The organism is Minwuia sp. IMCC3060 (assembly GCF_029909435.1).
In the GTDB taxonomy this organism is placed as follows: domain Bacteria; phylum Pseudomonadota; class Alphaproteobacteria; order Minwuiales; family Minwuiaceae; genus Minwuia.
The window spans coordinates 968751-1023526 of the sequence record NZ_CP123782.1 but is presented as its reverse complement, the minus strand read 5'-3'; the positions used below and the strand labels follow the sequence as shown (position 1 = coordinate 1023526).

Here is a 54776-nt window from a genome sequence, read left to right as displayed (position 1 = left end):
GGGTTCAGCGCAGGGCTGGACGCGATCATCCAGCCGGTGAACAGGCGCACCGCCGCGCGGGAATCCGGTACCTCCTCGATCTCCAGGAACGCGAAGGTCTCCGGCGGCTCCTCCGGCGGGCGGGTCCGGCAATAGCGGACCGTGACATTCAGCGTGCCGAAGCGGATCGGTTCATCGACGGGCACTTCCAGATCGACCGTCCGCGCCGTGACCTTGTCGAGGGCGCGCAGGATCGCGATGCGGCCCGTCGCATCTTCGGCGCGGGCGGCGTCAAAGGTCTCGCCCTGCCCTTCCGTGATGATCTGCGCACGGGTTGGCGCGGCCGGCAGGACCGCTAGTCCGAGCGCGAGGCCGAGAAGCGCAATCTGACGTAGTCTGCTGTCCATCGTCCCTCACTGTCACAAAGCACCGACCGCAGCAGTTCCACGGCCTCCGCCCTGGCCGAAGCCCGGTCCTGCGGTGACAGCGTCGCGAAGAAGCTGTCGGCGAACGTGTCCATCCAGCCACCGACATCCGTCGGCAACGGTGTGGGACGCGGGATCAGCTCGGCTGAATGCACCTCGAAACCCGCCGCGCGCAGCAGGGCGCTGTATTCATCCGGCGTCGGAAAGTACCAGGGGCTGAGTGCGGCACCATCAATGCCGTACCGGCCCAGCACAGCAATCAGCGCCGTCCTGATCGCCGCGACATTTCCATGCCCGCCAAATTCGGCAACAAAACGACCACCCGGTTTCAGGGCGCGGTGAACCCCCGCAACGACTTCTGCCGGACGGGTCATCCAGTGCAGGGCGGCGTTGGAGAAGACGGCATCGAAGGCGTTGCTGAAGGCAAGCGCGTGTCCGTCCACCACATGCGCGTCCAGCCCGCGTGCCTGTGCGGCAGCGATCATGTCGGCACCGGCATCGACGCCGACGACCTGACAGCCCGCCGCGACCAGCTTCTCCGTCAGGACACCGTCGCCGCAGCCGAGGTCCAGAATGTGCTCACCGGGTTGCGGGTTCAGCAGTTCCAGTACAGGGGTGCCAAGTACCGCGACAAATCCCGCATGCTGCTGATAGCGATCCGGCTGCCAGTCCTGGCTCTGCTGGGTCACTGGTTGCTGCTTCCACCGGAATAGATCGCCTGTCCCACCAGATCCATGATGTTGACCGAGCCCTGCGCGAAACGGAAGGAATCCCCCGCATTCAGGTTGGCCTCGTCACCGCCCGGTTCGACCGACAGGAACGTGTCACCCAGCAGGCCGTCGGCCAGCACGCGGATGGAGGAATCAGCGGGTATCTTCACGTCGGAGGCGATGTTGAGCCGGACCAGCGCCAGATAGGTCGGCGATTCCAGTTCGGTCGATTTGACGGACCCGATCTTGATTCCGCTCAGCCGCACATCGGCACCGGTGGTCACGCCGTTCACCTTGTCGAACTTGGCGACAAGCTCATAGCCGGTGCCAGGCGCGATATCGGCGGTGCGGTAGGCGAAGATCAGGAACATGGCCGCGATGGCGATCACCACGGCCCCGATCACGGTTTCGACGATATTGTTGGACATGCGTGTGACTGCCCCCGTGTTCGGATGAAATGCCCTGCTGATCAGCCCTCGGGCGACCAGGCTTCGTAGTCACCGGTTGCGGCGGCGCGCTTGGCCCCCTTGGTGACATGACCCGCGGGACGATAGGCGTGCGGCGTGCCGGTCAGATTGGGCTGGTGCAGCTTTTCCCATTCCCGCAGATCCGGCGCCGACTGCGGTATTGCATCCGTGGTGCGATGCAGCCAGGCGTTCCACTGCGACGGTACTTTCGAGCCTTCGACAATGCCCTTGTAGACGACCCAGCGGCGCCCGGTTCCGCGACGGTCCTCATAATAGCGATTGCCGAACTGGTCCTCACCGACCTGCTTGCCGTTTCGCCAGGTGAAGAACCGTGTACCGATGTGTGCCATGTTCGCGACCGCTCCATGCAGGACAGGACGAGGAATTCTGCGCCGGACTATGCCGAAACGGGTCTTGTCCGTCCAGTGCCCAACCACCGGCCCGAGGGCTGCCGTGTCAGGTGTCGTCGGCGGATGTCGCGTGCGGCGGCACGACGGCCGCGATCCAGTCCGCCAGCCGCGACCTCTGCGCCTCATCCAGATGCAGCGCCAGCTTGGTCCGGCGATAGAGCACATCATCCGCGCAGGTGACCCATTCCCGGTCGATCAGGTGGCGGATCTCCGCCTCGTAGAGTCCGGCGCCGAAGTGCAGCCCCAGTCCTTCCTCGCCGCCCGGCCGGTCCAGTATGTCGCGCGCAAGAGTGCCATAGAGGCGCGCCAGCCTGTGAACGATTGCCGGGTCCAGGTAATCGAAGGCGGCCTGCAGTTCCGCAACATAGGTATCGAACCCCGTGACCGGGATGTCGCCGCCGGGCAGGGTCGTACCCGCCGTCCAGGGTTTCGACGTCGATCCCAGCAGGGTGTCGATCTTCCCGTTCACCTCCTCGGAAAGGCGGCGGAAGGTGGTGATCTTGCCGCCGAAGACATTGACCAGCGGCGCGCCGGTGTCCCTGTCCGTGGTCAGCACGTAGTCCCGCGTCGCCTCCTGCGCCTTCGAGGCGCCATCGTCATAGAGCGGGCGGACCGCGGAGTAGGTCCAGACAATGTCATCGACGGAGACCGGCTTCCTGAAGTAGGCGCTGACCGCCTCCGTCAGGTAGGTCTTCTCCTCGTCCGAGATCCGGATGTCTGCGGGATCGCCGCCATAGTCACGATCCGTCGTGCCGATCAGGGTGTAGTCCCCCTCGTAGGGAATCGCGAAGACGATCCGGCCATCCGCATTCTGGAAGATGTAGCAGCGGTCATGATCGAACAGCCGTGGCACCACGATGTGGCTGCCCTGGACCAGCCGGACGTTGTGGCTGTTGTTGCGCCCGACAACACCGCCGATCACGTGATCCACCCAGGGGCCTGCCGCGTTCACCAAGACATTGGCCGTAACCGTGTGCACCGTCCCGTTGCGCTGGTCCGCCATCTCCACCAGCCACTTGCCGTCGCTGGCGCGGGCGGAGGTCACGCGCGTGCGGGTGCGGACCACGGCCCCCCTGTCCGCCGCGTCGCGGGCGTTCAGCAGGACCAGCCGGGCATCATCGACCCAGCAGTCGGAATATTCGAAGCCCTTCACGAACGCCTCGTGCAACGGCGCGCCCAGCGGGTCGGTCCGCAGGTCCAGCGTCCGCGTCGATGGCAGCAGCTTCCGCCCCCCGAGGTTGTCATAGAGAAACAGGCCGAGCCGCAGCATCCAGGCCGGGCGCAGGCCACGATGATGCGGCAGCACGAACCGCAGCGGCCAGATGATCTGCGGCGCCATGGACCAGAGCGTCTCCCGCTCCATCAGGGATTCGCGCACCAGACGGAACTCATAATGTTCCAGATAGCGCAGTCCCCCATGGATCAGCTTCGTCGATCCGGAGGACGTGCCCTGGGCAAGGTCATTCATCTCGGCCAGCATGACCGTCCGGCCACGGCCCACCGCGTCACGCGCAATGCCACAGCCATTGATGCCTCCACCGATGACGAAGATGTCGAAATGTTCCGTCATTGGCCTCTCATCCGGTCTGGACCAGCGTGCGGGGCGCCGCTGTCATCCGGACCCTGCCCGTGTTCTGGAATGTCCGGGCGGGAATATGCAAGCAATTACGTCAGGTGCCCTCAGTCGAGTCCCTTGATCAGCCGCTGGAGGTAGCTCTGGCGACCGGCACGTGCACGGATTTCCTCCGGGTCCGCGTCCTCCCGCTCCCCCAGCGCATCCTCCAGATAGTCGATCAGGGCGCGATAGACCTGCCGGCGGGGCCTGGAGATCTTGTCGACAAAGGTCTCGACCGACAGCCGGTCGATCAGCGCCTGCACCTCCGCAGGGTCGGAGCGCCAGGCCGTGCCCAGCAGACTCCTGATGGTTTCCAGGCGCTTCTCGGCCATTTCCTGGTGCGCATCGTCAGTCACGGGCATTCTCCCCCTGCCACCGAGGCGATCAGCCTCCTATGATCCGGTCAGCAACCAACAGTGCGGACGGTGGATCGGCATGGCAAGCAGCAACTGGCAGAACTGGTCCGGGCATGTCCGCGCGACGCCGGCAGCGATTTTCCGCCCCTCCGACCATGCGGCGCTCTCGGCCAGACTCGGCGAAAGCCGGGGACGGGTACGTATCGTCGGATCGGGCCACTCCTTCACCCCCCTCGCCGCCACGGACCATACCCTGGTCAGCCTCAGCGGGATCGAAGGGACGGTCCTTTCCTGCGACCCGTCCGCCGCCACCGCACGGCTGCAGGCCGGGGCCAGCCTGAATGCCCTTTCACGGGATCTGCAGGAACTTGGTCTGGCTTTCCGCAATCTCGGCGACATCGACGCGCAGTCGCTGGCCGGGGCCACGTCCACCGGCACCCATGGCACCGGCTCGGACTTCCCCTGCCTGTCAGCGGAGATGCAGCAGATCACGCTGGTCACGGCGACCGGCGAAACGGTGACGGCGAGCGAGGAGAATGGCGCCGATCTGCTGCATGCGGCACGCATCGCGCTGGGCAGCCTGGGAATCATTGTCGAGGCGGAGGTCTCCCTGCAACCGGCCTACCGGCTGCATCGGCGCACCTTCGCCCGCCCGCTGAAGGACACGCTGGCCACCGCGATGGACAGTTGGGCGCAGCACCGGAACTTCGAATTCTTCTGCCTGCCGTTCTGCGATCACGCCTTCAACATTGTCCACGACACCACCGATGAGCCGGATTCGGGCGCGAAGGACAACAGTGACAGCAATGCGGTGAAGCAGCTGAAACTGCTGCGCGACCTGCTGGGCTGGGCATCCCCGCTCCGGCGCGCGGTCCTCAACAAGGTCGCCAGGAGCCAGAAACCGGAGGACATCATCGGCCCGAGCTGGGCGATGCTGGCCAACGAACGCAACAATCCCTTCAACGAGATGGAATATCACCTGCCGGTCGATCAGGGGCTGGAGGCGCTGGAGGAAGTGCTTTCCGTGATCGAACGCGAACGGCGCGACGTGTTCTTTCCCGTCGAATGCCGCATGACCAGAGGCGATGACGCCTGGCTGAGCCCGTTTCAGGGCGGTCCGCGCATCTCCGTCGCTGTCCATGCCTGGCATCTTGATCGCTTCGACTGGTTCTTCGAACACATCGAACCGATTTTCCGCCGTCGCGGCGGCCGCCCGCACTGGGGCAAGATGCACTCCCTGCAGGCCGACGACCTGCGACAGCTCTACCCGGACTTCGAGCGTTTCACGAAACTGCGCCGCGAACTCGACCCGGCGGGCCGTTTCCTGAACCCCTATCTGGCGGACCTTTGGGGTGAGCCGTTCGAGACGTGAAACATCTGGATCGCGCTCCGGCCCGGCGCGGGTGAAACGGCTGCCTACTCCCCGAACACGCGCGCGAAGATCGTATCGACGTGTTTCAGGTGGTAGCCAAGGTCGAACATGGACTCCAGGGCCTCATCACTCAGCGCCGCACTCACCTCCGGGTCCGCCTTCAGCAGGGCCAGCAGATCGGCCTTGCCATCCGCTTCCCAGACCTTCATGGCGTTGCGCTGCACCAGACGATAGGCGTCCTCACGGCTGACACCCGCCTGGGTCAGGGCCAGCAGCACGCGCTGCGAATGGATCAGACCGCCCAGCCGGTTCATGTTGGCCAGCATCCGCTCCGGATAGACCACCAGCTTCTCGACCACGCCCGACAGCCGCGCCAGCGCGAAGTCCAGGGTGACAGTGACATCGGGACCGATCATGCGCTCGACGGATGAATGCGAGATATCGCGCTCATGCCAGAGCGCCACGTTCTCCATCGCCGGGATGACCTGGGCGCGGACATAGCGCGCCAGCCCCGTCAGGTTCTCGGTCAGCACGGGATTGCGCTTGTGCGGCATGGCGGAGGAGCCCTTCTGGCCCGGCGAGAAATATTCCTCCGCCTCCAGGACCTCCGTCCGCTGCAGATGCCGGATCTCCGTCGCCAGCCGCTCGACGGAAGAGGCTATGACTCCCATGACGGCGAAGAACATGGCGTGGCGGTCGCGCGGGATGACCTGTGTCGAGACCGGTTCCACCGTCAGGCCCAGCTTCTCCGCAACATGCGCTTCGACGTTCGGGTCGATGTTGGCGAAGGTGCCCACCGCGCCGCTGATGGCGCAGGTCGCGACTTCGGCGCGGGCCTGCACCAGCCGCTCCCGATTGCGCGCGAACTCGGCGTAGTAGGTGGCCAGCGTCACGCCAAAGGTCGTCGGCTCGGCGTGGATGCCGTGGCTGCGGCCGACCTTGACGCTCATCCGGTGCTCCATCGCCCGCTTCTTCAGGGCGGCGAGCAACTGGTCGATGTCGGCGAGCAGGATGTCCGCCGCCTGCGTCATCTGAACGGCCAGGCAGGTGTCCAGCACGTCGGAGGAAGTCATGCCCTGATGCACGAAGCGGGCTTCCTCCCCCACATGCTCGGCCAGGGAGGTCAGGAAGGCGATGACGTCGTGCTTCACCTCCCGCTCGATCTCGTCGATCCGGTCCACGTCGAAGCCGCCCCGGTCCCAGACCGCCTTCGCCGCATCCGCGGGCACGATACCGTTCGCCACCTGGGCATCGGTCGCATGGGCCTCGATCTCGAACCAGATGCGGAAACGGTTCTCCGGCGACCAGATGTTCACCATGTCGGGGCGGGAATAGCGCGGGATCATGAGGCTCTCCGTGGCGGGGCAGCGGCGGGGGTGGAGATGCCATCTAGCAGGGTGCCCAGCCCCCCTCAAGCATCGCGTTGTCGCGGGCGGGGGGATGAAATCGCCGCTTTGCGTCCCTATCTCACCTGAAACGGAACAACCGGGGAAATCAGGTGTTTGAAATTGGCTTCTTGGGCTGGATGGTCGTCGTGGGTATCCTGTTCGTCCTGCCGCTCTGGCGAATCTGTGATCGTGCGGGTCTCAGCCCGACGATCTCGCTCTATGCACTGATCCCCTTCGCGGGGCTGCCGCTGGCTCTGGGCTTCATCGCCTTCAGGACATGGCCGTCCGGTGAAGGCCGGATCACCGGGCCTTTCGATGAGTTCGACCGGGTGAGGGATCGCCTCTGATGGAACATCTGCTGCTGCCCGGCTCGCCCGTGGTCTTCATCCTTGCCTGGTTCGGCTGGCGCATAGCGTCAAAGGCCGGATACAGCGGTTTCTGGGGCCTGACGGCCATCATTCCGCCGATCGGCCTGATCGCACTCTGGGTTCTGGCTTCGCAGAAGGAATGGCCGCGCGACCGCCAGCCCGGACAGGGCCGAAATGGTGGGCCGCGACGCGCCGCTTCACGGGCGGCATCAAGCACACCGGCCACCCGCGACCCCGGCGACATCACGATCCGCCGCCCCGGCGGACCGGTCGTCCGCTCCGACTGACCACGAGGACATCCACGGATCAGGTCAGCCCTGACTGAATAGGTGATTGCCTTCCCCCTGCCTGACGCGCGAACCTGCGTCGGGGGGAGACACATCACGTGGGCAAGGACCGAACCGAAATCACCGGCCTGGCGCTGGCGCTGCTGGCCGGAATTTTCCTGGGCAGCGCGGTCGCCGTCGCGCGCTTCGCCTACGAGGGCGGCGCCAGCGGCGTCGTCGTCGCCAGTGTCCGCAGTATCCTGATGACCACGCTGATGGCCGCCTTCATCCTCTATCGCGGCAGCGGCTTCGGCCTGCCGCGAAAGCTGGTGCCGCTGGCCATGTTCAATGGCGTGCTGATGTCGGCCATGACCTACGGCAATATCGGTGCGGTGGAGTTCATCTCTGTCGGGCTTGCCGCCCTGCTGTTCTTCACCTTTCCCGTCATCATCGCCGTCATCGTCACCGTGTTGCGGATCGAGCCCACCAGCCCGCTGAAACTGTTCTCCATCGTCTTCGCCTTTGTCGGCCTGGCGCTGATGCTGGGCAGTTCGGTCGGCGACAGCGACTGGCGGGGTGTCGTCTTCTCCCTCGTCGCCGCCTTCGCGACCGCCACGAACGCGGTCCTGGTGGCCCGGCATTTCCGTGAAGTGAACGTGTTTCTGATGACGTTTCACTTCAGCTGGACCGCGCTTCTGGTTCTGGTGCTCATCGGCATCTTCGTCGCGGATGTACGGTTCCCGGAGACGGCCGGTGGCTGGGGTGGAGTCTTCGGTGTGGCGGTACTGCAGGCTTCGGCCATGCCCATGTACCTCTGGTCCATATCGCATATCGGTGCACTCAAGTCCGGCATGGCGACCAATATCCAGCCCCTGACCTCCATCGGAGAGGCCTGGGTGCTGTTCGACGAAGTGCTCGGCGCATTGCAGGCGCTGGGCGGTGTTCTGGTACTGGGCAGCATCCTGCTCATGCAGTGGGCGGACATGCGCCTGCGTCGGCGGTCGTTGACCTCGGCCCCCGCGCCGGATCAAATGCCGCCGACCGATAGGGTCCTCAAAGGGGAGGGAGAGAAATGAGCAAACTGACAATTCTGGGTCCGGCCGCTTCGCGCGCCATGCGCACGCTCTGGATGGCGGGCGAACTGGGCATCGACTTCGACCACGAGGCTGACATCAACTTCCGTGGCGGCGACTGCCGCAAGCCCGAGTATCTGGCCATCAACCGGGCCGGTCGCGTGCCTGCGATCAAGGACAGCGACATCGGCATGGGTGAATCCTGCGCCATCAACATCTATCTGGCCAAGAAGCACGGCAAGCTGATCCCGACCGATCTGGTGGGCGAGGCCAAGGTTCTGGAATGGTCGTTCTGGGTGATGACCGAGGTCGAGAAGCCCATGCTGAATTACCTGTTCCACGCCGCCATGCTGCCCGAAGACCAGAGGGATCCGAAGGTCGTCGAACAGGCGCTGAAGGACCTGGCCTGGCCGCTGGAGGTGCTGAACACCTACCTGGCTGACCACAAGTGGCTGGTGGGCGACGATTTCTCCGTGGCTGACCTGAACGTCGCGGCGGTGCTCGCCTGGGGCAAGATGGCCAAGTTCGATTTCTCCGCAGTGCCGAACGTCGCCGAATTCGCTGGCCGCTGCCTCAGCCGTCCGGCGGCAAAGGTACGCTGAACGATGAAGCATCTGTTCGACATCACGGGAAAGGTCGCGGTCGTCACCGGCGGCTCGAAGGGCATCGGCAAGGCCATCGCGCAGGCGCTGGCCGCCCATGGGGCGAAGGTCGTCGTGGCGAGCCGCAAGCTGGATGCCTGCCAGGCGGTGGTTGACGGGATCAGGGCCGACGGCGGCGACGCCACCGCGATCTCCTGCAACATCACCAACCGGGAGGATCTGGAGAAGCTGGTCCGGGAATCGGAAGCCGCCTACGGCCAGATCGACATCATGGTGGCCAATGCGGCGGTGAACCCCTTCATGGGGTCCAACCTCGATATCCCCGATGATGCCTTCCAGAAGATCATGACCTGCAACGTGCAGTCGAACCTCTGGCTGGCGCAGATGGTGATCCCCGGCATGCAGGCCCGCAAGGACGGGGCGTTCATCATCGTCTCGTCCATCGGCGGGCTGAAGGGCGACCGGGCACTGGGGGCCTATGCCATCTCGAAGGCGGCGGACTTCCAGTTGGCGCGCAACCTGGCGGTGGAGTTCGGCAAGGACAATATCCGCGTCAACTGTATCGCGCCGGGCCTGGTGAAGACCGACTTTGCCAAGGCCCTCTGGACCGATCCGGAGCGGTCTTCGAAACGGCTGGCGGGAACGCCCATGGCCCGCCTGGGTGAACCGGAGGATCTGGCCGGCATCGCCGTCTACCTCGCCGCCCCGGCCGGGTCCTGGACCACGGGCCAGGTCTTCGTGGTCGATGGCGGCGTCATGGCCGGCGCTTCCGCAGGCTGATCAGGCCGGAAACCTGTCCGGTTCCTGCCCATGCGGGCAGGAACCGGATGGACGGGCGTGGCCGGCGATGCCGCTACGCGACAACGGACCATGGGGAGAATGAAATGGCTCTGGAAACGGAGAACAGGGGACCGCTGGCGGGCTACAGGGTCGTCGATCTGACGCGCATCGTGCTGGGTCCGCTGGCATCGCAGATGCTGGGCGATCTGGGCGCGGACGTGATCAAGGTGGAGGAACCGGCGGGCGACCTGGCCCGGGCCATCGGCACGACACGCAACGCAGGCATGGCCAGCTGTTTCCTGAACTGCAACCGCAACAAGCGCTCCATCTGCCTGGACCTGAAGCAGCCGGAGGGGCTGGCGGCGATGAAGGACCTGGTGAAGACAGCGGATGTCTTCATCCACGCCCTGCGCCCGCAGGCGGTGCGCAAGCTCGGCATCGCCTATGAGGACCTGAAGGCGGTCAATCCGAACCTGGTCTATGTCGGCGCCTATGGTTTCTCCGAAAGCGGTCCCTACGGCCACAAGACCGCGTTCGACGACATCATCCAGGCTGCCTCGGGCGGGGCCTCGATCCAGGGCACGCTGCTGGACCAGCCGCGTTATGTCAGCTTCATCCAGGCCGACAAGACCTGCGGCCTGATGGCCTGCAACGCGGTCGTCGCGGCATTGCTGCACCGGGAACGCACCGGCGAGGGCCAGTTCGTCGAGGTGCCGATGTTCGAGACCATGGTCGGGATGAACATGGTGGAGCATCTGGACGGCGCGACCTATGCCGATGCGGATGGCCCCACCAAGTACGTGCGGCTGATGACCCCCTGGCGCAAACCCTATCCGTCGAAGGATGGCTGGGTCGCGATCCTGCCCTACGACAACCGGCAATGGGCCGTGGTGCTGGAGGCCGCGGGCCGCAAGGACCTGGTCGATCATCCGCACTTCAACAGCTTCGCCGCGCGGCAGACCCATATCGAGGAAGTCTATTCCACCCTGTCGGAACTGGCCGGGGCGCTGACCACCGATGAATGGCTGCAGAAGCTGGAGCCGCATGGCATCCCCTGCACCCGCGTGAACACGCCAGAGGACCTGCTGGTCGATCCGCATCTGGAACAGGTCGGTTTCTGGCAGCACTATGACCACCCGACGGAGGGTGAACTGCGCACCATGAAGTTCCCGGTGAACTTCGAGAAGAGCCCGGTGTCCGTCAGGCGGCACACGCCGCACCTGGGGGAGCAGACGCGGGAAGTGCTGGCCGAGCTCGGCTATGACACCGCCACCATCGAGACGATGCTGACCGCCGGCGCCGCGCGGGAGAAAAAGGAAGTGAAGGTCTGAGACGATGAAACTACTGGGACATGGCTTCTACTGGCAGGACTGGTCGGTCGGCTGGGCCTTCAAGACACAGACCCGCACCATCCGCGGCGAGGACGTGACCGGTTTCACCGGCATGGTCGGCATGACGGAGGAACTGTTCACCAGCGACTGGTACCTGCAGGAGCACACGAACTTCACCGGACGCCTCGTACCCGGCGCCCTGGTCATGTCGATGGCGGAGGGGCTGGTCATTCCGGCGACCATCGCGCGCACCGGCCTCGCCTTCCTCGGCTGTCAGGTCAATGTCACCGGCCCGACCTATGCGGGTGACACGATCCACGTCGAGGGTGTGGTGACGGAGATCAAGCAGGCCAGCAAGGGCAACCGGGCGCTGGTGCGTACCGACAACAAGGTAATCAACCAGAACGGCGATGTGGTCATGACCTATGACCCGCTGCGGATGATGAAGGGCGATCCCGAATTCGACTGAGCCGATGAGCCTACTCAGCGAGGCACTGCAGGATCTGTCATCCACCGAACGGGTTTTGGTGGCACTGGTCGGTGTCGTCTGCGTGCATCTGTTCGTGCGGCTGCTGCGCCATGTCAGCACCAGCGCCATGCGCAGCCGGGTTGCCCGGCGGTCCACCAAGGCGGTGACGCTGATCAGCCTGGTTTCCAGCAGCATTGTCTTCGCGCTCTATTTCGCCGCCTTCGGTTTCGTGCTGACCGAAGCCGGTGTGCCGCTCTCCACCTACGTCGCCAGCGCGTCGATCATCGGCCTGGCCGTCGCCTTCGGTTCGCAGGGCATCGTTCAGGACGTGGTCAGCGGCGTGACCATCATCTTCACGGACCTGTTCGACATCGGCGACGTGATCGAGGTCAGTGGCCAGGTCGGTGTCGTGGAACGTTTCGGCATGCGCTTCACCGTGCTGCGCAATCCATTGGGGGCGGAGGTCTTCGTGCCCAACCGCTCCATCGTCAACGTGGTCTGCTATCCGCGTGGCTACGTCCGTTGCTTCGTGGATTTTTCCCTGCCCGAGGATGCCGAACTCGCGAAGCGGATGGAGGCCGAGGTACGCCTGATGGCGGAGGCTGCAATCGAGCAGTATCCCGGCATCTTCCGCGCGGCGCCGGAGGTGATGGACCGGCTCAGCACCCGGGCAGGCCGTAGCTTCCTGCGCCTGAAGTTCCGTATCTGGCCGGGACGCGGGGCGCCGCTGGAAGGACCATTCCGTCAGGAGCTGATCCAGGTGGCGAAGCGCATCCAGCCTGACTATGCCGACTGGATGGTGGCCGTGAACTTCGAGGTGGAGCGCTATACCCCGCCCCGCAGCAGACGGCAGCTGCCGGAGTGACGGACCGTTGACGCATCTGGACTGATCAGTCTAATAATGGACTAATCAGTCCAGAGGAACGCATCTTGAGCATTGTCGATGGCATTCACGCCGACGCCGGAACTGTCGGAACCCGGACAGCCCCGACGCGGGACCGTCTGATTCGGGCGTTCACCCACCTTGTCCAGCAACGCGGCTATGCGGCGGTGGGGACGGCGGAGGTACTGAAGGTGGCGTCCGCGCCGCGCGGGTCGCTCTATCACCATTTCCCGACCGGCAAGTCCGGGCTGGCTGTCGCTGCGGTGGAAGACATGGTCGAGGCAGTCACGGATGCCCTGCATCGCGCCGCCACGAGCAGGCGGACCCTGCCCGGTCTGCTGCGCGGCATGGCCAGCGCCCGCGCCTCCTGGCTGAAACGCACGGGCTGGTCGGAGGGGCCGCTGCTGACGGTGCTTTCCAATGAGGTCGTGCCGCACGAAGCCGACATCGCCGAAGCCCTGAAGACAGGCAGCGGGGCAATCAGCAGCGCCTTCACGGACCTGTTCATTGCCCGCGGTTTCGCCCCGGGACATGCCCGGCGCAACGCCCGCATGGCGCAGTCGCTGCTGGACGGTGCGATGACCCTGTCGCGCGCCTCACGCTCGACGGATGCCCTTCTGGAAGCGGGCGACTTCCTGGCCACCCGACTAGCCGATCCAGCCAGCAGAGGAACCTGAGATGACACAGGCAACAACAAGCAACGTGCCGGAAGGCTTCCTGCCGCACTTCCGCAAGAGTCCGCTGACCGATCCATGGGAACCGCTCTGGTCCCGCGTCACCGATGAGGCGGTTGTCATCGGACTGCGCGCGGGGGAACAGCACTGCAATGGTCGCGGCTTCGTCCATGGCGGCCTGATCTCCGCCCTCGCCGACAATGCGCTGGGTCATTCGTGCCGCCAGCGGCGCAACGACGGCAGCAGCCTGGTGACGATCACGCTGAATCTCGAGTTCGTGCAGAGCGCCCAGATCGGCCAGTGGCTCGAATTCCGCCCGATCTACATCAAGTCCGGCGGCAAGGTGGACATTGCCCAGGGTCAGGTCACGGCGGATGGTGAACCCTGCGCACTGGTCTCCGCCACCTTCCGCGTGCTGCAGGCCCGGAAGGCCGCCTGACCCGCGACCGGGCAGGATTTCCAAAACTGCGGCAAACCCCTATCGTGACATGGTGCCAGCGTGCGCACGGGGGGGAATCGGATGAGCGGAAAATGGGGATCAGTGCTGCTGCTGGCACTGGCGGAGGTTCTGGTGCTGAGTGTCTGGTTCTCGGGCGCGGCAACCCTGCCCGCGATCCGGGCGGAGACGGAAATCACCTCCCTGCAGGCATCGCTCTATACGTCGATGCTCAGCATCGGCTTCGTCATTGGCACGCTGATCAGCGCCATCCTCGGCCTCGCAGACCGCTGGCGGCCGCAGTTGTTCTTCGGCGCATCAGCCCTCATCGCCTGCACCGCCAATGCCTCCCTGATCTGGATCGATCCGGCCTCGCCCCTCGTGCCGGTGCTGAGGTTCTGCATCGGGATCAGCATGGCGGGCTGTTATCCCGTCGGCATGAAGATGATCGCGACCTGGGCCAAGGCGGACATGGGGCTGCTGACCGGTCTGCTGGTGGGTGCCCTGACGCTGGGGTCCGGTGCACCGCATCTGGCTCAGGCTTTTCTCGCCGGGATCGACTGGCGGCTGACCCTCGGGGTGACCAGCGCCGCGGCCCTGACCGGCGGTGTGCTGGTGCAGTTCATGTCACTCGGCCCCAACGCGATGCGCCGCGCCGCCTTCAAGCCATCCGCGGTACTGGAAGCCTGGCGCAACCGCGCCCTGCGTCTCGCCAACCTCGGCTATTTCGGCCACATGTGGGAGCTCTATGCCGTCTGGGGCTGGATGGTGGTGTTCCTGAATGCCTCCTTCAGCCGCTGGTACGGGGCGGGCGACCCGCGTGTCGGGCTGAACGCATCCCTGCTGACCTTCGGCGTGCTGGGGGCGGGTGCCATCGGCGCACTGCTGGGCGGCTGGCTGGCGGACCGGATCGGGCGCACGGCCGTCACCATGTCCGCCATGGGTCTCAGTGCCGGATGCTGTCTGGTCGCCGGGTTCCTGTTCGGCGGCCCGCCGTGGATCCTGGCCCTGTTCTGCCTGTTCTGGGGCGTGGTGGTGATCGCCGATTCGGCACAGTTTTCCTCCAGCGTCATGGAACTGGCGGACCCGGAGCGGGTGGGCACCATGGTCACGGCCCAGACCTGCATCGGTTTCCTGCTGACCCTGATCCCGATCCACATGCTGCCGGAAGTGGTCGCACTGATCGGTTGGGAATGGGCCTTCTGGACCATCGCCGTCGGACCACTGCTGGGCTTCCTCGCCATGGCCCGCCTGCGCGCGCACCCGGATGCGGTGAAGATCGCCGGTGGACGCCGATAGAAGCGGTCGTCAATCCGTCAGGGTGTAGGCCCGGTCGTTGCCGAGTGACGGCACGGACTGGCGCGACGCGGTGACCTTCGCCAGGTCGATCTCGGCGGTGACATAGCCGGTATCGGTTCCGGCATCGGCCAGCACCACGCCCCAGGGATCGACGATCAGGGAATGGCCATAGGTCTCCCGGCCACCGTCATGAGCGCCTGTCTGGGCGGCGGCGATGACGAAGCAGCCGTTCTCGATGGCGCGGGCGCGCAGCAGCACGTGCCAGTGCGCCTTGCCGGTCTCCGCCGTGAAGGCGGACGGCATGGTCAGCACCTCCGCCCCTGCCTTGGCGAGGTCACGGTAGAGGTGGGGAAAGCGCATGTCGTAGCAGATGGTCATGCCCAGCTTCATGGCCACATCGCCGGCAACGGGGACATCAATGACGTTCACCCGCTCCCCCGGCTGATAGGCCCGCGATTCCATGAACTTCTGACCGGAGGGCAGTTCCACGTCGAACATGTGGATCTTGTCGTAGCGGTTGGCGATGGCCCCGTCCGGCGCGATCAGGAAGGACCGGTTGGCGAGCCGCTCCCCCTCCCCCTTCAGCGCCAGGGAACCGATGTTGATCCAGACCCCCAGTCGGGCGGCCAGATCGCGATAGGCCTTCAGCGAGGGGTCATCCGCCTCCGCATGGGTATTGGCCATCGTGTCCTGACGGCGGCGGTAGATGAAGTTGCTCACCTCCGGCGTCTGGATGTAGCGGGCACCGTCAGCGGCAGCCTGCTCGATCCAGCCCGTGCAGGCGCTCAGGTTGGCTTCCCAGTCGGTGCCGGTGTTCGGCTGGATGCAGGCGGCGAGGAAGGTATCGCTCACGCCGCGCCCTGCAGCAACGGATCGAGACGTCCGGCCTGATCCAGCGCCTCCATGTCATCGAAGCCCCCGACATGGGTCTCGCCGATGAAGATCTGCGGCACGGTGCGGCGGCCGGAGCGCTGGATCATCTCGTCGCGCTTGCCCGCGGTGAACATCACGTCGATCTCCTCATAGCTCACGCCCTTGCGGTCCAGCAGCTTCTTGGCGCGGTAGCAATAGGGGCAGAGACCGGTGGTGTAGAGGACAACGTTGCTCATGGTGCGGCTCTCCTTCGTGAAGGTCGGCGGTCAGTTCTCCGCCGCGACCCGTTCAGATCATTTCGACTGGATATAGGTCGCATGTCCAGTCCGGACAACGCGGGCAATCCCCAGCACCGTGATCTCCGCCGCGCCCGCGCGCTTCAGGACCCGGGCACATTCCGAAACGGTCGCGCCGGTGGTGATCACATCATCGACCAGAACCACATGCGCCCCGGAAACGCGCGCCTTGTGCGCCGGATTGACGGCAAAGGCGCCGCGCAGGTTGCGGCGCCGTCCCGCGCCGCTCAACCCGCCCTGGGTGCGCGTGGGGCGGGTGCGCAGCATCAGGTCCGGCACGCCCGGCACACCGGCATCCCGGGCCAGCAGGTCCGCGACCAGTGTCGCCTGGTTGTAGCGTCGGTGCAGCAGGCGGCGCGGATGCAGCGGCACCCCGGTGACGATATCCGCCTGTGCCAGCCAGGGCTGACCGGCACGCGCCACCAGCCGGGCCAGCCCCACCGCCCGATCTGTCCGGTCACCATGCTTGAAGCCCAGCAGCGCGTCGCGGATTCGGTCGTCGTAGCGGGCGGCAGCACGGGCGCGGGTAAAGGGCGGCGGGTCTGCGGCGCAGGCGCCACAGATTCGCTCCGGCGCGCCCGCAAACTCGAACGGCAGACCGCAGAGGGCACAGAGCGGATCCGTGATCAGGTCGATCTGGCTGAAGCAGCGCGGGCACAGCCGACCCGGTTCCGCCACCTGCCGGTCGCAGGCAAGGCATTGCGGTGGCAACAGCAGGTCAAGCGCCCTGCGCGCCCACTGCCTCGCCCCTGCCCTGATCGCGGCCTGCTCCATCCGGCGATTGTCCGACAGGGGCAGGATGGTTGCAACGCATGACGCCGGGCGGCATATGCTGCACGCCATGAACACGGTTCCCGAAGGCATGGACGTCTTTGATCGCGCGCTGCACCGGCGACACCGGGCGCGGGCGGCGTCGGGCTTTGACGCGCACGGCTTCCTGTTTCGGGAAGTTGCCGAAAGGCTGGCTGACCGTCTGATGGATGTGGACCGGACCTTCGCGCGGGCGCTGGTTGTCGGCGGACGCGGCGGTCTGCCGCCGGAACTGGTCGGCCCGGGGCGCAAGGTCGAGAGCAGGATCACGATGGATCTTGCACCTGCCTTCGCGGCCCCCGGACCGGGACTGGTGGGGGACGAGGAGTTCCTGCCGATTGCCGAAGCGTCCGTCGATCTGGTCTTCAGCGTGCTGTCGCTGCACTGGGTGAATGACCTGCCGGGCGCGCTGGTCCAGTTGCGCCGGGCCCTGAAACCGGACGGGCTGCTGCTGGTCGCGATCCTTGGCGGCGATACCCTTTTCGAACTGCGCCAGTCCCTGATGGACGCGGAACTGGAGATCGAGAACGGCGTCAGCCCGCGGGTCTCGCCATTTGCCGACATCCGCGATGCCGGGGCACTGCTGCAGCGCGCCGGGTTCGCCCTGCCGGTCACCGACAGCGACACGATCACGGTCAGCTATGGCACCCCGTTCCGTCTGCTGCAGGACCTGCGCGGCATGGGGGAGCAGAATGTGGTTCACCAGCGACGCCACACCTTCCTGCGCCGGGAGACCCTGATGCGTGCCATGGCACTCTACGGGGAGAAGTTCGCCGGCCCCGATGGTCGCGTCCCGGCAACGTTTCAGGTCATCCAGATTACCGGCTGGACCCCTGACGCGTCGCAGCAGCAACCCCTGCGACCGGGCAGTGCCGTTGCGCGTCTGGCCGAGGCGCTGGGCGACAAGGAGACCAAGATTTGAGCGTGAAACGGATCGTCGCGAACATCGCGACCGACTGTCCCGGAGATGCGGATTCCTTCTACGGCGACATTCTGGGTCTGGTGAAGGTCATGGATCAGGGCTGGATCAGCACCTTCGCCACCGCCCCCGGTTCGCCGCAGCAGGTCAGCTTCGCATCCGGTGGCGGGTCAGGCACCGGGGTTCCGGATCTGTCGATCGAGGTGGATGATCTGGACGGGCTGTACCAGCGCATGGTCGAAGCAGGCGTGAAGATCGAATACGGCCCCGTGAGGGAACCCTGGGGTGTCAGGCGGTTCCATGTCCGCGACCCCTTCGGCAGGCTGCTCAACATCCTGTCACACGCCGACTGAACCCCGCCGCGCCTCGAACCCGCATCTCAGGTCCGCGTCTTCAGTCCGCGCCCTGTGCGTTCAGCCTGATCTCCCGCGCCAGCAAGCCCTTCTGGCTGCGCTGGACCATCACACGCAGGGTTTCCCCCGGTTGCACGACGGTCAGGCCGACGCGCCGCAGTGTTTCGATGTGAATGAAGACATCCGGGTCATCGTCGCTGATGCTCAGAAAGCCATAGCCCCGAATGCGGTTGAACCATTTCACCGTGGCGACATGTTCCTCCAGCGGTGAATCATCATTCGCACCGGACCCGCGACCACGACCCGGAGCGACCGAATCGGAACCGGACGGGTTTGCGGATGCAACCGCGGGGCTGCCTGCCTGCATCTGCTGGGGGGTCTGGTCGACGGCCTCCCGATTGGCCGGACGGACCTGCAGCACCGTATGCGCCTGCAGGCCGCGCGGGCCTTCCGTGGCCTCGCACCAGATCTCCGCGCCCTCATCGATGAATGAAAGTCCCGCCTTGCGCAGGCATGACAGATGCAGGAACACGTCCCGCCCGTCCGATGCCGTGACAAAGCCGTAACCCTTTACGTAATTGAACCACTTGAGGTGACCGCGCACTTCCATCGCAGCCGCATCTATCGTGCGTTCCCCTGCCTCATTCCCCCACATCGCGCTACCATCTGCCTGTTACGCTTTTCTTTCAGGCTAACAGTCCGGTGCCGTGGGGACAAACAATACCGTGATCACCATCACGCCCCTGCTCCGTTGTTGCGTCACTGGCTATCGTCAAGCTAGGTTGCGGCCATCGAAACGTCGGGCCGGAAACAAGGCGTCAGGAGGGGGCATTCGTGGGTCGAGCTCTGGGATTGCTGGTCGTTCTGGCCGCGACATGGCTCCTGTTGTCAGGCATCTACGACCACGCATTGCTGTTCTGGCTCGGTGCGGCTTCCTGCCTGCTCTGCGTCCTGATCGCCTGGCGCATGGACGTGGTGGATCATGAAGGCACGCCGCTGGAACTGGGTTGGCGCATCATCGTCTACTGGCCCTGGCTCTTCATCGAGATCGTGAAGGCGAATATCGACGTCATCCGCCGCCTGCTGCGTGCGAATCCCGATATTTCCCCCACGCTCGTGCGCTCCCGGACGATGCAGCGCACCGACCTCGGCCGGGTCATCTACGCCAACTCGATCACCCTGACGCCGGGGACCCTGTCCATCGACATCGACGACGGCAAGGGCATCCTGGTCCACTCCCTGTCGCGGGAGGGAGCGGAAGGCGTGTTGAGCGATGACATGAATCGCCGCTGCGCCGCGCTGGAAAGCGACCGGCTGCATCGGCGGGCGCAGGAGGACCAGACACCATGATCTACGGTGTTGCCGCACTGGGACTGCTCGTCGCGATGCTGTTTGCCATCATCCGCGCGCTGCTCGGCCCCACACTGATGGACCGCGTCATGGCCGCGAACATGTTCGGCACCAAGACCGTGCTGCTGCTCGCCGTCATGGGCTATCTGGCGGGCAGGCCCGAATTTCTGGACCTGGCCCTTGTCTATGCCCTGATGAACTTCATCAGCATCATCGCCGTGCTGAAGTACTTCCGGTACCGCGACCTCGGCCAGTCCCGGGTGAGGTCATGATGGACTGGCACGTCATTGCCTCCGGCGTGCTGGTGATCTCCGGCGCGTTCCTGACGGTCGTCGGTGCCTACGGCACACTGCGCCTGCCGGACGTCTACACCCGTCTGCATGCCGCCAGCATCACAGACACGCTCGCCACCTTCCTGGTTCTGGCCGGACTGGCGATACCGTCGCTGGTTGCCGGTGAATGGCTGATTGCGGTCAAGCTGCTGCTCGTCCTGATCTTCCTCTGGTTCACCAGCCCCATCGCGTCCTACTCCATCGGACACGCGGCCTTCTTCGCCGCGCAGAAGCCGAAGCTGGATCATGACCTGACCGATGGTGAAGGGGACAAGGCATGAGTGTCGGCGAGTGGGAAGCCCTGATCAACGTCGTCCTGCTGGGTCTGCTGCTGGTGGTGACCTTCGGCATCATCCGGCTGCGCAACCTGTTCGGCGTCGTGATGCTGGCCGGCATCTACAGCCTGCTGATGGCCATGGTCTTCACCCTGCTGGATGCGGTCGATGTCGCCTTCACGGAGGCGGCTGTGGGTGCAGGCGTCTCCACCATCCTGTCACTGGGAACACTGGCCCTGATCGACAGCCGTCGCGAGAAGATTCCCTTCCGGTTCCAGTTCACGCCAATGCTCGTGGCACTGGTCACGGGTGCCGTGCTGCTCTGGGGCATGCAGGACATGCCGGACGTCGGCGCGGCAGGCACGCCCACTCAGGTGCATGTCGCGCCCTACTACATCGAACGGACTCCAGTGGAGATCGATGTCCCCAATATCGTTACCGCCGTCCTCGCCAGCTATCGCGGTTTCGATACGCTCGGGGAGGTCACGGTGATCTTCACGGCTGGAATCGGCGTGATGATGCTGCTCTCCTCCATGCCGGTCATCGGCGCACGACGGCGCCGTCGGCGGAACGGTGATGATCAGGGGAATGACACCTGATGATCGAGCATCTGGTCCCGCGCATCCTCGCCAAGCTGCTGATTCCTTTCATTCTCCTGTTTGGTCTCTATGTCCAGTTCCATGGTGATTTCGGCCCCGGCGGCGGTTTCCAGGCTGGGGTGATCTTCGCGGCTGGCATCATCCTCTATGCGCTGATCTACGGCCTCGACCGGGCCCGCCGGGTGGTCACGCCGGGTCTGGTGTCCTTCCTGGTCGCATTCGGCCTGCTGATCTACGCCGGGGTGGGGGTCGCGACACTGCTGCTGGGGGCCGAGTTCCTGAACTACAGCGCGCTGGACAGCCACGATCCGGTGCATGGCCAGCACCTGGGCATCCTGATCATCGAGTTCGGGGTCGGCGTGACCGTCGCCGCCGTCATGATCACGATCTTCTATCAGTTCGCGGGACGCCTGCAGGTCACGCGCGAACTGGAAAGCGACGAGGCAGATGACGAGGATGAGGAAGAAATGACGGGGTCGCCGCAATGATGGAGTGGCTCGGTCAGTTCAACTATTACGTCTTCGCGATCCTGATGACGGCCGGGGTCTACATCGCGATGAGCCGTGGCAACCTGGTGAAGAAGGTCGTTGGCCTGAACATCTTCCAGGCCAGTGTCTTCCTGCTCTACATCAGCTCCGGCAAGATCTGGGGCGGCACCGCGCCGATCCTGGGGGATGGTCTGACGCAGCCGATCTCCAACCCCCTGCCGCACGTGCTGATCCTGACCGCCATTGTCGTGGGCATCGCCACGACCTCCATCGGACTCGCCCTGATCGTGCGGATCAAGGAAGCCTATGGCACCGTCGAGGAAGACGAGATTGCCGAGGCCGAAGCGCTCTACGAGGAAGAGCTGATGCGGGCTGAAGAGGCATGAGCACCGCCGCCAGCGCCGGTTTCAGCCTGATGGCCAACCTGCCCGCGCTGCAGGTCGTGGTGCCCATGGTCGCGGCCCCGATCTGTACCTTCCTGAGGTTCCGCAATGGTCCCTGGGCCTTTGCCCTGCTGGTCAGCGCCGCGACGTTCTGGATTTCGGCGAACCTGCTGATGCAGGTACTTGGCGGTGACGTGATCTCCTACGAGATGGGTGGCTGGGCGCCGCCCTTCGGAATCGAGTACCGGGTCGACACGATCAATGCCTTCGTGCTGCTGATCGTCAGCGGTATCTCGCTGATCGCCCTGCCCTATGCCCTGCGGTCGGTGGAGCGGGAGGTGCCACGCGACAAGCATCACCTGTTCTATGCCGGATGGCTGCTGTGCCTTTGCGGGATGCTCGGCATCACGATCACCGGCGATGCCTTCAACATCTTCGTCTTCCTGGAGATATCCTCGCTCTCCACCTACATGCTGCTCGCCTCAGGCCGTGATCCACGGGCGCTGACGGCGGCGTTCCAGTATCTTGTGCTGGGCACACTGGGCGCGACCTTCATCCTGATCGGTGTGGGCCTGCTGTACATCATGACCGGCACCCTCAATATCGCCGACCTGGCCGAGCGTCTCGGGCCCGTATCCGACACCACATCCGTCAGGGCCGCCGCCGCCTTCCTGACAGTGGGCATCGCGCTGAAGTTCGCCCTGTTCCCGGCGCATTTCTGGCTGCCGAACGGCTATGCCTACAGTCCCAGTGCGGTCGGTGTGTTCCTGTCGGCGACGGCCACCAAGGTCTCGATCTACGTTCTGCTGCGGTTCCAGTTCACTGTCTTCGGCGAGATTCCGGCCTTCGCCGATCTCGATTTCGCCACCCTGCTTCTGCCTTTCGCGGTCGTGGCCTTCCTTGTCGGCTCGACCGTCGCGATCTTCCAGACAGACCTGAAACGGCTGCTCGCCTGGTCGTCCATCGCGCAGATCGGCTACATGGTCGCCGGTATCGGCCTGGGCGGCGTCGACGGCCTGACCGCCGGTATCGTGCATCTGTTCAACCATGCGATCACCAAGGCAGCCCTGTTCATGGCCGCGGGTGCATTCTTCCTGCGTGTCGGATCGATGCATATCGACAGGCTGGCCGGGATCGGCAAGACCATGCCCTTCACCACGCTGGCCTTCGTCCTGTCGGGCCTCAGCCTGATCGGCGTGCCGACAACCGTCGGCTTCATCTCCAAGTGGTACCTGATCCTGGCGGCCCTGCAGCACGGTACGGCGGGCTACGCGATTGCCGCCATGGTGCTCGCCAGTTCCCTGCTCGCCGTGATGTATGTCTGGCGCATCGTGGAGGTGGCCTATTTCCGCGACCCCGCTGCCAATCAGGAGATCACGGAGGCACCGCTGTCGATGCTGCTGCCGCTGTGGGCGCTGACTATCGGCTGCTTCTATTTCGGGCTGGAGACCGGATACTCCGTTGATATTGCCCGTGCCGCCGCGCAGTCGCTGCTGGGGGTCACGCCATGAGCATCGAGACCCATATCCAGCTTGCGCTGCTGATCCCGATCATCGGCCTGGTCGGCATCGTGCTGACCGGACGCATTCCGAACCTGCGGGAGGCGGTGACGCTGGTCACCGCCACGGCGAACGCGATCAATGTCTGGTCGATCTTTCCCGCGATCCAGGCCGGCGCGCGCCCGTCCGTCACCCTGTTCGAACTGCTGCCCGGCCTGACCATCAACTTCACGGTGGAACCGCTGGGGATGATGTTTGCCGCCATCGCGTCGACGCTGTGGATCGTCAATTCGATCTATTCCATCGGCTACATGCGCGGCAACAAGGAGACCAGCCAGACCCGGTTCTATGCCTGTTTCGCCCTGTCGATCAGTGCCGCCATCGGCATCGCCTTCGCAGGCAACCTGCTGACCCTGTTCATCTTCTACGAGATCCTGACGCTGTCGACCTATCCACTGGTGACGCACAAGGGGACGGAGGACGCGAAGCGTGGCGGCCGCACCTATCTCGGCATCCTGATCGCCACCTCCATCGGCCTGCAACTGCCGGCGATCATCTGGACCTGGAACCTGACCGGAACCCTGGACTTCGTGCCGGGCGGAACCTTGACCGGCAAGGTGCAGGGGCTGTCGGCAGGTCTGCTGCTGGCGCTCTACATGTACGGCGTCGGCAAGGCAGCGCTGATGCCGATCCACAAGTGGCTGCCCGCGGCCATGGTCGCGCCGACCCCCGTTTCCGCCCTGCTGCATGCGGTGGCGGTGGTGAAGGCCGGCGTCTTCACGGTCATCAAGATCATTGTCTATGTCTTCGGTCTGGAACTGATCACGACGGAAAGCGCCACCAACTGGCTGATCTATGCCGCTGCGATCACCCTCACCCTCGCCAGCCTGATCGCCATGAACCAGGACAACCTGAAACGCAGGCTGGCCTATTCGACAGTCAGCCAGCTTTCCTATGTCATCCTGGGCGCAGCGCTGGGCACGGCAATGGGTGTCGTCGGCGGCGGCATGCACATCGCCATGCACGCCGCAGGCAAGATCACGCTGTTCTTCTGCGCCGGTGCAATCTACGTCGCGCTGCACAAGACGGAGATCTCCGACATGAAGGGCATCGGGCGGATCATGCCGGTGACGATGTTCTGCTTCATGATCGGTGCGCTGTCGGTGATCGGCATTCCGCCACTGGGCGGATCCTGGTCGAAGTTCCTGCTGATGGTGGGTGCCGCGGATGCCGGGTTCCAGTTCATCATTGGGGTGCTGATCCTGAGTTCGCTGCTGAACGTCGCCTATCTGATGCCGATTCCGCTGCGCGGTTTCATGCTGCGGCCACCGGGTGCCGGTGACGGCCCCGTGAAGGTGCAGGAGGCGCCGCTGGCCTGCCTGATCGCCATCTGCATCACTGCGGCATTGACCGTCGTGCTGTTCTTCATGGCGCAGGAGATCTTCGACTTCCTGCTGCCCATCACCATGACCGGAGGCGGCCAATGAGCGCGTCACCCGATTTCAGGGAGCCGGAGAAATACGCCCTGGACCGTCCGGCGGTGGTGCAGCGGCTCTATCATGTGCTGATCGGTCTCTGCGTGCTGCTGGGGCTGGCGGACATCGCGGACATGCTCTGGCATGTCTATCACAAGCACGGCTATTTCGATGTCGAGTACCTGCCGAACTTCTACGGCTTCTTCGGCCTGCTGGGATGCATCGTTCTGGTGCAGCTGTCGAAACTGCTGCGCAAGGCCGTGATGCGGGATGAGGACTATTACGACGATGATGTGGACTGATCTGCCGCCAGGACTGATCCTGCTGCTCGGCGGTGTCCTCGCCGCCGTGCTGCCGCACCATGGCCGCAAGGTCCTGATGCTGGTGCTGCCGTTTGTCGGCTTCTGGCAGCTGATCGACGTGCCGAACGGCGATCATGCGGTCATGACCCTGTTCGGCGCCGAACTGGTCGGCAGCCGTATCGACAGCCTGTCCCTGGTCTGGGGCTACATCTTCTACATCGCGGCCCTGATCGCGGGAATCTTCCACCTGCATGTGCGCGACCGGATGCAGGATGTCGCCGCGCTGACCTACATGGGCTCGGCCGTTGGTGCCATCTTCGCCGGCGACCTGATCAGCCTGTTCATCTACTGGGAGCTGACGGCTGTCACCTCCGTCTTCCTGATCTTCGCCAATCGCACCGATGCCAGCTTCCGTGCCGGTATCCGCTATCTGATCGTCCAGATTGCCTCCGGCGTGCTGCTGCTGGGCGGGCTGATCATCCACTGGCGCGGCACGGGGTCGGTCGAGTTCGGCAACATCGGTCTCGACGCACCGGGCGGATTGCTGATCTTCCTCGGCTTCGGCATCAAGGCTGCCTTCCCGCTGCTTCATAACTGGCTGCAGGATTCCTACCCGCAGGCGACGGTGACGGGCACGGTCATCCTGTCGGCCTTCACCACCAAGATGGCGATCTATACCCTGGCGCGCGGCTTCCCGGGGCAGGAGGAACTGATCTGGATCGGCGTCGTCATGACCGCGTTCCCGATCTTCTACGCGCTGGTGGAGAACGACCTGCGCAAGGTGCTGGCCTACAGCCTGAACAACCAGCTCGGCTTCATGGTCATCGGCATCGGCATCGGCACGGAACTGGCGTTGAACGGTGCCGCTGCCCAGGCCTTCTCCCACATCCTCTACAAGGGGCTTCTGTTCATGACGATGGGCGCGGTCCTGTACCGGGTCGGCACCGTCAAGGCGACAGAACTCGGCGGGCTCTACAAATCCATGCCGATGACGGCCGGATTCTGCATCGTCGGTGCGGCGTCGATGGCGTTCCCGCTGTTCTCCGGCTTCGTTTCCAAGTCGCTCATCATCTCGGCGGCTGCCGGGGAAGGCATGTGGTTCGTCTGGGCGATGCTGCTGTTCGCCTCTGTCGGCGTATTCGTCACCACGGGCATCAAGATTCCCTACTTCGCGTTCTTCGCCTGGCCGAAGCAGACGCAGAAGACCTGCAACGAGGCACCTTTCAACATGTTGCTGGCAATGGGGGTCTCCGCGGCCCTCTGCATCGGCATCGGCCTCTTCCCGGGCTACCTCTATGACATCCTGCCCTATCAGACGGACTACGAGCCCTATACCGGCTCCCACATCGTGACGCAGATGCAGTTGGTGCTGTTCTCGGGGCTGGGTGTTGCCTGGCTGATGCGAACTGGCCTCTACCCGGCCGAGATGCGTTCGACCCTGCTGGACGCCGACTGGATCTTCCGCCGCGCCCTGCACCGGGTCTGGCGCGCGACAGTGGAATGGGGCACGGAGACTTCCGGTGCACTGACGGGTGGCATGCGCGGCTGGGTCAATAGCGTGATCGGGGTCGCCGGACAGTTGGGAGGTCCCGGCGGGCTGGTCAGTCAGACATCAAAACCGGGCACCGGCGTATTCTGGCTCACCGCGATGCTGGGTCTGTACCTGCTGGTCTTCGGCCTCTGAGGCTCAGAGTGTGTCCAGACGGTCGAGAATGCGTTCCGCATGGGCACGCAGGTCTTCACGCGTTTCCGCCTTCATCCGGTCCCAGGTGCTGTAGACCGGCCCCAGGCGCGGATTGCCGCGCAGCCTGTCCGCATTGCGGGCAAGGAAATCCCAGTACAGCGCGTTGAAGGGGCAGGCGCCTTCCCCCGTTCGTAGTTTCACGCTGTAGGTGCAGTCGCCGCAATAGTCCGACATGCGATTGATGTAACTGCCGCTGGCGGCATAGGGTTTCGAGCCCAGCAGCCCCCCGTCCGCGAACTGGCTCATGCCCAGCGTGTTCGGCAGTTCGACCCATTCGAAGGCATCGGCATAGACCGACAGGTACCACTCATGCACCTGCTGCGGACGGATTCCCACCAGCAAGGCAAACGTGCCCGTGACCATCAGGCGCTGGATATGATGCGCGTAGGCCTGACGCTTCGTCTGGTCGACCACGGCACGGACACACGCCATGCCGGTCTCCCCGGTCCAGTAGAAGGCAGGCAGGTCCCGCTCCGCCGCCAGATGGTTCACCTCCGCATAGTCCGGCATCTTCAGCCAGTAGATGCCACGCACATATTCCCGCCAGCCGATGATCTGGCGGATGAACCCCTCTGCAGCATTCAGCGGCACATCGCCATTCCGCCAGGCCCGCTCCACGCGCCGACAGAGGTCGAGCGGATCGATCAGGCCGACATTGATGCAGGGCGAGAGCACGGAGTGATACAGGAAGTCCTCTCCCTGCAGCATCGCGTCCTGATAGTCGCCGAAATGCGGCAGGGCCTCCGCCAGGAAGCGGTCGCGGGCCTGCTCCGCCTGCTCCCGCGTCACGGCGAACCAGAACGGCTCCAGATCACCGAACCCGTCGGGAAATTGCTCCGCCACAAGCTCCAGCACTGCCTTCGTCACATCGTCCGGGCGGGCCTGCGGGGGGCGGGGCATGAACAGATCGGTCTCCGCAGGCTTCCGGTTGTCCCTGTCGAAATTCCACTGCCCGCCCGCTGGCGTGTCACCGTCCATCAGCAGTCCGGTCTTCCGGCGCATCGCGCGATAGAAATACTCCATGCGCAGTTGCTTGCGGCCGGAAGCCCATTCGGCGAACTCCGCGCGGGAGCAGAGGAAGCGATTGTCCGGCAGGACATCCACAGGCAGACCGAGGGCATCCGGCCAGCCCGCGACCATCTCCGCGACGCGCCATTCCCCCGGTTCCGTCAGTCGTATCCTGTCCGGCGCATGGCGCTCTGCCGCCCGCGCGAGCTCGCCCGTGAAGCTGCCGGTGTTGTCGGCATCATCAAGCTTCACATAGTCGACCTGCCAGCCATCGCCGGAAAGCTCCGCCGCGAAGTGGCGCATGGCCGAGAGGATGAAGGCGATCTTCTTGCGGTGATGCGGGACGTAGGTCGTTTCCTCCGCAACCTCCACCATCAGCACCACATCCCGGGACCGGTCCGCTTCCGCCAGTGCAGGCAGACCCGGGCTGAGCTGGTCACCCATGATCAGGATCAGATTCTTCGTGGTCATGCAAAGCCCTGCACCGGATGAACCCCTGATACGGCCATCCCCGTCGCATGGGTCACCCGGACACCGTGACGGGTTGGCAAGCCGGGCATCGCGGTACAAGAATGCCGCGACACCGACCGGTACAGGAACCTGCGCGATGAAACTGCCCGACGGAATCCGGACCCGCGACCTGCCGGGCATCAACGGCCTGGACATGCGGGTGCTGGAGGCGGGGGACCCGGCCGACCCGCTGATCCTGTTGCTGCACGGCTTCCCCGAACTGGCCTGGAGCTGGCGCAAGGTCATGCTGCCGCTCGCGGCCCTAGGCTATCATGTCATTGCGCCGGACCAGCGCGGCTATGGCGGCACCACCGGCTGGGATGGGCGCTACGACGGCGACGTGCGCAGCTTCCGCATGATGAACCTGGCGCGGGATATTGTCTGTCTGGTGGCCGCGCTGGACCGGGATCAGGTCGCGGCGCTGGTCGGCCACGACTTCGGCTCCCCCGTCGCCGCGCACTGCGCCCTGCTGCGACCGGACATCTTCCGCTCGGTCGCCCTGATGAGCGCCCCCTATGCCGGACCGCCCGCACCGGACCGGGGTTCGGCGAAGCCCGATCTCGATGCGGCGCTGGCCGCTCTCGCCCGGCCCCGGAAGCACTATCAATGGTATTATTCGGAACCGCAGGCTGACCGCGACATGCTGGATGCGCCGCAGGGCCTGCATGATTTCCTGCGCGCCTATTATCACGCGAAGAGCGCCGACTGGCCGGGCAACCACCCCTTTCCGCTGACCGGCTGGACAGCGGATGAACTGGCCAAGCTGCCGACCTACTACGTCATGGACCGGGGCACGACCATGCCGGAGACCGTTGCGCCGGAAATGCCGACACCGGAGCAGGTCGCGGCATGCGACTGGCTGCCCGACGACGAACTCGCGGTCTATGCGCAGACCTACGCCCGCACCGGGTTCCAGGGCGGGCTGAACTGGTATCGCTGTGCCATCGACCCGGCCATCGGTGGCGAGATGGAGCTGTTCCACGGGCGCACCATCGATGTGCCCAGCACCTTCATCGCCGGGGCCGCCGACTGGGGCATCCAGCAGTCTCCCGGGGCGCTCGACAGCATGCAGGGTCCGCGCGTGACCAGCGACTTCCGGGGCCTGCACCTGATCGACGGCGCCGGGCACTGGGTGCAGCAGGAACAGCCGGAGGCGGTGGTTGCCGCGCTGACGGGCTTTCTGAAAGGGCTCACGCCATGAAGCTCAAGGGCCCCTGGAGCCGCGCGGAGACGGATGCCTTCCTGACCTCGACGACCGTTCCGCTGCGCCTGGCAGCCATCACCGAATCCGGTCGCCCGATGCTGGTATCCGTCTGGTTCGCGTGGGAGGACGGGGCGATCTGGTGCGCCTCCCCCATGCAGGCCGACATCGTCCGGGCGCTGCGCCACAACGATGCCTGCGCCTTCGAGGTTTCGGTGGAGGCACCGCCCTACTACGGCGTGCGCGGACAGGGCCGGGCAGAGATCCTGCCCGACGGCAAGGACCGGCTGCGCGACCTGCTGATCCGCCATGGCGGCGACCCGGAAAGCGACTTCGCCAGATGGCTGCTGGGTCGCGACATTGCGGAGGCCACCCTGCGCATCACCCCTGACCGGCTGAACAGCTGGGACTTCCGCAAGCGGATGGGCAACGCGTTCGACTGACCGCCTTTACCTTCCATTCAGCATGCTGCGCCGCACAATTGTCGCAGGCCTGTGTCGCGTGTTGACCAGCGAATGTCGCCGCCTAATATCCGCGGCGGGTCACGCCCCCCCAACGGGGCGCTTCGTTCTGGAAGGAACGCCATCATGAAGAAGCCAGAAGTGCGCCCTGCCGCGCCTCATTTCTCGTCCGGTCCCTGCGCCAAGCGCCCCGGATGGTCCCCTGAAATCTACGCCGATGCTCCGGTGGGCCGGTCCCACCGCGCCGCCATCGGCAAGGCACGCCTGAAGGAAGTGCTGGACCGCAGCCGCGCGATCCTGGGCCTGCCCGACGACTATCGCATCGCCATCGTTCCCGGTTCCGATACCGGCGCGGTCGAGATGGCCATGTGGTCGCTGCTGGGCCCGCGCCCGGTTGACATGCTGACCTGGGAAAGCTTCGGGGCCGGCTGGGTCACCGACGTGGTGAAGCAGCTTCGCCTCGACGACGCACGGGTCATCGAAGCGCCTTACGGGGAGATCGTTGACTTCGCGGAAGTCGATTTCGACCACGATGTCGTCTTCACCTGGAACGGCACCACCTCCGGCGTGCGTGTGCCCGACGGCAGCGGCATTCCCGCCGATCGCCAGGGGCTGACCATCTGCGACGCCACCTCAGCCGCCTTCGCCATGGACCTGCCGTGGGACAAGCTGGATGTGGTCACCTGGTCCTGGCAGAAGGTGCTGGGCGGCGAGGCTGCGCATGGCATGCTGGTGCTGAGCCCGCGCGCCGTGGAGCGGCTGGAGAGCCACACGCCTGCCTGGCCGATGCCGAAGATCTTCCGCCTGACCAAGGGCGGCAAGATCAATGAAGGCATCTTCAAGGGCGAGACCATCAACACCCCGTCGATGATCGCCGTGGAAGACCAGATCGACGCCCTGCGCTGGGCCGAATCCGTTGGTGGCCTGTCCGGGCTGATCGCGCGGGCGGAAGCCAACACGCAGGTCATCGCCGACTGGGTTGCGGCATCCGACTGGGCCGCCTTCCTGGCCAGGGATCCGGCGACGCGGTCGACCACCTCCGTCTGCCTGTCCATCACCGATGAATGGTTCACCGGACAGGACGAGAAGGCACAGGCCGCGAGTGCCAAGCGCATCGCGACCCTGCTGGAAGACGAAGGCGTGGCGCTGGACATCAACGGCTATCGCGATGCCCCGGCAGGCCTTCGGATCTGGTGCGGTGCCACCATCGAGGCTGCCGACGTGCAGGCCCTGGTGCCCTGGCTCGACTGGGCCTGGCAGCAGGTCCGCGCCGAGGCGTCCTGACGCGGCCCAGCCCGCTTCCCATCGAGTTCACGTGTACAGCATTCCCCGCCAGCGCGCGGGGAAGACGGAGACAGTTCAATGCCCAAGGTCCTGATTTCAGACAAGATGAGCCCCCTCGCCGCGGAAACGTTCAAGCGCATGGGCGTCGACTACGACGAGAAGACCGGCCTCAGCCCCGACGAGCTGAAGGCGATCATCGGAGACTATGACGGCCTCGCCATCCGGTCCGCCACCAAGGTGACGGCGGATATCCTGTCGGCCGCGACCAACCTGAAGGTCATCGGCCGTGCCGGTATCGGCGTCGACAATGTGGACATTCCCGCCGCCACGGCCGCCGGTGTCTGTGTCATGAACACGCCGTTCGGCAATTCCATCACCACCGCCGAACATGCCATCGCGATGATGTTCGCGCTGGCCCGCCAGATCCCGCAGGCCAATGCCTCCACGCACGAGGGCAAGTGGGAGAAGTCGAAGTTCATGGGTGTCGAGCTGACCGGCAAGACGCTGGGCATCATCGGCTGCGGCAACATCGGCGCCATCGCCGCCAGCCGCGCGCTGGGCCTGCGCATGAAGGTGGTGGCGGCGGATCCGTTCCTCAGCCCGGAACGCGCGGCGGAGATCGGGGTCGAGAAGGTGGAACTGGACGAGCTCTATGCCCGCGCCGACTTCATCTCCCTGCACACACCGATGACCGACCAGACCCGCAACATGATCAATGCCGAAAGCCTGGCGAAGATGAAGGACGGCGTGCGCATCATCAACTGCGCCCGTGGCGCCCTGATCGTGGAGCAGGACCTGAAGGATGCACTGGACTCTGGCAAGGTCGCAGGCGCGGCACTGGACGTATTCCAGAACGAGCCGGCGAAGGAGAACGTCCTGTTCAACCACCCGAACGTGGTGACGACCCCGCATCTGGGCGCCAGCACGACGGAGGCGCAGGTCAATGTGGCCCTGCAGGTGGCGGAACAGATGGCCGACTTCCTGGTCCACGGCGCGGTCACCAATGCGCTGAACATGGCCTCCGTCACGGCGGAGGAAGCACCGAAGCTGCGCCCCTACATGCAGCTGGCGGAGCAGCTGGGCGCCTTCATGGGCCAGACAGTGCGCACCGGCATCAAGTCGATCCGCATCGCCTATCAGGGCCATGTCGCGACCCTGAACGTTAAGCCGCTCTCGGCCATCGTCATCCAGGGCCTGCTGGCGCCGCTGCTGGACTCCGTCAACATGGTCAATGCGCCGGTGCTGGCCAAGGACCGCAACATCCGCATCGTCGAGGAGCGTGACGAGAACCCCGGCGACTACCAGACCGCCATCCGGGTCTATGTGGAGACGGGCAGCGGCACACGCTGCATCGGCGGCACCCTGTTCGCCGGCGAGAAGCCCCGCGTTGTCGAGATCGACAATATCGCCATGGAGGCGGAGATCGGCGCCAACATGCTGTACCTGCGCAACCACGACAAGCCGGGCTTCATCGGCCAGCTGGGCACCCTGCTGGGCGCGGCAGGTGTCAATATCGGAACGTTCCACCTTGGCCGTTCCAGTGCCGGCGGCGACGCCCTGGCCTTCATCGAGGTCGACGGGCCGGTGCCGGAGAACGTGCTGGGCCAGATCCGGCAACTGAAGGACTACGTGCAGCGGGCCGACTCGCTGAGCTTCTGAGACGGTCGCTACGGCACCGCATCCACCAAAGCGCCCGTCGGGGGATTGCCCCGGCGGGCGCTGCGTGTTGGACTGCCGACAGTAACCAAAACACGCGGAGCCGCAGCAAGATGATCGTCGAACAGATCTGGACCGGAAACAACTATCGGAACTTCAACTACCTGATCGTCTGCCCGGAGACCGGCGAGGCCATGGCCATCGATCCGCTGGATCACGAGAAGTGCCTGGCCAAGGCGAAGGAGAAGGGCTGGCAGATCACCCAGGTCCTGAACACGCACGAACATGGCGACCACACAGGCGGCAACCGCCAGGTCATTGCCGCCACCGGCGCGAAGCTGCTGGCCCACGCCAATGCGAAGGACAGCATTCGCGGCATCGACCGTGGGCTGGTGGCCGGCGACGTCATCAAGGTCGGCAAGACCGTGGAGATCGAGGCGATGGACACCCCCGGTCACACCATGTGCCACATCTGCCTGAAGACCCACACGGACCAGCCGTCCCTGTTCAGCGGCGACACGCTGTTCAACGCCGGGGCAGGCAACTGCCACAACGGCGGCCATCCGGAACAGATGTACGAGACCTTCGCGAAACAGCTCGACGTCCTGCCCGACGACACCCTGCTCTACCCGGGCCACGAGTATCTGATCGGCAACCTGAAATTCACACTGGACCGGGAACCCGACAACGAACGCGCCAGGGAACTGCTGGCAGAGGTCGAGAATCAGGACCCGGACCAGGCGCTGGTCACCACCATGGGGCAGGAGAAGGAGGTGAATACCTTCTTCCGCCTGCGCAGCCGCTCCGTGATCGAGGAACTGCGCAAGAGCTTCCCCGACCTGCCCGACGACCCGACCCCGCGCGAGGTCTTCCTGAAGCTGCGCGAACTGCGCAACAGCTGGTAGGGCTCAGCCAGGGGACACTTCGTCCTGCTTGTACAGGTGGTCCCGGACCGCCGCATTCGGTGCGAGATCGATGGCTCGCCGCAGCGCGGAGCCAGCCTCTTCGCGACGGCCCATGTCCCGCAGGAACCGTGCACGTGTGGCGTGATACAGGTGATAATCCAGCAGTGACGCCTCGTCGGGCACTGCCGCAAGTCCGGCGACCGGCCCCGCGACCTGTGCGACGGCGACAGCCCGGTTGAGCGCAACGATCGGATCGTCCGAGATCAGCACGAGCTGGTCATAGTGGTCCAGGATCACCTGCCAGTCGGTGTCCCGCCAGTGCGCTGACCGCGCATGTTCGGCAGCAATTCCCGCAAGAAGGTGCCAGACGGTCGGCGGCGCGGTCCCGAGCGACCTTTCGAGATGGCGCAGGCCGGTGCCGATCAGCCGACGGTCCCAGAGCGCACGATCCTGCCGCTCCAGATCGACCAGTTCCTCCCGCACCTGCCGTGCAGGCAGGCGTGCGGTCAGCAGATGGAACAGGGCGGCAAGCGCATGCACCTCGGGTGACGTGGTCTTCGGGTGTCCTGCCAGCAGGACGCAGAGCCGTGTGGCCTCGACACACAGTTCCTCTCGGATCCAGCGGGTCGGATCATTGGCACCATAGCCGCCATCGAACAGCAGGTAGAGCGTGTTGAGCACCGGATGCAGGCGAAGTGCCAGGTCGTTGCCAGCCAATGCAGTCAGGTCCCCGGCCTGCAACCCGCGCAACCTGGCCTTGCCCCGACTGATCCGCTGCGCCGCCGTGGCTTCGTCCAGCAAGAGCGCCGCGGCGATCTCACGGGTGCTGAAACCGCAGGCCAGGCGCAATGTCAGCGGAATCGCTGTCTCCGGCCCGTTCACGGGATCGCAGCACAGGAAAAGCAGCCGCAGTTCATCGTCTGCGACCAACAGGTCGTCCGGGGCCCGGCCATCGGCGACATCCGGCAGGGTGCCGGTCATGTCCAGGCGGTCCGCGCGGCGCAGACGGTCCAGCGCCAGCCGTGCCGCCACCCGCCAGAGCCAACCTGCAGGGTTGTCCGGAATGCCCTTCCAGGGCCACGTCTGGCAGGCGCGCAGCAGCGCCTCCTGCACGATATCCTCCACATCATCGACTGCGGAGGGACCGAACCGCCGGAGCAGGATCGCGGTCATGCGCCCCGACTCGCGGCGGAAGAGCCGGTCAGCCAGTTCCACCGCCGGAGAGTCGTGGGCCTGTACCATGATCAGTCGAACGTGTGGATCTGGCGGATCTCGACCGGTTTTCCGCGCTGCGCGTGGGGGCAGTCCCGGGCGATGGTCTCCGCCGCAGCGTAATCTTCGGCGACGATCAGGAAGTAGCCTCCGATCACGTCCTTGGTCTCGCTGTAGGGACCGTCGGATACGATCATCCCCTGCGCGCCGCTGCGGATGATCCGTCCCGGATCGTCGGTCAGCTTCTCCCCGCCTGTCAGATGCCCGGACTCGCGCCATTTTTGGCTCCAGGCACGGTAGCGCGCAATGATGTCCTGCATTTCGGCTGCGGAGAGCTCCGCATCCTCGCTGGCATCATCGTGCAGAAGCAACATGAACTGGCCCATTGCCGATCTCCCTTGATCTCGTTTCAGGATGGTACGGGCGATCATCGCCCGCTTCACCCCATGAGACGTCCAGGGAGACCGTTTCTCGACAGGTCCGCGAGAAGAATTTCACCCCGCCGCGATCTGGCGCGCGATGACGAGGCGCTGCACGTCGGAGGTGCCTTCGTAGATCTGGCAGACGCGGACATCGCGGTAGATGCGCTCCACCTCGTAGTCGGCGACATAGCCATAGCCGCCGTGGATCTGGATCGCGTCGGTGCAGACCTGCTCCGCCATCTCGGAGGCGAAGAGCTTCACCATCGAAGCCTCCGACAGGCAGGGCTCGCCGCGCTGCTTCAGGTCGGCGGCGTGGAACAGCATCTGGGTCGCGACCTCGATCCGGGTCTTCATGTCCGCCAGCCGGAAACCGACGGCCTGATGTTCGACGATGCTCTTGCCGAAAGCGGTGCGTTCGCGCGCGTAGGCCACCGCCTTCTCGTAGGCGGCGCGGGCCATGCCGATGGACTGACCGGCAATGCCGATCCGGCCCGTTTCCAGGTTCGCCAGGGCGATGCGATAGCCTTGGCCTTCTTCCCCCACCAGATTCTCCAGCGGGATCTCGCAATCCTCGAAGGCGATCTGACAGGTGTCGGAGCACCTCTGGCCAAGCTTCTGTTCCTTCGATGCCACCCGGTAGCCGGGCGTGTCGGTCGGCACCAGAAAGGCCGAGATGCCTCTCGACCCCTTCTCCGGATCAGTCACCGCGAAGACCAGTGCCACGCCGCCGATGGCGCCGGAGGTAATGAACTGCTTCACGCCATTCAGTACCCAGCGATCCCCCTTCCGTACCGCACGCGTGCGCAGGTTGGAGGCGTCGGAACCGGCCTGCGGCTCCGTCAGGCAGAAGGCACCGATGATCTCCCCGGTGGCCTGGGGGCGCAACCAGCGCTCCCGCTGGCTGTCGTTGCCGTAGCGCATCAGCGCGGCGCAGCAGGGCGAATTGTTGACGCTCATGACCGTGGAGACCGCGCCGTCCGCCGCCGCCACCTCCATCAGCGCCAGCACATAGGACGTCATGTCGGCCCCGGCACCGCCCCATTGCTCCGGCACCGTCATGCCCATCAGCCCAAGTCCCCCCATCTGGCGCAGCAGGTCCAGCGGCGGTTCACCCGTGCGGTCCCGTTCCATGGCGCCAGGGGCAAGCTCCCCTTGCGCGAAGGCGCGGGCCGCGTCGCGGATCATGGTCTGGTCTTCGGTCAACTGCATGGGATCATGCCTCCCGCAATGCCTGCGCTGCGGCACTGCCTGCCGCACGTCCGAAGACCGCACCGGACATCAGGCCGGTCCCGCCCGGATAGTTGTGATAGAAGATGCCGCCGACCAGTTCCCCCGCCGCATAGAGCCCGGGAATGGGCCGCTGGTCGGTATCGACCACCTGCGCCTCGTCCGTGACCCGCAGTCCGCCGAAGGTGAAGGTGATGCCGCAGGTCACCGCATAGGCCTCGAAGGGGCCTTCATCCAGGGTGTTGGCCCAGTTGCTCTTGGGCAGTGACAGGCCGTTGGTGCCGCGTCCGTCCTTCACGTTCGGATTGAAGGCCACGTCGGTCTGCACGGCGGCATTGTAGGCCGCGACCTCCGCCAGGAACCCCTCCGGATCAACGCCTTCCATCTGCGCCACCAGAGCTTCCAGCGTATCGGCCTTCGCCTTCGTCACCTGGCGGATGTGGTATTCGCCGCGCAGCAGGTGCGCGACCTTGGCATCGAAGACCTGCCAGGCAAACTGCCCCGGCTGCGCCAGCACTTCCCGGCCATAGCGGGCATAGGTGTAGTTGCGGAAATCCGCGCCCTCATCGACGAACCGGCGGCCATGGGCATTGACCATGATGCCGAAGGGATAGGAATGCTTCTGGAACTGGTCGCCCACGTCGAGGTCGCCGAACTCCGGCGCGTTGCGCTCCCAGCCCACGGCATGACAGCCGGACCAGTTGCCATAGGGGGCGGCACCGATATCCAGCGCCATGCGGATGCCGTCGCCGGTGTTGAAGCGGCTGCCGCGCACCTTGGCCAGTTCCCAGCCGGGACCGAGGTAGCGTGTGCGCCATTCGGGATTGGCCTCGAAGCCACCCGCCGCGACCACCACGGCGCGGGCCGGCATGTCTTCCGGCGCCCCCCCCTGGCGGCGTACACGGACGCCGGTGACCGCGACACCGTCGAACATCAGTTCGGTCGCCCGGGTCTCGTAGTGGACCTCGATACCCTGCGCCTCGGCGATGGCGGTCAGGGAATCGACCAGACCGGGGCCGCCGCCCCAGGCTTCGACCGTCAGACCACCCCAGAACTTGAACAGGCCATCGACCTTGAACGCCTGACGGCCATAGATCGGCACGAAGCGGACGCCCTTCTCCCGCATCCAGACCATCGTGTCCCGCGAACGGCGCACCAGCATCTCGCAGAGCTGCGGATCTGTGCGGTACTGGGTGACACGGAACATGTCGTCGAAGAACTGGTCCTCGGTATAGGTGCCGAAGTCCGTCGTGGCGATCTCCTCCTCCGACAGGTCGGGCATGACGGCCTGCAGATCGTTCAGCCCGTCGTAGGCGAAGCGGATCGCACCGGCGGTGAAGCGGCTGTTGCCCCCCGACTCCTCGCGCGGCGCGCGTTCCAGCACCGCAATGCGCTTCGCCCCGTTCTCCGCCGCGGCCAGAGCCGCGCAGAACGCGGCATTGCCCGCGCCCACGACAATCACGTCATGCATCAATTCAGTCTCCAGATCGGTCGGAATATTTCGCCTCTACCGTGCGAGATAGCGCGAAACCGCTTCCTCGTTCCAGTCGATACCGGCACCAGGCCGGTCCGGCGGCAGCGCATAGCCGTCCACGACCTCCAGCGGTTCCCGGATGACGGGGGCGGCCCAGTCGACGAATTCCAGCCAGTGCGCGGTCGGGGTGGTGGCCAGCATGTGGACACTGAACTCCGGGAACAGATGGCTGGAGATCGGCACCTCGGCAGCGGCACAGAGTTCCGCGGCCCGCAGCCAGTTGGTGACCCCACCGATCTTGGCCACGTCCGGCATCAGCAGATCGCCGGCGCCATCCCGGATCAGGCGCGCAATATCCATCGGGCTGCGCGCGTTCTCGCCGAGCTGGATCGGGGTGCTCGACCACTGGCGCAGGTCGGCGTAGCCGCCCACATCCTCCGCCGTCAGCGGTTCCTCGATCCATTCCAGCCCCATGTCGTCGATGGCCGCGAAACGCATCTTCGCCTGCGCACGGTTGAGCGACTGGTTGTAGTCGCACATGACCGGCATGCCCTCCGGCACCGCCTCCATCACCGCCGCCACCGTCATGACATCCGTTTCGATGTCCTCATAGCCCAGACGCACCTTCACCGCGCCGAAGCCCTCCGCCAGCTCTGCTGCTTCCGGTCCGGCCTTCTCCGGCCCGATCAGGCCGAGCCCGTTGGAATTGTAGGCCGCAACGGGCTGCGACGCGCCGCCCAGCACCCGATAGAGCGGTTCCTCCAGCCAGCGGGCGTGGGCATCCCAGACGGCCATGTCGATCCCCGCGACCACCCATCCGAGCAGGCCATCGACACCGGCGAGGCGAAGGCGACGGCACATGGTCTGGTGCACCGTGCGCGGACGCAGATCGACACCGGTCAGGTCATTGCCAAGCTGCTGCACCATGGAAACAAGTCCCGCCGACAGCATGGGGGAGACGGCGAAGATGTAGCTTCGCCCGACAACGCCCTTGTCCGTTTCCAGGTCGATGAGCACCAGTGGCGCTGTCGTGACCGATCCGCCGCCTGTCACGAGCGGGCGATTCATGGGGACATTGACCGCGCGGGCGCGGATGCTTTCGATGCGCATGGTTTTCACTCCTCCACCAGACGATCAGACTACGCCCCTTTCCCCCGCAATACGAGGTACACCGATGTTGTTGCTTGAACCCCGCCGCGACGATTTCGAGGCCGTGGCGCGTGACTTTCTCTCCCGCATGCCCGCATCCGCCACACTCGGTCTCGTACTGAGGGCCTTCGGTCCCGGTACCAGCGAGATCGAGATGCCGGTCGCGGCGGCACTCACCTTTGACGGGGCACATGTGCAGGGCGGTCTGGTCGGTGCCTTGCTGGATATCGCCGGAGGTGCCGCCGCCCTGACCCTGACCCCGGAAGAGCAAACGATCCGGACACTTGGATTCGAGACCCATCACCTCGGTCCCGCAGGTGGTGAAAGGCTTGTGGCCCGGGGAACGGTCATCAAGCCGGGACGCAACCAGGCCCTGAGCCGGGTGGATATTCACGCTGTCGATGGCAAGCGAGAGAGCCTGTGCGCGACCGGACTGGTCACCTCGTGCTGGGTGTCCCTGCCTGCCTGATTGCCGCAACGGCAGCTTCTCACTTGCGGCGGACGGCGTCTGTCACGAAGATGCCATCAACTCCGGGGAGGGAGCGATGATCAAATCCGTACTGACATTCCGGCGCCGCAAGGGCATGCCGGTCGATGAATTCCAGGACTACTGGCTGAATGAGCACCCGAAGGCGGTGCTGAAGCTGGATGGCCTGCAACGCTATACCCAGAATCATCCGTTGCCGCAGGGCTATGCGAAACGTGATCTGCCCGTGGACGGCATCGCGGAGACCTGGTGGCCGGATACCGAGACCATGAAGCGCAACATCACCAGCGCCGTCTGGCCGGAGCTGATCGCGGATGAGGAGAAATTCGTCGACCGTTCCACCATGAGCCTGCTGCTGGTGGAGGAACACGTGATGAAGGACGAACCGGTGGCCAGCGACGGCTTCAAGATCATCGAGATCCTGCACCGGCTGAAGCGTCTGTCGGTCGATCGGTTTCAGGATCACTGGCGGAATACTCACGGACCGCTGGGCGCGAGCATTCCCAACGTGCGCCGCTACATCCAGAACCACGCCAGGCTGAGCGCCTACATGGGCGGACGCGAACCGGATTGCGACGGCTTCGCCATGGTCTGGTTCAATTCCATGGCCGACATGCGCACATCACCTGAAAGCGCCGCCTACAAGGAGACCATCGCCGACGAGCCGAACTTCATCGATGGTGACCGGCTCGACTTCGTGATCACCAAGGAACATGTGATCCTCTAGCCTGGATTGGCCTCTCGGGCGTGGGGGCGGGGAGGTGCCGAAACATCTCCGCCGTCTCCCCATAACTCACGCCGTACCCGGACTAGATCCGGGTACCCCGCAGTGCCGCACGGACTGCGGAGACTGGGCTCTCGGGTCAAGCCCGAGAGCGACGTGGTGCTGGGCGGAGACGAACAAGACACCCGCGCCACCACCAACACGGACGTCGCCACCGGACTTGATCCGGTGGCCCAGCAGTGCCGCACGAACGGCGGAGACTGGGCTCTCGGGTCAAGCCCGAGAGCGACGTGGTGGTTAGGAACTGCCGAAACATCTCCGCCATCTCCCCCATAACTCACGCCGTACCGGGACTTGATCCGGGTACCCAGCGGTGCCGCGCGAACGGCGGAGACTGGACACCCGGGTCAGGCCCGGGTGAGGCGTGAAGTGGGGTGGAGGAGACCGGACGCCCCTTTCAGGCCGCCGCGTTCTCCCCGTGCAGTGCCGCGAGCGCCCGGTCGAGAGCATCGCCTTCAGGGTCACTGAGGGCCGCGTCGAGCAGGGTGCGGAAGGCCCTGGCGGGCGGGCGGGCAGCCTTGCAGGCAGGCACCGCATCCATCAGCAGGTGAAAGTTGCGAATGCCGCGCCGATGGGTGTCGGAGTAGCCGCGCACGACCTTGCCCGCGACCGCGATCTCCCGCGCCAGATCATAGTCGGCCTCCAGCGCATCGCTGATCACGGCGAGCCAGCGGTCGATGCGTTCCTGTTCCTCCGCGAAGCGCAATGTCCTGGGCCGCCAGCCCTTCAGCCGCGACAGCAGCCACATGGGCAGAAAGCCCCTGATGCGGGTCGTGGAGACGTGCATGCCGACGTTCAGCCGGTATCGTACCCCGGCCCGATCCGCCAGCCCGATGGCCCAGCGCCCGAGGGCGGGGGGCAGCAGCGACGCCACCTCGTCCACGCCCGGCTTCAGGAACTCCGTGATCATCACGGGCTCATCGGCGGCGGCCTTCACCTCCGCCCGGACCCGCGCCACCCGTTCGGGGCGGATCTTCAGGTCGGCGACACGGATCAGATCCTCGAACGCCATCCAGACCGCCAGCCGCCGCGTGACTTCCCGGCTGACGGCAAAGGACCGCGACGTGCCGCCGCGCACAGCATCCGCCTTCACCATCGGCTCCAGCCGGTCGAGATAGAAACGCGCGTAGCCGACACCCTGATAGTCGATCAGCCGCCGCGCCCCCTCCCGCGCCAGTTCCTGCAGCATCCCTGGCAGGTTGCGGTTGATGCGGTCTGTCAGGGTCCGGTCGCCCAGCCCGTCATCGTCCGAGACCGCCGTCGTGTCCTTCTTCCCGGCAGGGCGCTCCCCCTGCGCCATCCGGAACCCGAGATCGAAGCCCGCGAGATTGGCTTCCACCGCAATGCCGCCGGAGCGGATCGCATCCTCGAACGCCTCCCGCGGCAACGGCAGCACGTTGGCACCGGCCATGGCACCGAACAGCACGGCATTGATCACGGTGTTCGCGCGCTCCGCCTCTGCCTGCATGTCGAACAGCACCTGCCGCGCCGCCATCTGCTCCGCCGCGCGGCGGACGCGTTCCGCATCGTAGCGCCCGTCCGCCATGGCGGACTTCTCTGCGATGGCATAGATGCGGTGGGTCGAGGCGATCAGCGTAGTGCGGTCGGGCGTGACAAAGCCATTCTCCAGCGCCCGCCCGGCCTCCAGCAATTCGGAGGCAACCATGACATCGACATTGCCGGGACTGGCGGTCAGTCCCATCACCGGCTGCCGGTCGTCACCTTCGGGGCGCTCCATGATCTCGATGTAATAGGTCGTGGCGCCGGTGCGCTGGGCGACACCGGGAATGGAGGTCTGCTGCACCCAATGCCCCGCGCCACCGGCGGCATCCACCAGCCAGCCCGCGAGCACGCCGCCGCCTTCTCCCCCCAGTGCCGCGATCAGGACCGTCGTCGTCCGGCTCTCGCTCACGCGGCATTCTCCTGCCGGGTCGCGTCGGAACTGCGGGAAAGACGACTGATCACCCGATCCCTCAGTCCCTGCCGCCAGCGGTCGAGGCGCCCCGGATTGCGCACGATGTCAGCCTTGAAGAACGACGGGCAGAGCACGGCAGCATGACTGACCTCACCACAGAGACCGCAGCCAACGCAGTCATTGTTCACATGCGCCACCGGATCATCCCGCAGCGGATCACTGGTCGGCTTCACGGAAAGGGAGGGACAGCCGGAGAGACGGATGCAGCTGTGGTCGCCCGTGCAGACATCCTCATCGACGCCGAAGCGGGTGCGGACGACACGGTTCCCGGCCTTCACCTTCGCGCTGACCTCCGGCCTGATCCGGCGCTGGCGGGCAAGCTGGCATTCACCATCGGCGATGATCACCTTCAGCCCGCCGCGTTTCGTCGTCATGGCGTCGCGCAGGGTGCCGATGACCTTCGAGACCGAATAGGTACGCACGTGCCGGATCCATTTGACCCCTACCCCGCGCAGTGCACGTTCGATGTCCTGGCCGTCGGGCTGGAACGCACCACTGCGGATACCGCCCCCCTTCACCGACGACGGGATCGCCTGGTGGCCGGTGGCGGAGGTATAGCCGTTGTTCATGATCACCAGCACGCCGTCATCATCATTGAAGACGGCATTGGCGACACCGCTGGTCAGGCCATTGTGCCAGAAGCCGCCGTCGCCCATGACGGAGACGACCCGCCGGTCCATGTTCGGCCCGATGCCGGTGGAACTCGCCAGACCAAGCCCGTAGCCCAGCACCGTATTGCCGATGTTGAACGGCGGCAGCGTGGAGAAGGTGTGGCAGCCGATATCCGCCGAAACATGAAACTTGCCCACCTTCTGCTCCGCCAGCTTCATGGCGGAGAAGACGGGCCGTTCGGGACACCCGGTGCAGAACCCCGGCGGGCGGGTCGGGATCGGTTCCCCCAGCAGGCGCACGGCCTTTGCCTTCGCATCGACGATCTGCTGGTAGCGCTGAAGCACCGGGGCGAGATCGACACCCTTCGGTACCGCCCCCTCGACGAAGCGGGCCACGCCGTGCAGCACCGCCTCCCCCGTATATTCCCCGGCCGTCGGCAACAGGCCCTTGCCCATCACACGGGTCTGGACGTCCGACTTTCGCAGGATCGCGTTCACCGCCTCTTCCAGGTAGGCTGGCTGCCCCTCCTCCACCATCAGCACCGCGCGCTTCGAGGCGCAGAAGGCCGTGACCTCGCTGGGCACCAGCGGATAGGTGACATTCAGGCAGTAGATCGGGATGGCGCTTTCCCCGAAGGCGTCGGCCAGTCCGACCTGCTGCAGCGCACGGATGACGGCGTTGTACATGCCGCCCTGACAGACGATGCCGACGTCATCCGCCGAACCGTGAAACACCTCGTTCATGTCATGGTCGCGAATGAAGTTCACCGCGGCGGGCCATCGGCGCTCGATCTTGTCCTTCTCCTGCACATAGGTGGCGGGTGGCAGACAGATGCGTCCGTAATCGAAGCTGGGGTCGGCAATCCGGTTCTGGCCGGAGAAGGTGCCACGCCGGTTGTCCTTCGTGGCGAACCGACCGTGCACATGGCAGGCGCGGATGCGCAGTTCCAGCATCACCGGGGTACTCGACGCCTCGGAGAGTTCGAAACCCTGCTCCACCATCTTCACGATCGACGGCAGGTTGGGGCGCGGGTCGACCAGCCAGATCTGCGATTTCATGGCAAAGGCATGGCTGCGCTCCTGAATGATGGAGGAGCCTTCACCATAGTCCTCCCCGATCACGATCATCGCACCGCCGGTCACCCCGGCAGAGGCAAGGTTGGAGAGCGCGTCGGAGGCGACATTGGTGCCGACCGTGGACTTCCATGTGGCCGCCCCGCGCACCGGGTAATTGACGGAGGCCCCCAGCATCGCCGCGGCACCGGCCTCGGAGGCGCAGGTCTCCACGTGAACGCCAAGCTCATGCATGATCGGGCGGGCATCGTTCAGCACATCCATCAGATGGCTGACAGGCGCGCCCTGATAGCCGCCGACATAGGAAACGCCGGACTGCAGCAGCGCCTTGGTGACGGCCAGAATACCCTCGCCCTCGAAGGTATCACCGTCGCCAAGCCGCAGAAGCTCGACTTCCTTCTTGAAACTGCGTTCAGCCATGTCGCCCCCCGGAACCGGTTCAGGGCCGAACTATAGCGCGTCGCGCCCCGGTTCAGCGACCGTTGATCAACTGGTCCATGGGGCCGAGCTTGTTGACCGAAATCATGTTGCGCACCTTCTGGACGTAGACCTCGCCTTCCTCGGAATACTTGTCCAGGTAGGCAGCGAGATCACGCCCCGTGACCGGCTTGCCGGCGGCGGTGGCTTTCTCGCGCGCCTTGCGCAGGCGCGCGTAGGGACCGGCGGAATTGAGGTTCGTCATGTACCCACGGACAGAGGCAAGCAGGCTGCGATAGCTCCTGACCGAATGGGTCTTGCCCTCCTCCCGGTCCTTCGGAACGATCCCGGCGCCTTCCTTCCAGGTCCACTGGCCGAACAGGGCGTTGCCCTGGAGCGCGAAACGCGAACGGCCCCAGCCGCTTTCCAGCGCCCCCTGCGCCAGTGCCAGCGACGGCGGCACCAGATCGACGCGCCGCATCAGCTCGTCCCAGTCAACCGTCCCGGTCTTGCTGTCGATGGCGTTGTAGCGTTCGGCCATGCCGTTCAGCCAGACCCGGTCGCGCCGCGACATGTCCGGATGATCCCGCAGGGCGATCAGCCGGTCACGGGCCGCGGCGATCTCGCCGTTCACCTGCATCACCAGGGGCAGCAGGGCACGGAAGAACAGGCTCTTGCGCGCTTCGCTCGGCATCTCTCTCGTCCAGTCGCCCGGCAGGGTGACCAGCACGAACGCGGGTGGCGGATCGCCTGCCCGCACGCTCTCCAGCGTGTAGCCGACCGATTCATAACGTGACGAGAGACCGGATACAGTTCGCGGCCGGATCAGCTTGGGCTGGGACAGGATCAGGGGGCGCGACGTTGCCTTGAGCGGCGCCCGCAACTGCGCTGACGGCTGCATGTTCATGACCAGCGCCGCCATGCCGAGTACCGGCAGCACAACCGCCAGAATGACCAGCAGATGCAGCAGAACCGGCGGGGTGGTCCGCGTCTTCTCCGTCATGATGCGGGCTGGGTCAGTCGTGCGGTCGATACGCCTTCGATCCAGGCGTCGTCGAAATCCCGAAACCGGTTGGCGACAATGATATCGCGCAGCATCTCCACATACTCCTCACCCGTCTCGGCGTAGCGGGTCAGGCCCCCGGCCAGGGTCCAGCCATCCACAGGCTCACCCGCCGCACGCAATGCCGCGCGCCTTGCCCGCAGCTCCTCATAGGCAGGATGCCTGTTGATGTTGCGCATGTACATCTGAACCGACTGAAGCAGACTGCGGAACGCCCTGACCTCGAAGTTCTCGCCCTCGGCGCGTGCATGCGGCACGATTCCGGCTCCCTCCGACCAGGTGCGCTGGCCATAGAGGGCATTGCCGCGCACAGCGAAGCGCGACCGTCCCCAGCCGGACTCGGTGACGGCCTGGGCCAGTGCCAGGGAGGGCGGCACGATATCGACACGCATGCGCAGGGCGGCGATCTGCGCCGCCGGTTCCCCAGCCTCGACACGGTAGTCCGCAACCAGTTCCGCCAGCCAGGCGCGGTGTTCCCGCGTCAGCGGCAACCGCTGTTCGATCAGCCGATGCTCCAGCTCCAGCACCCGCTCCCGCTTGGCCAGCAGGCGGGTATTGGACTCCAGCACCAGTGGCAGCACCAGACGGATGAAGGTCTGTTTCATCGTGGCGACGTCATTGATCTGCCGCAGGGTTTCCGGCAGTTCGGACACGAACACCGCAGGCACGGGCGCATCGCCGCGCCGCACAGCCGCGAGGTCATAGTCCAGCTTCCGCAGTTCCCAGTTCGAGGCCGCAGCAAAACGGGCTGCAGCCGCTCCATCAACCGTTGAACTCAGATCCTGGGGCGAAGCCATCGCTTCCTGCCCGGCCATACTCAACAGAAAACCAGCACAAGCAACGACAGCGGCCGCCCGAAAGCGTCCGACACGTTTCATTGCACACTCTTCCTCTCAACCTTCCGACCGCTCATACCGCAGGTCGGGTCCCGTTCATCGCCTGGCCCTGTGCCGCCGGACAATCCATGTCCGGCAGTTCCCCCCTTCAGACCGCGCGAACCTCATTCACTTCCGGCACGTAATGCCGCAACAGATTTTCGATGCCATGCTTCAGCGTCATCACCGAACTCGGACAACCAGCGCAAGCACCTTGCATGGCCAAATACACGATTCCCTCGTCAAAGCCATGGAATACGATGTCACCACCATCCTGAGCGACAGCAGGCCGCACGCGGGTATCCAGCAGTTCGACAATCTGTTTCACGATCTCGCCGTCGGCACCGTTGGCTTCAGCATGACCGCCGGAATCGCCGATCACCGCGCCTTCGCTCATCACCGGCAGACCGGCAGTGAAGTGCTCCATGATCGTGCCGAGGATCGATGGCTTGATGTGGTGCCACTCGACATCCTCCCGCTTGCTGACGGAAACGAAGTCCTGTCCCAGGTAGATGCCGGTCACGCCATGGACCGCGAACAGACGCTCCGCCAGCGGCGACACCTTGGCATCTTCCGGCTTGCGGAAATCCGCAACACCCTCTTTCATCACATCAACGCCGGGAATGAACTTCAGCGTCTGCGGGTTGGGTGTCGGTTCGGTCTGGATGAACATGGGTTCCTCCGGGTTGTCAGTGCGATCAGGTTGCCTGAACCGTTCAAGCGCTTATGTGGCGCAGAGCGCCCCGCAATCAAGCCGGGACAATGAGTACTCAGTCAGAGGCCGTCCCATGAGCGAGGCGAACATGCCACAAAGCCGCGAAGAGGCAAGCGTGAATATCATCACGACAGGCTGGCGCGCAGACGCGACGGCCCGGTGGCTGCTGGATGATCTGCATCGCCCGAATGCGGAACTCGATTTCCTCACCGACCTCTGCGCCCGGCTCAACACGGAAGGCATGGACCTGCAGCGCGCGTTCTGCGGGCTGCTGTCACTGCACCCGCTCTATGTCTCCCGCAACCTGATCTGGCGACCGGATCGGGAGGCGGAGGTGGTGCTGCGCGGTCATGATGCCATGCAGTCGGAGTATTACCTGAAGAGCCCGATCCATCTGATCCATCAGGGGTCACCGCAGGTGCGCCAGCGGCTCGACCTGGATGATGACCTGCTGGAGTTCGACATCTGGCGGGAACTGAAGGCAGAGGGCGCGACCGACTACATCGCCCTGCCCATGCGGTTCTCCACCGGGGAGGTCAATGTCATCTCCTTCGCCACCCGGCGTCCCGGCGGCTACGACGCGGCTCAGATCGAACGTCTGAAGGAACTGGCACCGCTGATGTCGCTGCGTTTCGAGCTGATGAATGCCTACTTCGCCACCGGCAGCCTGCTGGGCACCTATCTGGGTGAGGCCGCGGCGCGGCGTGTGCTGGCCGGCACCATCCATCGCGCCGAGGGCGAGGCCCTGCGTGCCGCGATCTACCTGTGTGACCTGCGGGGCTTCACCCGCCTGTCGGACAGGCTGGAGGGGCCGGAGATCATCGAGATCCTGGACGATTACTTCGACTGCATGATCGAACCGGTGAAGGCGATGGGCGGCGAGGTGCTGAAGTTCATGGGCGACGGCATGCTGGCGATCTTCCCGATGGATGACCGCACGGCCTGGCTGGCCAGCCATTCCGCGCTTGCTGCCGCGGTGGAGGGGGTCGCCAACCTCGCCGATCTGAACAGGAACCGGAAGTTCGAGGGCAAACCGGAACTGAAGGTCGGTATCGGGCTGAACGTCGGTGACGTGATCTTCGGCAACATCGGGTCAGCCGATCGCCTCGACTTCACGGTGATCGGTCGCGCGGTCAACGAAGTCAGCCGCGTGGAGACCCTGACCCGCCCCCTGAACCGCCCGATCCTGATGACGGAAGCCTTCGCGAAGCTGGCGTCGCAGGGCACGAAGCTGGAGTCGCTCGGGTTTCACGTGCTGCCCGGTGTCTCGCAGCCGTCGGAAATATTCAGCCCCGCGTAGCCGATACCGTTCCGGAGTCCTGCCTGGCCTCGAAGGCCTGGAACCCGTCCTCGAACGCCGGAATGATCTCGACGATCCGGAAGTAGGGGACGGTGAAGAGGGGCGTGTCCCGAAGCCGCTCGACAGCTAAATAGTAGGCTTCCGGTGAGGCCGCCTGGAGCATTGCCACGTCGCTGACCCGGCCGCTGAAGGCCTCCGCATCGAAATAGCGCAGCCGCACCGTGTCGTCTGGAAAGGCCGTCGCGAACGCTGCCTCCGCGATTCCGGACCTTTCGGCGCGTGGCAGCGCCAGCCAGGCCGGGGTGGTCATCAGCAGGACGAATGCGGTGAATGTCATCAGTGAGATCCTTCGGTTGCTGTGCCAACACAATTGTGAGCAATTGCTCACTTCAGCAACTCGCATTCGGAGGTCGTCGCCGGAGAGATGGTTCACAGCCCGAGAAAGCAGCCCTCCCAGGCCCGTGCGCAGGTCACCCAGGCCGCGATCGTGGAGGCTGCGGCTCGCATTCTGGAATCGGACGGGCAGTCCGGCCTGACCACAAATCACATTGCGCAGCGCGCGGGCGTCAGCATTGGGTCGCTGTACCAGTACTTCCCGAACCGGGACGCGATCCTTGCCGCCCTGATCCGGCGGGAACGGGAAGTGCTGGCCCACGCCGTCAGCGCCGTGCGGTCGGAGGCCGATCCCGACCGGGCATTTGCCCGCCTGATCGACACGGCGCTGGCGCACCAGTTCGCCCGACCACGGCTGGCCCTGGCACTGGAACATGTCGAACAGGCGCTGGGACTTGAAGCGGAAGCGGTAGCGCTCGCCGACCGGCTGTCAGCGGACACCCTGGCCGTGCTGCGCAAACGCAGGCCGCAGACCACACCGTGCGAGGCTCAGGATGCCGTTGCCATCTGCAAGGGCCTGATCAATGCCGCCGCACTGGCGGGTGAAACCGATGTTGAAGATATCGGCGAACGGGTATTTCGGGCGGTCAACGGATACCTCGACCGCCCGTGACCCCCATTTCAGCCATGTCCGTCGCGTTTCACGCAGGCGGATCGCAGGGCACCGTATCCATCTTCGCGGGCACGGACACCTCGAGAATCTGGAAGTCGTCGGAGGTCTCCAGCTCGTTGTGCTTCATGCCGCCGGGAATGAAGATCGACTCGCCCGCGCTGACGCGAATCGTCTCGCCGGTTTCGAATTCCAGATCGACCCAGCCGCTGGTGCAATAGACGTACTGCGCCTCGCAGACGTGATAGTGCCAGCCGGTGGATTCCTTCATCCCCTCCCGCGCCGTGGTCAGCTGCGCGCGCATCAGGCCACCTGTCGCATCGGTGACGCCCATGTCCTTGTATGTGAAGAAGGCGCGGCGGCCCGACGCGTCGGGCAGTTCCGACGGCACCGCGTGAACCATCTTTCCGAGCTTCGGTGCGTTTGACTGGTCGTTCATGGCTGTATCCTCCCCCGGACACTTGGTGATTGTTGTTTCAGCCCGCATTCTACACCGGTCGCATGCAGAAGTCAGGAGATTGCCGTGACGGAAGGACACTATCCCAGAGACCTCGCCGGTTACGGAAGGCGGCTGCCCGACCCGCAATGGCCCGGCGGCGCAAGCATCGCAGTGACATTCGCCGTGAACTACGAGGCGGGCGGAGAACTGTCGGTGCTGCACGGCGACGACACGTCGGAAGGGATGCTGAACGATATCGGCTTCCCCGCGGTCATCGGTGCGCGATCGATGCTGGCGGAAGCGGCCTTCGAATATGGCAGTCGGCGCGGCATCTGGCGCCTGCTGGACGCCTTCGAGAGCCGGGGCCTGCAGGCCAGCATCCTGGCCGTCGTCAGCGGCCTGAAACACAATCCGGAGTTCGTCGCGGCCATTGCCGAAGGCGGGCACGAACTGGTCAGCCATGGCTGGCGCTGGATCGACTACCAGCATGTCGATGCAGCGACGGAGCGACAGCACATCGCCGACGCGGTCGCCGAGATCACCCGGCTGACAGGCTCCCCCCCGGTCGGCTGGATGACAGGTCGCCCCTCCCCGGACACCCGCCGGTTGCTGATCGGGCATGGCGGTTTTCTCTATGACCGCGACAGCCTGAACGACGAACTGCCGTACTGGCTGCACGAACACGGGCACGATCATCTGGTCGTCCCCTATTCCTACGAGACCAACGACAACCGCTTCAACGAGAACAGCGGCTTCAGTACGGCCGACGACTTCTTCCATTACATGCGGGATGCCTTCGATGTGCTCCGGGCGGAAGGGCGCGCCGGACAACCGCGCATGATGTCCATCGGGCTGCATGACCGGCTGATCGGCAGGCCTGGCCGGATCGGGGGCCTGACACGCTTCCTGGATCACATACAGTCCTTCGACGATGTCTGGGTCTGCACAGGGCAGCAGATCGCGGAGCACTGGCGGACAACGCATCCGCCCAGAGGCTGAACATTCACCAATCGCAACCAGGGAGAAACCGATGACGGCACCAGCAGGCAAGGAACTGGCAGGCGGATGCGCCTGCGGCAGCATCCGCTATCAGTCGGGCGGCAAGGTCTTCTACATGGGCAACTGTCATTGCCGCGACTGCCAGCGAGCCACGGGAAGTGCCTATTTTCCGGCGCTGGTGATCGCGGAGGATGACTTCGTGCTGCTTCAGGGCGCGCCGAAATGGCATGAGGTCACCGCCGACAAGGGCCACGCCATGCACCGCGCATTCTGCCCCGACTGCGGCTCGCCCCTGTTCCTGAAGAACGGGGCATCGCCGAAGACCCGCGCCCTCTATGCCGGCAGTCTGGACGATCCGGGTGTGTATGCGCCTTCAAGGAACATCTATGTCGGCAGCGCCCACGCCTGGGATGTCATGGATCCGGACCTGCCGAGCGACGAGAAGATGCCGGACTGGTAAGGCCGCACGCCCCGATCGCGGATCAGATGCCGAACAGGTCGTTCAGGTTCAGCACCTTGTGGATCGCGATGGTACGGTCAGCGGCGATGTCGAACCTGGTCGACGGATTGAACTGTTCCACCGTCGTGCCCGAACTGTCCCGTTTCACCAGCCGCTTGCAATAGGCCTCCACCTGGTCGTCCTCACCATGGACCTGGATGACGACATCGTCGCCCGTACGTACCGGACGACGGCCGGAGACATAGATCAGTTCCCCGTCCTCGAACCGCGGCGACATGGAATCCCCGACGATGTAGAGCGCATAGATGTCCACCGCCGTGGCGATGCCCGGCGGGCGGCGCACCCGGTCGATGGGGGAAGAGGTATCAAGCTGGAACGCGCCCTTCAGGCTTCCCGCTGCTGTCCCCATGACCGGAACATCCAGCGGCATCTCGCTGCGCGCCGGAGGCATCGGCACATCCTCGCCACTGACGATCGGGGCGGCAGCGGCGGGCACGCCAGGCACGTCCGGCGGTGACTGAACAGGGCCACGCCCGGTTGCCAGCCATTCGAAGGAGCAATCCAGAACCCGCGCCAGCTTCTCCATCGTGTCCCGACGCGGATTGCGCGATCGGCCACGACGAATGTTGCGGATGATCTCGGGCCGACCGGCAGCCAGCATCGAGGCCCGGTAGTCCGTCAGGCCCTTGTCGCGCAGTCTCCGGTCGATACGTTCCAGAAGTTCGTTGTTCTGCATACCGGATGAATACACATCATCCAAGGCCAAAACAAGTTAAAATTACCGAATTTTCTACTCACGCAGATACTTTACCGAATGGTTTTCTGGACATGAGACAACCTGCCAACGGGAACCACCATTCCTGCAGAGTGCACGCCCGCCCGCTTCAGCCTCTTATCGCAGGCGGAATTCTGGTCCAATCTGTTGCCTGTCTGTTAGACCTTTGTCATTCCGTCCGTTGACGGAACAGCACTGGCCCGCGACCGGACAGTGGAACGCTCTACGCCTTTGAGGGGGACGAAACCGCATGAAGATCTGTATCTATGGCGCAGGCGCGATCGGGGGCTATGTCGGGGCGATGCTGTCGCGTGCAGGTGCGGATGTAAGCCTGATCGCCCGGGGGCCGCATCTGGCGGCGATCCGCGAGAACGGCCTGCGGCTGAAATCGGCGGAGGATGATTTCACCGTCCACCCACGGGCAACCGATGATCCGTCCGAGCTGGGGCCACAGGACTATGTGCTCCTGACGCTGAAGGCCCATGGCGTGCGTGCCGTCGCGGATGCCATGCAGCCGCTGCTCGGCCCTGACACGGCCGTCGTCACGGCACAGAACGGCATGCCCTGGTGGTACTTTCACGGGCTGGAGGGCAAGTATGCCGGGCAACGGCTGGTAAGTGCCGATCCGGGCAATGAGCTCTGGGACAAGATCGGGCCGGAGCGGGTGATCGGCTCCGTCGTCTGGCAGGCGGCGGAGGTTCCCGAGCCCGGCGTTGTCCAGCTCGGCTACGGGGAGCGCCTGTCCCTGGGGGAACCGGACGGATCGAAGTCCGACCGCATCCAGGCCCTGTCATCCGCCCTGGTCAATGCCGGCGTGAAGGCCCCGATCCGCCCCAACATCCGCAACGAGATCTGGGTCAAGCTGTGGGGCAATCTCAGTTTCAACCCGGTTTCGGCCCTGACGGGCGCCACCCTGGTGGACATGGCACAGGATGCCGGTGTCGGATCGGTGATCCACACGATGATGACAGAGGCCAAAGCTGTCGGCGAAGCACTGGACGTGCGTTTCCCGATGACGGTGGAGAAGCGTATCACCTCAGCCGAGAAGGTCGGCGCGCACAAGACATCGATGCTGCAGGACCTGGAAGGCGGGCGCACGATGGAGATCGAGCCGATCATCGGCACCGTGTCGGAACTGGGCCGCATCACCGGCATTCCGACACCGATCATCGATACGGTCTATCATCTGACCGTATTGCGGGCGAAGCAGGCAGGCTGCTACACGGCCTGACGGACGTTTGGGGGAGAGCGACATGAGCGACTGGCAACAGATGAGCGACGAAGAGGTCGAGCGCCACTTCAATCCACGTGTGGCCTCGCCGGATGCCGCGAAGCATCTGGAGCACTTCATTTCCGAGTCCGCAGCCGCACGCAACCGCCAGGACATGCGCCGCAACATCTCCTACGGCCCGCATCCGCGCGAAGTCTACGACATCTTTCCCGGACCCGTCGGCAGCCCCATGCATGTCTTCATCCATGGCGGATACTGGCGTGCCCTTTCCAAGGACGAGCACAGTTTCGTGGCGGAACCCTTCGCCGGTGCCGGGGCGACGGTGGTGCTGATCAACTACCCGCTCTGTCCGGAGGTCACGCTGGACGGCCTGGTGGATTCGGTCATGCGCGGCATTGCCCATGCCGCACAGCATGCCGCCGACTACGGCGCATCGACCGACGGCATCCATCTGAGCGGCCATTCCGCCGGCGCGCACCTCAGTGCAGTTGCCGTTGCGCACGACTGGACCACACATGGACTGCCCGCGGATCTGATCCGTTCCGCCGTCCTGCTTTCCGGCATCTTCGACCCCCGTGCCGCCATGCGTACCTCCATCAATGCGGAGATCGGCCTGACAGCGGACGTTGCGGCGCGCAACAACATCCTGACCGAAGCTTTCAGCCCCCGGCCCGGCATCGATCTGCTCGTGGCGGCAGGCGGTGACGAACCGGACGGATGGATCGACCAGTCCAACAGCTATGCCAGACTGCATGGCGTGGCGCGGGAGGTGATGCTGGTGCCGGGAACCAACCATTTCACCCTGATGGAGGCTGTCGCGGCCCCGAAGTCCGTGCTGACCCGGACAATGCTCTCCATGATGGGCCTCTGACCCTGATCCAGCCCGGGCAGGATCACCGTCTGCAACAGCCCGCTATCATTCGCGGTGCGATCTGCTAAGCTGCTGCTGCGGTCTGGAATACGTGGACCAGACTGCTGAATGGCCTCCTGACTGCGGCAGCAACACCCGGTCACGGATGGCAACCATTTCCTCGAATATTCCGCCTCGATACCGGCACGGTCACGGGTGCACGCCTTCATGCGTGCCCGTTGCCTGACCTGCCGTTCCTGCCGTGCGTCGGCAAGATGGCACATGGTTCACCAGAGAGGGATTCCCGCATGTCCGCATTGGCGGCAAGACACACTCACTTCATGGCCCTGCTTGGCGCACTGCTGCTTTGTGTGGCCGGTCTGTCCGCCAGCGCGGCAGAAACCGTGATTCCGGACAATGCCCACACGGTCGGCTCCCGTTCCGGCTGGAACTGCGATACCGGGTTCCGCCGGTCGCGCGATGCCTGCGTCAAGATGAACGTGCCCGACAACGCCTTCGAGACCGACAAGACCTACGGGCGGGGCTGGGACTGCATGCGCGGGTTCAAGGAGGTCAGCGGGCAGTGTGAACCCATCGACATGCCGACC

63 protein-coding genes (2 of these 63 cut by a window edge) are annotated in these 54776 nt (G+C 65.0%); 38 read left to right on the top strand and 25 right to left on the bottom strand.

Features of this window, described 5'->3' with window-relative positions; all coding sequences use genetic code 11:
• From QGV54_RS04830 to QGV54_RS04805, 6 genes are all read right to left on the bottom strand, one after another.
• Positions 1 to 386 carry the 5' portion of a DUF2155 domain-containing protein gene (locus QGV54_RS04830; RefSeq protein WP_281017977.1) on the bottom strand. Its footprint begins 124 nt before the window's first position, so 386 of the gene's 510 nt are visible here — the first part of the coding sequence; the start codon lies at positions 384 to 386; its stop codon lies off the left edge, out of view.
• Positions 335 to 1093 carry a class I SAM-dependent methyltransferase gene (locus QGV54_RS04825; protein WP_281017978.1) on the bottom strand — a complete coding sequence of 253 codons (759 nt, stop codon included), beginning with the start codon at positions 1091 to 1093 and terminating at the stop codon, positions 335 to 337. Before QGV54_RS04825 ends, QGV54_RS04830 begins: the two co-directional genes overlap by 52 nt.
• Positions 1090 to 1542: an outer membrane lipid asymmetry maintenance protein MlaD gene (gene mlaD / locus QGV54_RS04820; protein ID WP_281017979.1), complete on the bottom strand. Its 453-nt coding sequence runs from the start codon at positions 1540 to 1542 to the stop codon at positions 1090 to 1092. The genes QGV54_RS04825 and mlaD overlap by 4 nt, the downstream gene beginning before the upstream one ends.
• Positions 1543 to 1583: 41 nt before the next feature.
• Positions 1584 to 1931 carry an NADH:ubiquinone oxidoreductase subunit NDUFA12 gene (locus QGV54_RS04815; RefSeq protein ID WP_281017980.1) on the bottom strand — a complete coding sequence of 116 codons (348 nt, stop codon included), beginning with the start codon at positions 1929 to 1931 and terminating at the stop codon, positions 1584 to 1586.
• A gap of 106 nt (positions 1932 to 2037) precedes the next feature.
• Positions 2038 to 3561, bottom strand: a complete 1524-nt coding sequence (gene glpD, locus QGV54_RS04810) for a glycerol-3-phosphate dehydrogenase (protein WP_281020073.1) — start codon at positions 3559 to 3561, stop codon at positions 2038 to 2040.
• Positions 3562 to 3671: 110 nt separating this feature from the next.
• Complete coding sequence (locus QGV54_RS04805; RefSeq protein WP_281017982.1) at positions 3672 to 3962, bottom strand: hypothetical protein; 291 nt, start codon at positions 3960 to 3962, stop codon at positions 3672 to 3674.
• Positions 3963 to 4041: 79 nt separating this feature from the next.
• Between QGV54_RS04805 and QGV54_RS04800 the strand changes: the two genes are divergently transcribed.
• A complete protein-coding gene (locus QGV54_RS04800) occupies positions 4042 to 5334 on the top strand; it encodes a D-arabinono-1,4-lactone oxidase (RefSeq protein WP_281017983.1) in 1293 nt (430 codons plus the stop codon).
• Between the two features lie 44 nt (positions 5335 to 5378).
• On the opposite strand, the gene purB is transcribed toward QGV54_RS04800, so the two are convergent.
• Positions 5379 to 6680, bottom strand: coding sequence for an adenylosuccinate lyase (gene purB / locus QGV54_RS04795; protein WP_281017984.1), 1302 nt, complete (start codon positions 6678 to 6680; stop codon positions 5379 to 5381).
• 170 nt (positions 6681 to 6850) lie between these two features.
• On the opposite strand from purB, the gene QGV54_RS04790 reads away from it, so the two are divergent.
• The 11 genes from QGV54_RS04790 (at position 6851) to QGV54_RS04740 (ending at position 14903) form a co-directional block, all read left to right on the top strand.
• On the top strand, positions 6851 to 7069 hold the full coding sequence (locus QGV54_RS04790; RefSeq protein ID WP_281017985.1) for a hypothetical protein: 219 nt from the start codon (positions 6851 to 6853) through the stop codon (positions 7067 to 7069).
• Positions 7069 to 7377, top strand: coding sequence for a hypothetical protein (locus tag QGV54_RS04785; RefSeq protein ID WP_281017986.1), 309 nt, complete (start codon positions 7069 to 7071; stop codon positions 7375 to 7377). Before QGV54_RS04790 ends, QGV54_RS04785 begins: the two co-directional genes overlap by 1 nt.
• Before the next feature lie 98 nt (positions 7378 to 7475).
• The gene (locus QGV54_RS04780) at positions 7476 to 8432 is read left to right on the top strand and encodes a DMT family transporter (RefSeq protein WP_281017987.1); all 957 of its coding nucleotides are present in this window, start codon (positions 7476 to 7478) and stop codon (positions 8430 to 8432) included.
• On the top strand, positions 8429 to 9031 hold the full coding sequence (locus QGV54_RS04775; RefSeq protein ID WP_281017988.1) for a glutathione S-transferase family protein: 603 nt from the start codon (positions 8429 to 8431) through the stop codon (positions 9029 to 9031). The genes QGV54_RS04780 and QGV54_RS04775 overlap by 4 nt, the downstream gene beginning before the upstream one ends.
• 3 nt (positions 9032 to 9034) lie before the next feature.
• Positions 9035 to 9811: an SDR family oxidoreductase gene (locus QGV54_RS04770; protein WP_281017989.1), complete on the top strand. Its 777-nt coding sequence runs from the start codon at positions 9035 to 9037 to the stop codon at positions 9809 to 9811.
• Between the two features lie 104 nt (positions 9812 to 9915).
• Complete coding sequence (locus QGV54_RS04765; RefSeq protein ID WP_281017990.1) at positions 9916 to 11142, top strand: CoA transferase; 1227 nt, start codon at positions 9916 to 9918, stop codon at positions 11140 to 11142.
• A 4-nt stretch (positions 11143 to 11146) separates the two neighbouring features.
• On the top strand, positions 11147 to 11611 hold the full coding sequence (locus tag QGV54_RS04760) for a MaoC family dehydratase N-terminal domain-containing protein (RefSeq protein ID WP_281017991.1): 465 nt from the start codon (positions 11147 to 11149) through the stop codon (positions 11609 to 11611).
• A gap of 4 nt (positions 11612 to 11615) precedes the next feature.
• Positions 11616 to 12476: a mechanosensitive ion channel domain-containing protein gene (locus tag QGV54_RS04755; RefSeq protein ID WP_281017992.1), complete on the top strand. Its 861-nt coding sequence runs from the start codon at positions 11616 to 11618 to the stop codon at positions 12474 to 12476.
• A gap of 65 nt (positions 12477 to 12541) precedes the next feature.
• Positions 12542 to 13171, top strand: coding sequence for a TetR/AcrR family transcriptional regulator (locus QGV54_RS04750; RefSeq protein ID WP_281017993.1), 630 nt, complete (start codon positions 12542 to 12544; stop codon positions 13169 to 13171).
• A 1-nt stretch (position 13172) separates the two neighbouring features.
• Positions 13173 to 13607, top strand: coding sequence for a PaaI family thioesterase (locus QGV54_RS04745; protein WP_281017994.1), 435 nt, complete (start codon positions 13173 to 13175; stop codon positions 13605 to 13607).
• 81 nt (positions 13608 to 13688) lie between these two features.
• Positions 13689 to 14903: an MFS transporter gene (locus QGV54_RS04740; RefSeq protein ID WP_281017995.1), complete on the top strand. Its 1215-nt coding sequence runs from the start codon at positions 13689 to 13691 to the stop codon at positions 14901 to 14903.
• Positions 14904 to 14912: 9 nt separating this feature from the next.
• On the opposite strand, the gene QGV54_RS04735 is transcribed toward QGV54_RS04740, so the two are convergent.
• Genes QGV54_RS04735 through QGV54_RS04725 form a run of 3 tightly spaced genes read right to left on the bottom strand, consistent with a single transcriptional unit; the run spans position 14913 to position 16915 of the window.
• Positions 14913 to 15755, bottom strand: coding sequence for a carbon-nitrogen hydrolase family protein (locus tag QGV54_RS04735; RefSeq protein ID WP_281017996.1), 843 nt, complete (start codon positions 15753 to 15755; stop codon positions 14913 to 14915).
• Positions 15752 to 16012, bottom strand: coding sequence for a glutaredoxin 3 (grxC, locus tag QGV54_RS04730; RefSeq protein ID WP_281017997.1), 261 nt, complete (start codon positions 16010 to 16012; stop codon positions 15752 to 15754). Before grxC ends, QGV54_RS04735 begins: the two co-directional genes overlap by 4 nt.
• Positions 16013 to 16069: 57 nt before the next feature.
• Positions 16070 to 16915 (bottom strand): ComF family protein, encoded by an 846-nt coding sequence (locus QGV54_RS04725; RefSeq protein WP_281017998.1) that lies wholly within the window; start codon positions 16913 to 16915, stop codon positions 16070 to 16072.
• Between QGV54_RS04725 and QGV54_RS04720 the strand changes: the two genes are divergently transcribed.
• Together QGV54_RS04720 and QGV54_RS04715 are read left to right on the top strand one after the other, a co-directional pair.
• A complete protein-coding gene (locus QGV54_RS04720) occupies positions 16914 to 17804 on the top strand; it encodes a methyltransferase domain-containing protein (RefSeq protein ID WP_281017999.1) in 891 nt (296 codons plus the stop codon). The genes QGV54_RS04725 and QGV54_RS04720 overlap by 2 nt on opposite strands.
• Positions 17801 to 18154, top strand: coding sequence for a VOC family protein (locus QGV54_RS04715; protein WP_348637633.1), 354 nt, complete (start codon positions 17801 to 17803; stop codon positions 18152 to 18154). Before QGV54_RS04720 ends, QGV54_RS04715 begins: the two co-directional genes overlap by 4 nt.
• Before the next feature lie 40 nt (positions 18155 to 18194).
• Here QGV54_RS04715 and QGV54_RS04710 read toward each other — a convergent pair whose 3' ends face one another.
• On the bottom strand, positions 18195 to 18809 hold the full coding sequence (locus QGV54_RS04710; RefSeq protein WP_281018000.1) for a cold shock domain-containing protein: 615 nt from the start codon (positions 18807 to 18809) through the stop codon (positions 18195 to 18197).
• Positions 18810 to 18988: 179 nt separating this feature from the next.
• Between QGV54_RS04710 and QGV54_RS04705 the strand changes: the two genes are divergently transcribed.
• From QGV54_RS04705 to QGV54_RS04660, 10 genes are read left to right on the top strand one after another with little or no spacing between them, the layout of a single operon-like run.
• Positions 18989 to 19504 carry a Na+/H+ antiporter subunit E gene (locus QGV54_RS04705; RefSeq protein ID WP_281018001.1) on the top strand — a complete coding sequence of 172 codons (516 nt, stop codon included), beginning with the start codon at positions 18989 to 18991 and terminating at the stop codon, positions 19502 to 19504.
• The gene (locus QGV54_RS04700) at positions 19501 to 19776 is read left to right on the top strand and encodes a monovalent cation/H+ antiporter complex subunit F (RefSeq protein WP_281018002.1); all 276 of its coding nucleotides are present in this window, start codon (positions 19501 to 19503) and stop codon (positions 19774 to 19776) included. Before QGV54_RS04705 ends, QGV54_RS04700 begins: the two co-directional genes overlap by 4 nt.
• Positions 19773 to 20117, top strand: coding sequence for a monovalent cation/H(+) antiporter subunit G (gene mnhG / locus QGV54_RS04695; RefSeq protein ID WP_281018003.1), 345 nt, complete (start codon positions 19773 to 19775; stop codon positions 20115 to 20117). Before QGV54_RS04700 ends, mnhG begins: the two co-directional genes overlap by 4 nt.
• On the top strand, positions 20114 to 20710 hold the full coding sequence (locus QGV54_RS04690) for a DUF4040 domain-containing protein (protein ID WP_281018004.1): 597 nt from the start codon (positions 20114 to 20116) through the stop codon (positions 20708 to 20710). The genes mnhG and QGV54_RS04690 overlap by 4 nt, the downstream gene beginning before the upstream one ends.
• Positions 20710 to 21198: a Na(+)/H(+) antiporter subunit B gene (locus tag QGV54_RS04685; RefSeq protein ID WP_281018005.1), complete on the top strand. Its 489-nt coding sequence runs from the start codon at positions 20710 to 20712 to the stop codon at positions 21196 to 21198. The genes QGV54_RS04690 and QGV54_RS04685 overlap by 1 nt, the downstream gene beginning before the upstream one ends.
• On the top strand, positions 21195 to 21584 hold the full coding sequence (locus QGV54_RS04680; protein ID WP_281018006.1) for a cation:proton antiporter subunit C: 390 nt from the start codon (positions 21195 to 21197) through the stop codon (positions 21582 to 21584). Before QGV54_RS04685 ends, QGV54_RS04680 begins: the two co-directional genes overlap by 4 nt.
• Positions 21581 to 23092, top strand: coding sequence for a monovalent cation/H+ antiporter subunit D family protein (locus tag QGV54_RS04675; RefSeq protein WP_281018007.1), 1512 nt, complete (start codon positions 21581 to 21583; stop codon positions 23090 to 23092). The genes QGV54_RS04680 and QGV54_RS04675 overlap by 4 nt, the downstream gene beginning before the upstream one ends.
• On the top strand, positions 23089 to 24567 hold the full coding sequence (locus QGV54_RS04670; protein ID WP_281018008.1) for a proton-conducting transporter membrane subunit: 1479 nt from the start codon (positions 23089 to 23091) through the stop codon (positions 24565 to 24567). The genes QGV54_RS04675 and QGV54_RS04670 overlap by 4 nt, the downstream gene beginning before the upstream one ends.
• Entirely contained in the window at positions 24564 to 24857 is a 294-nt protein-coding gene (locus tag QGV54_RS04665) for a hypothetical protein (RefSeq protein WP_281018009.1), read from the top strand. Before QGV54_RS04670 ends, QGV54_RS04665 begins: the two co-directional genes overlap by 4 nt.
• Positions 24844 to 26541, top strand: a complete 1698-nt coding sequence (locus QGV54_RS04660) for a Na(+)/H(+) antiporter subunit D (protein ID WP_281020072.1) — start codon at positions 24844 to 24846, stop codon at positions 26539 to 26541. The genes QGV54_RS04665 and QGV54_RS04660 overlap by 14 nt, the downstream gene beginning before the upstream one ends.
• 3 nt (positions 26542 to 26544) lie before the next feature.
• Here the strand turns inward: QGV54_RS04660 and QGV54_RS04655 are convergent, their stop codons facing one another.
• Positions 26545 to 28080 (bottom strand): cryptochrome/photolyase family protein, encoded by a 1536-nt coding sequence (locus tag QGV54_RS04655; protein WP_281018011.1) that lies wholly within the window; start codon positions 28078 to 28080, stop codon positions 26545 to 26547.
• Between the two features lie 136 nt (positions 28081 to 28216).
• Here QGV54_RS04655 and QGV54_RS04650 point away from each other — a divergent pair, with 136 nt between their 5' ends.
• The 5 genes from QGV54_RS04650 to QGV54_RS04630 all read left to right on the top strand — a co-directional run bounded on the left by QGV54_RS04650 (position 28217) and on the right by QGV54_RS04630 (position 33626).
• Positions 28217 to 29320: an alpha/beta hydrolase gene (locus QGV54_RS04650; RefSeq protein WP_281018012.1), complete on the top strand. Its 1104-nt coding sequence runs from the start codon at positions 28217 to 28219 to the stop codon at positions 29318 to 29320.
• The gene (locus QGV54_RS04645) at positions 29317 to 29763 is read left to right on the top strand and encodes a pyridoxamine 5'-phosphate oxidase family protein (RefSeq protein WP_281018013.1); all 447 of its coding nucleotides are present in this window, start codon (positions 29317 to 29319) and stop codon (positions 29761 to 29763) included. Before QGV54_RS04650 ends, QGV54_RS04645 begins: the two co-directional genes overlap by 4 nt.
• A gap of 144 nt (positions 29764 to 29907) precedes the next feature.
• The gene (locus QGV54_RS04640; RefSeq protein WP_281018014.1) at positions 29908 to 31065 is read left to right on the top strand and encodes a phosphoserine transaminase; all 1158 of its coding nucleotides are present in this window, start codon (positions 29908 to 29910) and stop codon (positions 31063 to 31065) included.
• A 78-nt stretch (positions 31066 to 31143) separates the two neighbouring features.
• Positions 31144 to 32724: a phosphoglycerate dehydrogenase gene (serA, locus tag QGV54_RS04635; protein WP_281018015.1), complete on the top strand. Its 1581-nt coding sequence runs from the start codon at positions 31144 to 31146 to the stop codon at positions 32722 to 32724.
• 110 nt (positions 32725 to 32834) lie between these two features.
• Positions 32835 to 33626 carry a hydroxyacylglutathione hydrolase gene (locus QGV54_RS04630; protein WP_281020071.1) on the top strand — a complete coding sequence of 264 codons (792 nt, stop codon included), beginning with the start codon at positions 32835 to 32837 and terminating at the stop codon, positions 33624 to 33626.
• 3 nt (positions 33627 to 33629) lie between these two features.
• Here QGV54_RS04630 and QGV54_RS04625 read toward each other — a convergent pair whose 3' ends face one another.
• From QGV54_RS04625 to QGV54_RS04605, 5 genes are all read right to left on the bottom strand, one after another.
• Complete coding sequence (locus QGV54_RS04625) at positions 33630 to 34868, bottom strand: DUF6596 domain-containing protein (protein WP_281018017.1); 1239 nt, start codon at positions 34866 to 34868, stop codon at positions 33630 to 33632.
• Between the two features lie 2 nt (positions 34869 to 34870).
• Positions 34871 to 35269 carry a YciI family protein gene (locus QGV54_RS04620; protein WP_281018018.1) on the bottom strand — a complete coding sequence of 133 codons (399 nt, stop codon included), beginning with the start codon at positions 35267 to 35269 and terminating at the stop codon, positions 34871 to 34873.
• Between the two features lie 63 nt (positions 35270 to 35332).
• Positions 35333 to 36469 (bottom strand): acyl-CoA dehydrogenase family protein, encoded by a 1137-nt coding sequence (locus QGV54_RS04615; protein ID WP_281018019.1) that lies wholly within the window; start codon positions 36467 to 36469, stop codon positions 35333 to 35335.
• A gap of 4 nt (positions 36470 to 36473) precedes the next feature.
• Positions 36474 to 37958: an FAD-dependent tricarballylate dehydrogenase TcuA gene (gene tcuA, locus QGV54_RS04610; protein ID WP_281018020.1), complete on the bottom strand. Its 1485-nt coding sequence runs from the start codon at positions 37956 to 37958 to the stop codon at positions 36474 to 36476.
• A 36-nt stretch (positions 37959 to 37994) separates the two neighbouring features.
• A complete protein-coding gene (locus tag QGV54_RS04605) occupies positions 37995 to 39071 on the bottom strand; it encodes an enolase C-terminal domain-like protein (protein WP_281018021.1) in 1077 nt (358 codons plus the stop codon).
• Positions 39072 to 39135: 64 nt separating this feature from the next.
• Here QGV54_RS04605 and QGV54_RS04600 point away from each other — a divergent pair, with 64 nt between their 5' ends.
• The gene (locus QGV54_RS04600) at positions 39136 to 39579 is read left to right on the top strand and encodes a PaaI family thioesterase (RefSeq protein WP_281018022.1); all 444 of its coding nucleotides are present in this window, start codon (positions 39136 to 39138) and stop codon (positions 39577 to 39579) included.
• A gap of 76 nt (positions 39580 to 39655) precedes the next feature.
• Positions 39656 to 40324 carry an EthD domain-containing protein gene (locus tag QGV54_RS04595; protein WP_281018023.1) on the top strand — a complete coding sequence of 223 codons (669 nt, stop codon included), beginning with the start codon at positions 39656 to 39658 and terminating at the stop codon, positions 40322 to 40324.
• A 454-nt stretch (positions 40325 to 40778) separates the two neighbouring features.
• On the opposite strand, the gene QGV54_RS04590 is transcribed toward QGV54_RS04595, so the two are convergent.
• From QGV54_RS04590 to QGV54_RS04570, 5 genes are all read right to left on the bottom strand, one after another.
• Positions 40779 to 42293: an indolepyruvate oxidoreductase subunit beta family protein gene (locus tag QGV54_RS04590; protein ID WP_281018024.1), complete on the bottom strand. Its 1515-nt coding sequence runs from the start codon at positions 42291 to 42293 to the stop codon at positions 40779 to 40781.
• Entirely contained in the window at positions 42290 to 44461 is a 2172-nt protein-coding gene (locus QGV54_RS04585; protein ID WP_281020070.1) for an indolepyruvate ferredoxin oxidoreductase subunit alpha, read from the bottom strand. Before QGV54_RS04585 ends, QGV54_RS04590 begins: the two co-directional genes overlap by 4 nt.
• 52 nt (positions 44462 to 44513) lie before the next feature.
• Positions 44514 to 45461 (bottom strand): glucosaminidase domain-containing protein, encoded by a 948-nt coding sequence (locus QGV54_RS04580; RefSeq protein ID WP_281018026.1) that lies wholly within the window; start codon positions 45459 to 45461, stop codon positions 44514 to 44516.
• On the bottom strand, positions 45458 to 46318 hold the full coding sequence (locus QGV54_RS04575) for a glucosaminidase domain-containing protein (protein ID WP_281018027.1): 861 nt from the start codon (positions 46316 to 46318) through the stop codon (positions 45458 to 45460). Before QGV54_RS04575 ends, QGV54_RS04580 begins: the two co-directional genes overlap by 4 nt.
• A 187-nt stretch (positions 46319 to 46505) precedes the next feature.
• Positions 46506 to 47069, bottom strand: a complete 564-nt coding sequence (locus tag QGV54_RS04570) for a NifU family protein (RefSeq protein WP_281018028.1) — start codon at positions 47067 to 47069, stop codon at positions 46506 to 46508.
• Positions 47070 to 47184: 115 nt separating this feature from the next.
• On the opposite strand from QGV54_RS04570, the gene QGV54_RS04565 reads away from it, so the two are divergent.
• A complete protein-coding gene (locus tag QGV54_RS04565) occupies positions 47185 to 48411 on the top strand; it encodes an adenylate/guanylate cyclase domain-containing protein (protein WP_281018029.1) in 1227 nt (408 codons plus the stop codon).
• On the opposite strand, the gene QGV54_RS04560 is transcribed toward QGV54_RS04565, so the two are convergent.
• Positions 48398 to 48748, bottom strand: a complete 351-nt coding sequence (locus QGV54_RS04560) for a darcynin family protein (RefSeq protein ID WP_281018030.1) — start codon at positions 48746 to 48748, stop codon at positions 48398 to 48400. The two genes, QGV54_RS04565 and QGV54_RS04560, sit on opposite strands and share 14 nt — an antisense overlap.
• An 87-nt stretch (positions 48749 to 48835) precedes the next feature.
• On the opposite strand from QGV54_RS04560, the gene QGV54_RS04555 reads away from it, so the two are divergent.
• Positions 48836 to 49417, top strand: coding sequence for a TetR/AcrR family transcriptional regulator (locus QGV54_RS04555; protein WP_281018031.1), 582 nt, complete (start codon positions 48836 to 48838; stop codon positions 49415 to 49417).
• 28 nt (positions 49418 to 49445) lie between these two features.
• Here QGV54_RS04555 and QGV54_RS04550 read toward each other — a convergent pair whose 3' ends face one another.
• Positions 49446 to 49853, bottom strand: coding sequence for a cupin domain-containing protein (locus tag QGV54_RS04550; protein WP_281018032.1), 408 nt, complete (start codon positions 49851 to 49853; stop codon positions 49446 to 49448).
• A gap of 84 nt (positions 49854 to 49937) precedes the next feature.
• Here QGV54_RS04550 and QGV54_RS04545 point away from each other — a divergent pair, with 84 nt between their 5' ends.
• Together QGV54_RS04545 and QGV54_RS04540 are read left to right on the top strand one after the other, a co-directional pair.
• A complete protein-coding gene (locus QGV54_RS04545; RefSeq protein WP_281018033.1) occupies positions 49938 to 50852 on the top strand; it encodes a polysaccharide deacetylase family protein in 915 nt (304 codons plus the stop codon).
• 31 nt (positions 50853 to 50883) lie between these two features.
• On the top strand, positions 50884 to 51312 hold the full coding sequence (locus tag QGV54_RS04540; protein WP_281018034.1) for a GFA family protein: 429 nt from the start codon (positions 50884 to 50886) through the stop codon (positions 51310 to 51312).
• Positions 51313 to 51334: 22 nt separating this feature from the next.
• Here QGV54_RS04540 and QGV54_RS04535 read toward each other — a convergent pair whose 3' ends face one another.
• Entirely contained in the window at positions 51335 to 52048 is a 714-nt protein-coding gene (locus tag QGV54_RS04535) for a S24 family peptidase (RefSeq protein WP_281018035.1), read from the bottom strand.
• Between the two features lie 289 nt (positions 52049 to 52337).
• Between QGV54_RS04535 and QGV54_RS04530 the strand changes: the two genes are divergently transcribed.
• From QGV54_RS04530 to QGV54_RS04520, 3 genes are all read left to right on the top strand, one after another.
• Positions 52338 to 53318 carry a 2-dehydropantoate 2-reductase gene (locus QGV54_RS04530; protein ID WP_281018036.1) on the top strand — a complete coding sequence of 327 codons (981 nt, stop codon included), beginning with the start codon at positions 52338 to 52340 and terminating at the stop codon, positions 53316 to 53318.
• A 22-nt stretch (positions 53319 to 53340) separates the two neighbouring features.
• Positions 53341 to 54189, top strand: a complete 849-nt coding sequence (locus QGV54_RS04525; RefSeq protein WP_281018037.1) for an alpha/beta hydrolase — start codon at positions 53341 to 53343, stop codon at positions 54187 to 54189.
• Between the two features lie 287 nt (positions 54190 to 54476).
• On the top strand, positions 54477 to 54776 hold the start of the coding sequence (locus tag QGV54_RS04520) for a hypothetical protein (protein ID WP_281018038.1). The gene runs 564 nt beyond the window's last position; 300 of the gene's 864 nt are visible here — the first part of the coding sequence; its start codon is at positions 54477 to 54479; the stop codon falls past the right edge of the window.

Bases quoted from the DNA above. Each gene is read 5' to 3' on its own strand.
- mlaD (WP_281017979.1), bottom strand. From the start codon at position 1,542: ATGTCCAACAATATCGTCGAAACCGTGATCGGGGCCGTGGTGATCGCC.
- QGV54_RS04815 (WP_281017980.1), bottom strand. From the start codon at position 1,931: ATGGCACACATCGGTACACGGTTCTTCACCTGGCGAAACGGCAAGCAG.
- glpD (WP_281020073.1), bottom strand. From the start codon at position 3,561: ATGACGGAACATTTCGACATCTTCGTCATCGGTGGAGGCATCAATGGC.
- QGV54_RS04800 (WP_281017983.1), top strand. From the start codon at position 4,042: ATGGCAAGCAGCAACTGGCAGAACTGGTCCGGGCATGTCCGCGCGACG.
- purB (WP_281017984.1), bottom strand. From the start codon at position 6,680: ATGATCCCGCGCTATTCCCGCCCCGACATGGTGAACATCTGGTCGCCG.
- QGV54_RS04785 (WP_281017986.1), top strand. From the start codon at position 7,069: ATGGAACATCTGCTGCTGCCCGGCTCGCCCGTGGTCTTCATCCTTGCC.
- QGV54_RS04775 (WP_281017988.1), top strand. From the start codon at position 8,429: ATGAGCAAACTGACAATTCTGGGTCCGGCCGCTTCGCGCGCCATGCGC.
- QGV54_RS04770 (WP_281017989.1), top strand. From the start codon at position 9,035: ATGAAGCATCTGTTCGACATCACGGGAAAGGTCGCGGTCGTCACCGGC.
- QGV54_RS04765 (WP_281017990.1), top strand. From the start codon at position 9,916: ATGGCTCTGGAAACGGAGAACAGGGGACCGCTGGCGGGCTACAGGGTC.
- QGV54_RS04760 (WP_281017991.1), top strand. From the start codon at position 11,147: ATGAAACTACTGGGACATGGCTTCTACTGGCAGGACTGGTCGGTCGGC.
- QGV54_RS04755 (WP_281017992.1), top strand. From the start codon at position 11,616: ATGAGCCTACTCAGCGAGGCACTGCAGGATCTGTCATCCACCGAACGG.
- QGV54_RS04745 (WP_281017994.1), top strand. From the start codon at position 13,173: ATGACACAGGCAACAACAAGCAACGTGCCGGAAGGCTTCCTGCCGCAC.
- QGV54_RS04740 (WP_281017995.1), top strand. From the start codon at position 13,689: ATGAGCGGAAAATGGGGATCAGTGCTGCTGCTGGCACTGGCGGAGGTT.
- grxC (WP_281017997.1), bottom strand. From the start codon at position 16,012: ATGAGCAACGTTGTCCTCTACACCACCGGTCTCTGCCCCTATTGCTAC.
- QGV54_RS04720 (WP_281017999.1), top strand. From the start codon at position 16,914: ATGAACACGGTTCCCGAAGGCATGGACGTCTTTGATCGCGCGCTGCAC.
- QGV54_RS04725 (WP_281017998.1), bottom strand. From the start codon at position 16,915: ATGGCGTGCAGCATATGCCGCCCGGCGTCATGCGTTGCAACCATCCTG.
- QGV54_RS04710 (WP_281018000.1), bottom strand. From the start codon at position 18,809: ATGTGGGGGAATGAGGCAGGGGAACGCACGATAGATGCGGCTGCGATG.
- QGV54_RS04700 (WP_281018002.1), top strand. From the start codon at position 19,501: ATGATCTACGGTGTTGCCGCACTGGGACTGCTCGTCGCGATGCTGTTT.
- mnhG (WP_281018003.1), top strand. From the start codon at position 19,773: ATGATGGACTGGCACGTCATTGCCTCCGGCGTGCTGGTGATCTCCGGC.
- QGV54_RS04690 (WP_281018004.1), top strand. From the start codon at position 20,114: ATGAGTGTCGGCGAGTGGGAAGCCCTGATCAACGTCGTCCTGCTGGGT.
- QGV54_RS04685 (WP_281018005.1), top strand. From the start codon at position 20,710: ATGATCGAGCATCTGGTCCCGCGCATCCTCGCCAAGCTGCTGATTCCT.
- QGV54_RS04680 (WP_281018006.1), top strand. From the start codon at position 21,195: ATGATGGAGTGGCTCGGTCAGTTCAACTATTACGTCTTCGCGATCCTG.
- QGV54_RS04675 (WP_281018007.1), top strand. From the start codon at position 21,581: ATGAGCACCGCCGCCAGCGCCGGTTTCAGCCTGATGGCCAACCTGCCC.
- QGV54_RS04670 (WP_281018008.1), top strand. From the start codon at position 23,089: ATGAGCATCGAGACCCATATCCAGCTTGCGCTGCTGATCCCGATCATC.
- QGV54_RS04665 (WP_281018009.1), top strand. From the start codon at position 24,564: ATGAGCGCGTCACCCGATTTCAGGGAGCCGGAGAAATACGCCCTGGAC.
- QGV54_RS04660 (WP_281020072.1), top strand. From the start codon at position 24,844: ATGATGTGGACTGATCTGCCGCCAGGACTGATCCTGCTGCTCGGCGGT.
- QGV54_RS04655 (WP_281018011.1), bottom strand. From the start codon at position 28,080: ATGACCACGAAGAATCTGATCCTGATCATGGGTGACCAGCTCAGCCCG.
- QGV54_RS04650 (WP_281018012.1), top strand. From the start codon at position 28,217: ATGAAACTGCCCGACGGAATCCGGACCCGCGACCTGCCGGGCATCAAC.
- QGV54_RS04645 (WP_281018013.1), top strand. From the start codon at position 29,317: ATGAAGCTCAAGGGCCCCTGGAGCCGCGCGGAGACGGATGCCTTCCTG.
- QGV54_RS04640 (WP_281018014.1), top strand. From the start codon at position 29,908: ATGAAGAAGCCAGAAGTGCGCCCTGCCGCGCCTCATTTCTCGTCCGGT.
- serA (WP_281018015.1), top strand. From the start codon at position 31,144: ATGCCCAAGGTCCTGATTTCAGACAAGATGAGCCCCCTCGCCGCGGAA.
- QGV54_RS04630 (WP_281020071.1), top strand. From the start codon at position 32,835: ATGATCGTCGAACAGATCTGGACCGGAAACAACTATCGGAACTTCAAC.
- QGV54_RS04625 (WP_281018017.1), bottom strand. From the start codon at position 34,868: ATGGTACAGGCCCACGACTCTCCGGCGGTGGAACTGGCTGACCGGCTC.
- QGV54_RS04620 (WP_281018018.1), bottom strand. From the start codon at position 35,269: ATGATCGCCCGTACCATCCTGAAACGAGATCAAGGGAGATCGGCAATG.
- QGV54_RS04615 (WP_281018019.1), bottom strand. From the start codon at position 36,469: ATGCAGTTGACCGAAGACCAGACCATGATCCGCGACGCGGCCCGCGCC.
- tcuA (WP_281018020.1), bottom strand. From the start codon at position 37,958: ATGCATGACGTGATTGTCGTGGGCGCGGGCAATGCCGCGTTCTGCGCG.
- QGV54_RS04605 (WP_281018021.1), bottom strand. From the start codon at position 39,071: ATGCGCATCGAAAGCATCCGCGCCCGCGCGGTCAATGTCCCCATGAAT.
- QGV54_RS04600 (WP_281018022.1), top strand. From the start codon at position 39,136: ATGTTGTTGCTTGAACCCCGCCGCGACGATTTCGAGGCCGTGGCGCGT.
- QGV54_RS04595 (WP_281018023.1), top strand. From the start codon at position 39,656: ATGATCAAATCCGTACTGACATTCCGGCGCCGCAAGGGCATGCCGGTC.
- QGV54_RS04585 (WP_281020070.1), bottom strand. From the start codon at position 44,461: ATGGCTGAACGCAGTTTCAAGAAGGAAGTCGAGCTTCTGCGGCTTGGC.
- QGV54_RS04580 (WP_281018026.1), bottom strand. From the start codon at position 45,461: ATGACGGAGAAGACGCGGACCACCCCGCCGGTTCTGCTGCATCTGCTG.
- QGV54_RS04575 (WP_281018027.1), bottom strand. From the start codon at position 46,318: ATGGCTTCGCCCCAGGATCTGAGTTCAACGGTTGATGGAGCGGCTGCA.
- QGV54_RS04570 (WP_281018028.1), bottom strand. From the start codon at position 47,069: ATGTTCATCCAGACCGAACCGACACCCAACCCGCAGACGCTGAAGTTC.
- QGV54_RS04565 (WP_281018029.1), top strand. From the start codon at position 47,185: ATGAGCGAGGCGAACATGCCACAAAGCCGCGAAGAGGCAAGCGTGAAT.
- QGV54_RS04560 (WP_281018030.1), bottom strand. From the start codon at position 48,748: ATGACATTCACCGCATTCGTCCTGCTGATGACCACCCCGGCCTGGCTG.
- QGV54_RS04555 (WP_281018031.1), top strand. From the start codon at position 48,836: ATGGTTCACAGCCCGAGAAAGCAGCCCTCCCAGGCCCGTGCGCAGGTC.
- QGV54_RS04550 (WP_281018032.1), bottom strand. From the start codon at position 49,853: ATGAACGACCAGTCAAACGCACCGAAGCTCGGAAAGATGGTTCACGCG.
- QGV54_RS04540 (WP_281018034.1), top strand. From the start codon at position 50,884: ATGACGGCACCAGCAGGCAAGGAACTGGCAGGCGGATGCGCCTGCGGC.
- QGV54_RS04535 (WP_281018035.1), bottom strand. From the start codon at position 52,048: ATGCAGAACAACGAACTTCTGGAACGTATCGACCGGAGACTGCGCGAC.
- QGV54_RS04530 (WP_281018036.1), top strand. From the start codon at position 52,338: ATGAAGATCTGTATCTATGGCGCAGGCGCGATCGGGGGCTATGTCGGG.
- QGV54_RS04525 (WP_281018037.1), top strand. From the start codon at position 53,341: ATGAGCGACTGGCAACAGATGAGCGACGAAGAGGTCGAGCGCCACTTC.